Source organism: Collimonas sp. OK307 (assembly GCF_900113705.1).
Classification (GTDB): domain Bacteria; phylum Pseudomonadota; class Gammaproteobacteria; order Burkholderiales; family Burkholderiaceae_D; genus Collimonas.
Genome location: NZ_FOQI01000002.1, coordinates 57672 through 115342, shown reverse-complemented (window position 1 = coordinate 115342; position 57671 = coordinate 57672). Strand labels below are relative to the sequence as shown.

50 protein-coding genes and 2 pseudogenes (2 of these 52 cut by a window edge) are annotated in these 57671 nt (G+C 57.4%); 31 read left to right on the top strand and 21 right to left on the bottom strand.

Annotated features, from left to right (window positions below):
• Nucleotides 1-810, top strand: partial view of a LysR substrate-binding domain-containing protein gene (locus BM205_RS04180; RefSeq protein WP_254783739.1) — the 3' portion only. It extends 171 nt beyond the left edge of the window; the window shows 810 of its 981 coding nt (coding positions 172-981); its start codon lies off the left edge, out of view; it ends in the stop codon at nt 808-810.
• A gap of 5 nt (nt 811-815) precedes the next feature.
• Here BM205_RS04180 and BM205_RS04175 read toward each other — a convergent pair whose 3' ends face one another.
• On the bottom strand, nt 816-1802 hold the full coding sequence (locus BM205_RS04175) for an alpha/beta hydrolase family protein (RefSeq protein WP_092412890.1): 987 nt from the start codon (nt 1800-1802) through the stop codon (nt 816-818).
• 105 nt (nt 1803-1907) lie between these two features.
• Here BM205_RS04175 and BM205_RS04170 point away from each other — a divergent pair, with 105 nt between their 5' ends.
• The 7 genes from BM205_RS04170 (at nt 1908) to BM205_RS04140 (ending at nt 7978) form a co-directional block, all read left to right on the top strand.
• On the top strand, nt 1908-2801 hold the full coding sequence (locus tag BM205_RS04170) for a LysR family transcriptional regulator (RefSeq protein ID WP_092412888.1): 894 nt from the start codon (nt 1908-1910) through the stop codon (nt 2799-2801).
• A gap of 110 nt (nt 2802-2911) precedes the next feature.
• Nucleotides 2912-4126: an MFS transporter gene (locus BM205_RS04165; RefSeq protein ID WP_092412886.1), complete on the top strand. Its 1215-nt coding sequence runs from the start codon at nt 2912-2914 to the stop codon at nt 4124-4126.
• A 171-nt stretch (nt 4127-4297) separates the two neighbouring features.
• Nucleotides 4298-4921, top strand: coding sequence for a tRNA-uridine aminocarboxypropyltransferase (locus tag BM205_RS04160; protein ID WP_092412884.1), 624 nt, complete (start codon nt 4298-4300; stop codon nt 4919-4921).
• A gap of 221 nt (nt 4922-5142) precedes the next feature.
• Entirely contained in the window at nt 5143-5421 is a 279-nt protein-coding gene (locus BM205_RS04155; protein ID WP_092412882.1) for a DnaJ domain-containing protein, read from the top strand.
• Entirely contained in the window at nt 5418-5960 is a 543-nt protein-coding gene (locus BM205_RS04150) for a hypothetical protein (RefSeq protein WP_092412880.1), read from the top strand. Before BM205_RS04155 ends, BM205_RS04150 begins: the two co-directional genes overlap by 4 nt.
• 34 nt (nt 5961-5994) lie before the next feature.
• Nucleotides 5995-6705, top strand: coding sequence for a hypothetical protein (locus BM205_RS04145; protein ID WP_092412878.1), 711 nt, complete (start codon nt 5995-5997; stop codon nt 6703-6705).
• Between the two features lie 37 nt (nt 6706-6742).
• Entirely contained in the window at nt 6743-7978 is a 1236-nt protein-coding gene (locus BM205_RS04140) for a hypothetical protein (protein WP_092412876.1), read from the top strand.
• A gap of 23 nt (nt 7979-8001) precedes the next feature.
• Here the strand turns inward: BM205_RS04140 and BM205_RS04135 are convergent, their stop codons facing one another.
• Together BM205_RS04135 and BM205_RS04130 are read right to left on the bottom strand one after the other, a co-directional pair.
• Entirely contained in the window at nt 8002-10077 is a 2076-nt protein-coding gene (locus tag BM205_RS04135) for an NADPH-dependent 2,4-dienoyl-CoA reductase (protein WP_092412874.1), read from the bottom strand.
• Between the two features lie 116 nt (nt 10078-10193).
• Nucleotides 10194-11504 carry an SGNH/GDSL hydrolase family protein gene (locus BM205_RS04130; RefSeq protein WP_254783738.1) on the bottom strand — a complete coding sequence of 437 codons (1311 nt, stop codon included), beginning with the start codon at nt 11502-11504 and terminating at the stop codon, nt 10194-10196.
• Between the two features lie 146 nt (nt 11505-11650).
• On the opposite strand from BM205_RS04130, the gene BM205_RS04125 reads away from it, so the two are divergent.
• Nucleotides 11651-12568 carry a LysR family transcriptional regulator gene (locus BM205_RS04125; RefSeq protein ID WP_092412872.1) on the top strand — a complete coding sequence of 306 codons (918 nt, stop codon included), beginning with the start codon at nt 11651-11653 and terminating at the stop codon, nt 12566-12568.
• Nucleotides 12569-12589: 21 nt separating this feature from the next.
• On the opposite strand, the gene BM205_RS04120 is transcribed toward BM205_RS04125, so the two are convergent.
• From BM205_RS04120 to alaC, 5 genes are all read right to left on the bottom strand, one after another.
• Entirely contained in the window at nt 12590-13057 is a 468-nt protein-coding gene (locus BM205_RS04120; RefSeq protein WP_092412870.1) for a TssQ family T6SS-associated lipoprotein, read from the bottom strand.
• 24 nt (nt 13058-13081) lie between these two features.
• On the bottom strand, nt 13082-14611 hold the full coding sequence (locus BM205_RS04115; protein ID WP_254783737.1) for a serine/threonine protein kinase: 1530 nt from the start codon (nt 14609-14611) through the stop codon (nt 13082-13084).
• A gap of 108 nt (nt 14612-14719) precedes the next feature.
• Complete coding sequence (locus tag BM205_RS04110; RefSeq protein ID WP_092412866.1) at nt 14720-15544, bottom strand: PP2C family protein-serine/threonine phosphatase; 825 nt, start codon at nt 15542-15544, stop codon at nt 14720-14722.
• On the bottom strand, nt 15537-16811 hold the full coding sequence (gene tagH / locus BM205_RS04105) for a type VI secretion system-associated FHA domain protein TagH (RefSeq protein ID WP_092412864.1): 1275 nt from the start codon (nt 16809-16811) through the stop codon (nt 15537-15539). The genes BM205_RS04110 and tagH overlap by 8 nt, the downstream gene beginning before the upstream one ends.
• Nucleotides 16812-17130: 319 nt before the next feature.
• Entirely contained in the window at nt 17131-18324 is a 1194-nt protein-coding gene (alaC, locus tag BM205_RS04100; protein WP_092412862.1) for an alanine transaminase, read from the bottom strand.
• A 196-nt stretch (nt 18325-18520) separates the two neighbouring features.
• On the opposite strand from alaC, the gene pip reads away from it, so the two are divergent.
• The 3 genes and pseudogenes from pip to BM205_RS24740 form a co-directional block, all read left to right on the top strand.
• On the top strand, nt 18521-19507 hold the full coding sequence (pip, locus tag BM205_RS04095) for a prolyl aminopeptidase (protein ID WP_092412860.1): 987 nt from the start codon (nt 18521-18523) through the stop codon (nt 19505-19507).
• A gap of 73 nt (nt 19508-19580) precedes the next feature.
• Nucleotides 19581-20078: a hypothetical protein gene (locus BM205_RS04090; protein WP_092412858.1), complete on the top strand. Its 498-nt coding sequence runs from the start codon at nt 19581-19583 to the stop codon at nt 20076-20078.
• Nucleotides 20079-20451: 373 nt separating this feature from the next.
• A pseudogene (locus BM205_RS24740) lies at nt 20452-20553 on the top strand (hypothetical protein); the annotation flags it as partial.
• A gap of 124 nt (nt 20554-20677) precedes the next feature.
• On the opposite strand, the pseudogene BM205_RS24735 reads toward BM205_RS24740, so the two are convergent.
• Both BM205_RS24735 and BM205_RS04080 read right to left on the bottom strand, forming a co-directional pair.
• Nucleotides 20678-21247 (bottom strand): annotated as a pseudogene (locus tag BM205_RS24735) (cytochrome-c peroxidase); the annotation flags it as partial.
• Nucleotides 21248-21508: 261 nt separating this feature from the next.
• On the bottom strand, nt 21509-23935 hold the full coding sequence (locus tag BM205_RS04080) for an alkaline phosphatase family protein (RefSeq protein ID WP_092412856.1): 2427 nt from the start codon (nt 23933-23935) through the stop codon (nt 21509-21511).
• Between the two features lie 385 nt (nt 23936-24320).
• Here BM205_RS04080 and BM205_RS04075 point away from each other — a divergent pair, with 385 nt between their 5' ends.
• From BM205_RS04075 to BM205_RS04055, 5 genes are all read left to right on the top strand, one after another.
• The gene (locus tag BM205_RS04075) at nt 24321-25484 is read left to right on the top strand and encodes a branched-chain amino acid ABC transporter substrate-binding protein (RefSeq protein WP_092412854.1); all 1164 of its coding nucleotides are present in this window, start codon (nt 24321-24323) and stop codon (nt 25482-25484) included.
• Nucleotides 25485-25499: 15 nt separating this feature from the next.
• Nucleotides 25500-26396 (top strand): DUF7164 domain-containing protein, encoded by an 897-nt coding sequence (locus BM205_RS04070; protein ID WP_092412852.1) that lies wholly within the window; start codon nt 25500-25502, stop codon nt 26394-26396.
• 31 nt (nt 26397-26427) lie between these two features.
• A complete protein-coding gene (locus BM205_RS04065) occupies nt 26428-28353 on the top strand; it encodes a glycosyltransferase family 2 protein (protein WP_092412850.1) in 1926 nt (641 codons plus the stop codon).
• A 277-nt stretch (nt 28354-28630) separates the two neighbouring features.
• Nucleotides 28631-30316 (top strand): aspartate-alanine antiporter, encoded by a 1686-nt coding sequence (gene aspT / locus BM205_RS04060; protein WP_092412848.1) that lies wholly within the window; start codon nt 28631-28633, stop codon nt 30314-30316.
• A gap of 92 nt (nt 30317-30408) precedes the next feature.
• On the top strand, nt 30409-32037 hold the full coding sequence (locus tag BM205_RS04055; RefSeq protein WP_092412846.1) for a bifunctional aspartate transaminase/aspartate 4-decarboxylase: 1629 nt from the start codon (nt 30409-30411) through the stop codon (nt 32035-32037).
• A gap of 210 nt (nt 32038-32247) precedes the next feature.
• Here BM205_RS04055 and BM205_RS04050 read toward each other — a convergent pair whose 3' ends face one another.
• Nucleotides 32248-33534, bottom strand: a complete 1287-nt coding sequence (locus BM205_RS04050; RefSeq protein WP_092412844.1) for a cytochrome-c peroxidase — start codon at nt 33532-33534, stop codon at nt 32248-32250.
• 185 nt (nt 33535-33719) lie between these two features.
• On the opposite strand from BM205_RS04050, the gene acpA reads away from it, so the two are divergent.
• Nucleotides 33720-35861, top strand: a complete 2142-nt coding sequence (acpA, locus tag BM205_RS04045) for an acid phosphatase (protein WP_092412842.1) — start codon at nt 33720-33722, stop codon at nt 35859-35861.
• Nucleotides 35862-35939: 78 nt separating this feature from the next.
• Here acpA and BM205_RS04040 read toward each other — a convergent pair whose 3' ends face one another.
• The 3 genes from BM205_RS04040 to BM205_RS04030 all read right to left on the bottom strand — a co-directional run bounded on the left by BM205_RS04040 (nt 35940) and on the right by BM205_RS04030 (nt 38326).
• On the bottom strand, nt 35940-36932 hold the full coding sequence (locus BM205_RS04040) for a pyridoxamine 5'-phosphate oxidase family protein (protein WP_092412840.1): 993 nt from the start codon (nt 36930-36932) through the stop codon (nt 35940-35942).
• 33 nt (nt 36933-36965) lie between these two features.
• Nucleotides 36966-37604, bottom strand: a complete 639-nt coding sequence (locus tag BM205_RS04035) for a glutathione S-transferase family protein (protein ID WP_092412838.1) — start codon at nt 37602-37604, stop codon at nt 36966-36968.
• A gap of 149 nt (nt 37605-37753) precedes the next feature.
• Nucleotides 37754-38326, bottom strand: coding sequence for a TetR/AcrR family transcriptional regulator (locus tag BM205_RS04030; protein WP_092412836.1), 573 nt, complete (start codon nt 38324-38326; stop codon nt 37754-37756).
• A 164-nt stretch (nt 38327-38490) separates the two neighbouring features.
• Here BM205_RS04030 and BM205_RS04025 point away from each other — a divergent pair, with 164 nt between their 5' ends.
• Both BM205_RS04025 and BM205_RS04020 read left to right on the top strand, forming a co-directional pair.
• Entirely contained in the window at nt 38491-38907 is a 417-nt protein-coding gene (locus tag BM205_RS04025; RefSeq protein WP_092412834.1) for a MarR family winged helix-turn-helix transcriptional regulator, read from the top strand.
• A 105-nt stretch (nt 38908-39012) separates the two neighbouring features.
• Nucleotides 39013-39267, top strand: coding sequence for a hypothetical protein (locus tag BM205_RS04020; protein WP_092412832.1), 255 nt, complete (start codon nt 39013-39015; stop codon nt 39265-39267).
• 255 nt (nt 39268-39522) lie between these two features.
• Here BM205_RS04020 and BM205_RS04015 read toward each other — a convergent pair whose 3' ends face one another.
• The 3 genes from BM205_RS04015 to BM205_RS04005 form a co-directional block, all read right to left on the bottom strand.
• Nucleotides 39523-40260 (bottom strand): LuxR family transcriptional regulator, encoded by a 738-nt coding sequence (locus tag BM205_RS04015; protein WP_092412830.1) that lies wholly within the window; start codon nt 40258-40260, stop codon nt 39523-39525.
• A gap of 16 nt (nt 40261-40276) precedes the next feature.
• The gene (locus BM205_RS04010; protein WP_092412828.1) at nt 40277-41290 is read right to left on the bottom strand and encodes a response regulator; all 1014 of its coding nucleotides are present in this window, start codon (nt 41288-41290) and stop codon (nt 40277-40279) included.
• Nucleotides 41291-41355: 65 nt separating this feature from the next.
• Complete coding sequence (locus tag BM205_RS04005; RefSeq protein ID WP_092412826.1) at nt 41356-42675, bottom strand: sensor histidine kinase; 1320 nt, start codon at nt 42673-42675, stop codon at nt 41356-41358.
• 161 nt (nt 42676-42836) lie between these two features.
• Between BM205_RS04005 and cqsA the strand changes: the two genes are divergently transcribed.
• Nucleotides 42837-44081, top strand: coding sequence for an alpha-hydroxyketone-type quorum-sensing autoinducer synthase (gene cqsA, locus BM205_RS04000; protein ID WP_092412824.1), 1245 nt, complete (start codon nt 42837-42839; stop codon nt 44079-44081).
• A 43-nt stretch (nt 44082-44124) separates the two neighbouring features.
• Here cqsA and BM205_RS03995 read toward each other — a convergent pair whose 3' ends face one another.
• Nucleotides 44125-44550: a winged helix-turn-helix transcriptional regulator gene (locus BM205_RS03995; RefSeq protein ID WP_092412822.1), complete on the bottom strand. Its 426-nt coding sequence runs from the start codon at nt 44548-44550 to the stop codon at nt 44125-44127.
• A 100-nt stretch (nt 44551-44650) separates the two neighbouring features.
• On the opposite strand from BM205_RS03995, the gene BM205_RS03990 reads away from it, so the two are divergent.
• On the top strand, nt 44651-45259 hold the full coding sequence (locus BM205_RS03990; protein ID WP_092412820.1) for an NAD(P)-dependent oxidoreductase: 609 nt from the start codon (nt 44651-44653) through the stop codon (nt 45257-45259).
• A 295-nt stretch (nt 45260-45554) separates the two neighbouring features.
• Here the strand turns inward: BM205_RS03990 and BM205_RS03980 are convergent, their stop codons facing one another.
• Nucleotides 45555-46124: a DUF1697 domain-containing protein gene (locus BM205_RS03980; protein ID WP_254783735.1), complete on the bottom strand. Its 570-nt coding sequence runs from the start codon at nt 46122-46124 to the stop codon at nt 45555-45557.
• 124 nt (nt 46125-46248) lie between these two features.
• Between BM205_RS03980 and BM205_RS03975 the strand changes: the two genes are divergently transcribed.
• Nucleotides 46249-46794 carry an isochorismatase family protein gene (locus BM205_RS03975; protein WP_092412817.1) on the top strand — a complete coding sequence of 182 codons (546 nt, stop codon included), beginning with the start codon at nt 46249-46251 and terminating at the stop codon, nt 46792-46794.
• Nucleotides 46795-46924: 130 nt separating this feature from the next.
• Nucleotides 46925-47380, top strand: a complete 456-nt coding sequence (locus tag BM205_RS03970; RefSeq protein WP_092412815.1) for a transposase — start codon at nt 46925-46927, stop codon at nt 47378-47380.
• A 104-nt stretch (nt 47381-47484) separates the two neighbouring features.
• Here BM205_RS03970 and BM205_RS03965 read toward each other — a convergent pair whose 3' ends face one another.
• Complete coding sequence (locus BM205_RS03965; RefSeq protein WP_175511153.1) at nt 47485-47934, bottom strand: ProQ/FINO family protein; 450 nt, start codon at nt 47932-47934, stop codon at nt 47485-47487.
• Between the two features lie 214 nt (nt 47935-48148).
• On the bottom strand, nt 48149-49099 hold the full coding sequence (locus tag BM205_RS03960) for a helix-turn-helix transcriptional regulator (RefSeq protein WP_092412811.1): 951 nt from the start codon (nt 49097-49099) through the stop codon (nt 48149-48151).
• 105 nt (nt 49100-49204) lie between these two features.
• Between BM205_RS03960 and BM205_RS03955 the strand changes: the two genes are divergently transcribed.
• The 7 genes from BM205_RS03955 to BM205_RS03925 all read left to right on the top strand — a co-directional run.
• Complete coding sequence (locus BM205_RS03955; protein ID WP_092412810.1) at nt 49205-50059, top strand: NIPSNAP family protein; 855 nt, start codon at nt 49205-49207, stop codon at nt 50057-50059.
• Nucleotides 50060-50141: 82 nt separating this feature from the next.
• Nucleotides 50142-50786, top strand: a complete 645-nt coding sequence (locus BM205_RS03950) for a LysE family translocator (RefSeq protein ID WP_092412808.1) — start codon at nt 50142-50144, stop codon at nt 50784-50786.
• 309 nt (nt 50787-51095) lie between these two features.
• Entirely contained in the window at nt 51096-52421 is a 1326-nt protein-coding gene (locus BM205_RS03945; protein WP_092412806.1) for an MFS transporter, read from the top strand.
• 11 nt (nt 52422-52432) lie between these two features.
• Nucleotides 52433-55009, top strand: a complete 2577-nt coding sequence (gene nirB, locus BM205_RS03940) for a nitrite reductase large subunit NirB (protein WP_092412804.1) — start codon at nt 52433-52435, stop codon at nt 55007-55009.
• A 19-nt stretch (nt 55010-55028) separates the two neighbouring features.
• Nucleotides 55029-55376: a nitrite reductase small subunit NirD gene (gene nirD, locus BM205_RS03935; protein ID WP_092412802.1), complete on the top strand. Its 348-nt coding sequence runs from the start codon at nt 55029-55031 to the stop codon at nt 55374-55376.
• 2 nt (nt 55377-55378) lie between these two features.
• The gene (locus tag BM205_RS03930; RefSeq protein WP_092412800.1) at nt 55379-56626 is read left to right on the top strand and encodes an NAD(P)/FAD-dependent oxidoreductase; all 1248 of its coding nucleotides are present in this window, start codon (nt 55379-55381) and stop codon (nt 56624-56626) included.
• 12 nt (nt 56627-56638) lie between these two features.
• Nucleotides 56639-57671, top strand: partial view of a nitrate reductase gene (locus BM205_RS03925; RefSeq protein ID WP_092412798.1) — the start only. It continues 1733 nt past the right edge of the window; only the first 1033 of its 2766 coding nucleotides appear in the window; the start codon lies at nt 56639-56641; the stop codon falls past the right edge of the window.

Below are 57671 nucleotides of genomic sequence, written 5' to 3'. Positions count from 1 at the left end.
CGCGGTCGTCGCATCGTGCTGAATGAAGCGGGCCAGGCGCTGCTCTGCAGTGTCGAGTCGGCGCTGGCGCAGCTGGATGTCGGCGTGCTGGCCGCCGCCGCGACGGCGATCGGTACTGCGCAACGGTTACGGCTGACGGTGATGCCGTCCTTTTTGCAACGCTGGCTGCTGCCGCGCATGCAGCGCTGGCGCGAACGTCATCCAGACATAGCAATAGAGTTGCATTCGTCGCAGCAATTGATCGATTTGCAGCGTGACGGTTTTCACGCGGCGCTACGGCAAGGGCGCGGCGGTTGGCCCGGGTTGAGCGACGAACGTCTGTTTGATAGCCCGTTGGTGGTGGTAGCATCGCCGGCCACCGCGCGCCGCTTGCAGGGCAGCGGCGCTGCCGCCCTGGTGCATGAAGCACTGCTGGGCGACGCCGATTTATGGGATCGCTGGTTCGGTGAAGCCGGCCTGACGGTAAGGACCAATCCGGTGGCCAGCTTCAACGACGCCGGCCTGATGCTGCAGGCTGCCGAGCAAGGCTTGGGGATAGCGATGGGGCGCGAGTTCATGGTGGCCGAGGCCTTGCGCGACGGTTTGCTGGTGCAACTCTCCGAACAACGGCTGGCGCCCGACGCCGATTTCGCTTCTTACTTCCTGGTTTATCCGCCTGCTTTGCGCGACTGGGCGCCGCTGCAAGCTTTGCGCAGCTGGCTGCACGACGAAGTGCGCGCATTGCAGGAGCATGCGGCGCCCGCCGCTATCATTGCGTCGGTGGACGTTCCGTCGCCGAAAAAGGTATCTGCACGCAAGAAAGCGCCATAGAGGCATTAAAAGCGGTAAGTGTCCGGCTCGGAAATTGGCTCGGATGGCAGGAAATTCACGGCCTGTCGCGATACGTTGCCGGTGTTCAGCCAAGCCAGCGACTCTGGCCATAAATTCTGGCCAAAGCGGTCATGGAAAAAAGCGAAATGACCAATCTCGGATAGCGCGAATTCACCGGGCGTCACCATCACATGGGTCCTGTCGCTGCCACGGTAATAGCGTAACAGCCGCATCACCGCGGCCGGCGTACCGAAGTTGTCGTCGCTGATGCTGTACGCGAGTAACGGGCAGTGCAGTTGTGCGAAATAGTGCGTGTTGGCGCAGCGTTCCTGGTGTTTTACCGGTTTGCTAAAGATACTGGAGCTGTGCCGCTGACTCAGTGTCGCTCCCCGGAACGCCCATTCATAGGCCACACCGGCCGGCAGATCTTCCAGCCAGCCCAGCAGGCGCCCCGGAAAAAAGCCCGCCAGCGTTGTCGCCAAAGGCATCAGCACATGCCATTTCAGCAGCATCCGGTAGCGCGCATGTTCTGCATAATCCTGCCAATATGCGAATTGCGCGCCCACTGTCAGCAAGCGGTCTATGCGCCCGTTCGAGGCGCTGAAGCCAGGTAATACGCCGCCAATGCTGTGGCCGACCACGACGATTTTTGCATCCGGAATATTCTTGATAACCCATGACATGATGCCTTCGAAATCCTTGCTGCCCCAGTCGAATTTTGTCGCCTTTAAGCGACGTAGCGACGCCGGTCGAGAGGCCCCGATGCCGCGATAGTCGTAAGTGATGGCAAGGTAGCCATGGGCAGCCAGGAATTTTGCGTAACGTGCGTAATAAGCTGCCTTGACGCCGGTGGCGCAATTGATGATCGCCACCGTTTGCGGCAGGTGCAACGCGTCGGAATAGTACAAGCAGGCGCCTAAGGGGTAGCCGTCCGTGGCCGGGATCTGGATCGGCGACTCGATCGGCGCTTCGGTTTGCAATTCAGGGGACATTTTTTCAGTAAGCCTGCTGGTCTGTATAGCCTCGATTGTAGAGAGCAAAAGGCGTGCGCATAAGGTATGCTGCCGGCATATCTTTGTTGAGTGCAGCTCACCAATATGAATAATCTCGATGCCAATTCGCTGATCATTTTTTATCACGTCGCCAGTAGCGGCAGCCTGACCAAGGCGGCCGAAGCGCTGGGCCTGTCGCGCTCTGCGCTCAGCCACCGGATCAAGGCGATTGAAGCCAGGCTCGGTTGCCAGCTGTTGATCCGCACCACCCGCAGCGTCGGCCTGACCGATGCCGGTTACCGGCTGGCCGCCTACGCCAGCCGGATCGCCGATACCTTGAGCGAGGCCAACCTGCTGGCCAACGGCCTCAACCAGGATACCGCCGGGCTGGTGCGTATTTCCGCGCCGTCCGGCCTCGGTTCGGTTTGGCTGCGGCCACTGCTGATGGCATACATGCAGGCCAATCCCCTGGTCAACATCGATGTGCGTTTGAGTGAATTCGGCGTCGACATTACCAAGGATCCTTTCGACCTTGCGATCCGTGTGACCTCTCAACCGCCCGAAAATGTAGTCGCCAAAAAACTGTTCGACGTCTCCTGGTGGCTATGCGCCAGTCCGGCGCTGGCTTCAAGGTTTGCCGACGACCTGGCCGCGCTCGATTTGTCGACGATACCGATTGCAGGCTTTTCCCGCGCCAGCCAGCTGCATGAAATAACGCTGACGCGCGGTACGGAAAAGCTGGTTGCGACGCGTCCGCCGGTGCTGGTGTCTAACGAACTTGAAATGGTCCGGGATGCGGTAGCGCGCTCGTTGGGCATGGCGGTATTGCCCGACTATTATGCAAAGCAGGAAGTGCAGGCGGGACGTTTGCTGCGCTTGCTGCCGGACTGGCAAGTCAACGCGGGATTTGGCGACCAGGCCTATGCGTTGCATCTGCCGGGGCGCATGCTGCCGTTGCGGGTCAAGCGACTGATCGATTTCCTGAGCCGGCGCAGTTGATATTGTTGAAATCGGTTCAACACTGATGCGTTCACTGGCCATCTTCTCTAGCCTCTTTGCCGCGCTTACAATTATGCTTTCGATAGCGGCATCCAATGGAGAGTCATCACATGCTTTACAAAGCGCGCACCAATTCGCGTACCAACTGGGTAATGCTGACCTGCTTCGGCATGATCCTGTTTCTTTGTATCGGGCAGCGCCATAGCTTCGGTCTTTACCTGCGGCCGATGACGATGGACCTGGGCTGGGATCGCGCCACTTTTTCCTTTGCCATCGCTTTGCAAAACCTGGTGTGGGGCATCAGCCAGCCGTTCACCGGGATGCTGGCCGATCGCTACGGCGCCAGGCGGATTTTCGTTGTCGGCGGCATCCTGTATGCGCTCGGCCTATATGGCATGTCGCAAGCCAGCACCGGTATCGGGCTTGCCACCAGCGCCGGACTGCTGGTTGGCATTGCCCAGAGTTGCACCGGCTTCGGCATCGTCTATGGCGCGGTCGGCAAGATAGTCAGTGCTGAAAAACGTGGCATGGCGCTGGGGGTTGTCGGCGCCTTCGGCTCATTGGGACAATTTGCGATGCTGCCGTCGAACCAGGCATTGATCGGTCATTTGGGCTGGGCGCATGCCTTGCTGATCGGCAGTGGCGCGTGTTTGCTCATAGTCGCGCTGGCGTTCGGAACTTCGGCGCCTGCGGGCAGGCCGCCTGAGGCTGCGGGGCAAAGCATGGTGCAGGCGCTCAGGCAGGCATTCCGGCATCAGGGATTTCTACTGTTGACGCTGGGTTTCTTCGCCTGCGGCTTTCAATTGGCGTTCATCGCCACCCACTTGCCGGCCTATCTGGCGGATCAGGGGCTGAGCCCGACTGTCGGCGTGACGGCGCTGGCAATTGTGGCGTTGGCGAATATCCTGGGGACCTATCTATGCGGTTATTTCGGTGAGAAATTCAGCAAGAAATATCTGCTGGCGGCGATCTACGGCCTACGCGGCATCGCCCTGGCGGTTTTTGTCCTGGTGCCGGTGACGCCGCTGACGACCTATGTATTTGCGGCGGTAATGGGGTTGATATGGCTGGGTACGGTACCGTTGTCGAACGGCGTGGTCGGCCAGATATTCGGCTATCAACATATCTCCATGCTGTACGGATTTGTCTTCCTGAGCCATCAACTCGGCAGTTTCCTGGGGGTGTGGCTGGGCGGGGTCTTGTTTGACCTGACCGGCAATTACCAGGCAGTCTGGGCGATTGCGATCGGCCTCAGCGCAGTCGCCGCGATCATCAGTTTGCCGATTGACGATCGCGCGGTTCAGGCCAGGCCGGCGCATGTCTGATCGGTCGTCCATGCGCTTGAGAAGATTGTTCGCTGTTTGCGTCGGCGGCCTTTTGCTCGCCGGTTTACTGGCCGCTTGTTTCCGGGCTTACTTGCAGCCGGATTTTCTGTTGGATCTGATTTCAGGTAACTTATTGTGCTGACATTGTTTTCCCGCATAATGCAGCCACCCATGCAGCCAACCTCTATCAAACGCCTTACCTGCCCCAGGTGCCTGCGTCCGCAGCGCACCTGCATTTGCAATTGGGTTACGCCTACAGAGAACGCGGTCGAAGTGCTGATCTTGCAGCACCCTTTGGAAGTCGACAATGCAAAAGGCAGCGTTCGTTTGCTCCAGCTGAGTTTGCCGCGAAGTGAAGTGCTTGTCGGCGAGGTCTTCGCGGAGCAGGCCATGCAGGCGCTGCTCCAACCGACCGCAGCCAGGTACACCATCCTGCTTTACCCTGACAGTCCTGAAGACAAAGGCCTGAATCTGGCGACGCCGCCACAGTTGGACCAGACACAATTGCTTGACCCCGCACAAGTGCGTTTGATCGTGCTGGACGGTACATGGCGCAAGAGCCGGAAAATGCTTTACCTCAATCCCCTGCTGCAGCAACTGCCTAGGTTGTCATTGAGCAATACGCCGGCATCGCGCTACCTGATTCGCAAAGCTCACCGCCCCGGGCAGTTATCCACGCTGGAAGCAACTTGTTATGCCCTGATGCAACTTGAGCAAAACGAGGGGAAATATCAGCCTTTGCTGACAGCATTTAGTGGCTTTGTGAGGCAGCAGCTTACCTATGAAAAGCACTAGAAACCGTGGTTTTCCGGCGACTCCCGCCATCGACTTATTGCCGCCAATCGTGTATCCTCTTCGGACCCTTCTTAAGCGCTTGTATCTGCTTGGCAACATTCAGCAATGTTCGGCAATGTTCGGCAATAAACGCTTACCCTGCAAGTATTCATTCCATCTGTAACAAGACGGCGATCGCTGACAAATAGCGATAATTCGCCAACGCCAACGTGTGAGGACGCATGAAGGATTATTACGCCGTTCTCGGCATAGACAGTGATGCAACGGCTGGCGCGCTGAAAAACGCCTACCGCAAGAAAGCCTCAGAGTTTCACCCTGACAGAAATACCGCGCCCGACGCGCCCGCGCGATTCCGCGACGTCCAGGAAGCCTACGATCTTTTGTCGGATGCGGTGAAACGCCAGGAATACGACGAAAACCGAAGGCGCAGCTTGCTGGAAAACCCGCTTGAGACGGCCCGACAAATCTGGACCACTTATATGAACAAGGTTATGCAATGATGCTTTCCGCTTTTTTTGAAGACATGACCAAGGCTTACCAGGCCGAACTGGAAGACTTGCAAAGCGATTCCGAGGGTAACGACATCTTGACGTCGCGCCTGAAAAGCAAGCGCTCGCAGTTTGCATTGATGATGCCGATGATCGAAACCGACCCGGAAATGGTGGCGGTAGCTTTTCACGGCGGTGTCGACTTTACCAATCCGCAGACGCTGACAATGTTGCTGGGCGATGAACCGGATGACTTTCCGTCGTGGACCGATGTCGCCGATGCAGTGCAGTTTGAGTCGTGGGCGCAAAAGTTGGCCGATATCGCGTTGCAGGAACCGGGCGGCGAGCGTTTCCTGATCACCACGGTTTGCCTCGAATATCTGTACGAAAAGAGTAACGGCAGTTATCAGGGCGTCTATAACCAATCTGCCCATGGCGAGTCCGACGATGCGGTGGAAGGGGTTGAAAACGACGACGATGACGACGGCCGCGATCTCGAAGTAGAAGGCGCCGACTGGCTCTCCGAGCAAGGCTTCGAACGCTTGGGCTAACTTTTTATTTAGACATTTTTGATTTAGTGATTCCATGACAAACGCGCTAGTAGTAAAAGCAGCAAACCTGATCCGCAACGGCGATATCGCCGGGGCCGAATTCGCTTTGGTCAGCCTGGCTGAGACCGAGGGTGATTACGCCTTGGTCGCCGCGCTCGACACGCTGCCGCCGAAAGACCTGCTGGCCGTCATCCGCGAATACGACACATCGAAAGAGTCGGTGGTCAATTTGCTGGTGACGCCGGAGCAATTCGCGCGCGCGGTGGTCATGGAACGACTATATGGCGATCATAGCCATGTGCGCCTGCGCGGCATGGTGAATGCGGTGCTGTTCCGCGACGATAGCCACACCGGTGAATTCCTCGAAGCGATCGGCGATGTCGACGGCGGCTGCGAAGCGCTGATCGATTACCTGTCGGACCGCGACGAAGAGGTGGTGCATTTCGTCACCTACGATACGTTCAACGTCAATCGCACCGAAGAGGGCGATGCAGTCGACAAATCAGAAGTAAGCGATCGCGACTGGAAAGAACTGACCTGGCTGCTCAAGCACGAGCACGCCGATATGTTCGAACAGATCTGGCCGGTATTAAAAAAACGGCTGAAGGAACGCCTGCGGCGCGAAGCGGAGCTGGAATTGCAGGAGCAGAAAAACCTCGAGCAGCTGGATCGTCCGACAGCTCGCCCGGCAGCTGCCGTACAAACTGCACCCGTCGTCGATCCTGGCGAAGAATCCGCGCTTTAATTGCTCAAGATAACCGTTCCAGAAATCCACGCATCCCATGTCCGACAAACACCGGAATATCGAACTGGTCGACAAGCGCCCTTTCTTTGAAAAGGTGCTTGGTTTCGGCCTCAAGAGCCATATCCTGGATCAGGAAAAATGCCGCGCGATGATAGAGGACGCGGCCAAGGGCACGGTCCAGGTCGCGGCATTCTTCGGCACCAGCCATCTCCATACCGATCTTGAAAACGCGCGGCAGCGCATCGTCAACCTGATCAGCTTGTATCTGGAACAGACGTACAACGGCGACTTGCAAAAATCGGCGGAATCTCTGCGCGACAATACTTTCCTGTCGCATTCGCGCGGCGGCAATGAAATGCTCAAGGCGCTGCATGCATTACCTGACTCAACGGTTTTCGGCGATACCAAAGGCCAGGGGCTTAAGGAGTTCCAGGACGAACGCACGCTGAACAAGCCGTTTTCACTGAACGCTTATCGCAAAGAGCGTAAGGCGCGCGAGGAGTGCGCGGCCGTCGTTGAGGCGGCGCTCTGGTTTGCCGACGATATGGGCCTGGAGCATTCGGCGCTCGATTTCACCGGAGCTGAAACGGTCATCCGTACGGCGCTGCTGGTGCGTCTCGCTGGTGGCGGAGAATTCCCTAACCGGCTTGGTTTCGCCAAATTGCTGGCGACGATACGCGGCAATGCGGCTAACAGTACCGCTGCCGGGAAACTGAAGATTCCCAAAAAATTGCTGGACGACGTGCCGCTGGAATATCGCGGTGTTGCTGAAAAAATCCGGCGTGAGATCGAGAAGCGCGACGCGCTGACCGATCCTGCGGTGACGCTCGACAGCTTGCTCAACCTGGTCGAACTGCGTTACTTCGTGCAGGAAAGCAGCCTGGAAGATGTGGACGGCTTTGATGCCCTGGTGTCGAAGGAATGGCACAAGGTTACCAAGGGCAAGGAAGATCCCTACTCGCGCCTGACGATTTTCATGTGCATCGCGGCCGCTGCGAAACCCAAGACGACCGTATCGGAAACCGAGGCGCGCGCCATGATCCGGCAAGTCCGCCAGCATGGTTTCGATAGCGCTGCGGTTGCGGCTTTCATCAACAGCGCGGCGCCGTTCGAGATCAAGGACAATCTGTTGTCGTTGTGGGAAGACGAATTCTTGCCCGAAGCGCAGGAGTATCTGACCGACGATGAGGATCTCAAATACACGCGCGCCCTGAAGTTTTTGAAAGAGAATTGCAATATCAAGGTAAAAGCAGCCGGCAAGGTACAAGACTAGCCGACTGTCTTACCGCAGCAATCTCACAAACTCGCGGCCAGTTCCGCACCTTCGCGTATCGCCCGCTTGGCATCCAGTTCACTGGCAAACGAAGCCCCGCCGATCAGGTGATAACGCAAACCGGCTTGTTGCGATTTGGTTTTGACTGGCTGGCCCGGCTTACCCGGCGCAATGGCAGCGGCCGGAATCAATTCGTGCAGGGACTCTTGTCCGGCGCAGATCACCACGTTATCCACCTCCAGCACGCGGCTGGCGCCACCCACGCTGATATGCAAGCCCTGATCATCGATCCGTTGATAATCGACACCAGCCAGCATCTGCACACCGCTACGCTGCATCACGCTGCGGTGAACCCAGCCTGAGGTTTTCCCAAGCCCGGCGCCAACCTTGCTTGACTTACGCTGCAGCAGGTGAATTTCCCGCACTGGCGCTGTCGCCACCGCCGGCTTCAAACCGCCTGCCTGCGTGGCCAGCGGATCGACACCCCATTCATCCATCCAGTGCGCAATCGGCACCGGCAAAGGCACATGCGCGTCGTGCAGCAGGAATTCGCACAGGTCGAAACCGATGCCGCCGGCCCCGACCACTGCCACACGCTTGCCAACCGGCGCCTTGCGTTGCAACACATCCAGATAAGACAGCACCATCGGATGCTCGATGCCGGGAATACGCAAATTACGCGGCGTCACGCCAGTCGCCACAATCACGTCGTCGAAACCCAGCGCCTCCAGCCGCGCCCGGTCAACGCGTTGATTCAGCTGCAATTCGACACCGGTGCGTTTAATCCGATGCTGGAAGTAGCGGATGGTTTCGCTGAACTCTTCCTTGCCGGGAATCTGCATGGCGATATTGAACTGGCCGCCGATCTGCGCGGCAGCCTCGAACAGCGTCACCTGATGGCCGCGTTCGGCAGCCACGGTTGCGGCCGACAAGCCGGCCGGACCGGCGCCGATCACCGCTACCCGCCGCGCCTTCACTGTGCGGCGATAGATCAGTTCGGTTTCATGGCAAGCTTGCGGATTAACCAGGCAGCTGGCGCGCTGGTTCTTGAAAGTATGATCAAGACAAGCCTGGTTGCAGGCGATGCAGGTATTGATTTCATCGGCGCGATTCTCCTGCGCCTTGAGTACGAATTCGGGATCCGCGAGGAATGGCCGCGCCATCGACACCATGTCGGCGTCACCCTCGGCCAGGATCTGTTCCGCCACTTCCGGCGTATTGATGCGATTCGAGGCAATCACCGGGATCTTGACGGCGCGCTTGAGCCTGGCCGTCGCTTCACGAAACGCGCCGCGCGGCACCGAGGTAACGATGGTCGGTATCCGCGCTTCATGCCAGCCGACGCCGGTATTGATCAAGGTCACGCCCGCCTGTTCCAGCGCCTGGGCCACGGCGATTATCTCGGCGCCGGTATTGCCGCCTTCTACCAGGTCCAGCAATGACAGGCGGTACATGATGATAAAACGCTCGCCGACTGCGGCGCGCATGCGCTGCACGATTTCCACCGCCAGCCGCATCCGGTTTTCAATGCTGCCGCCCCAACGGTCTTGCCGACGATTGGTGCGCGGTGACAGGAACTGGTTGAGCAGATAACCTTCGCTGCCCATGATTTCGACGCCGTCGTAGTTGGCGCGCTGCGCCAGCGTAGCGCTGCGCACATAGGCCGCGATGGTGGACTGGATGCCGCGTTCGGTCAGCGCGCGCGGCTTGAATGGAGAAATCGGCGACTTGATGGCTGAGGCTGACACCACGAACGGCTGGTAGCCGTAGCGTCCCGCATGCAGGATCTGCATCACGATCTTGCCGTCCTCTTCATGCACGGCGCTGGTCAAACGCTTGTGGTTATGAATATCGCCGATGCTGTTCATGGTGCCGCCGAACGGCAGCAGCCAACCTTGCCTGCCCGGCGAAATACCACCCGTCACGATCAGCCCGACACCGCCCTTGGCGCGCGCCCGGAAATACTCCGCCAGCTTGGCATAGTGAAAGAAGCGATCTTCCAGGCCGGTATGCATGGAGCCCATCACCACGCGATTTTTCAGTGTGGTGAAACCGAGGTCGAGTGGCGCGAGCAGATGTGGGTAGACAGGATGGGACATGTTTTTTTCCAAGTGGCCGTAGTACCGCAAAAATCGGATACAGGCCGGAATTTACCTGAAAAGCGACGCCAGATCGTTGAAACAGTCGTGTTTTGACGGCGATTAGAGCCACTAACCTATTTCGACTTTACCGTTGTCGATCGGCGTGAGCCCAATAATGTGCCCAGATCGATCGCATCCGCCATGGCTTGGTAACCGCGGTCGCCGGGATGCAGATGATCGCCGGAATCGTAGGCTGGCAAGAAGCGTCGCGGATGCCCGGGATCTCTCACCGCGGCGTCGAAATCGATCACCGCATCGAATTCGCCGCTGCTGCGTATCCAGCGATTCACCGTCTGCCGGGTCTGTTCCTTGGCCTCGGAATAATAGCCTTTCAGGGCAGTGTCCTGCAGTGCGCCCTCGAATGGCGTCAACGTACCGCCGACGATACGCACATGACGCATGTGTGCACGCGCTATCAATTGCCGATAGGCGGCGATCAGCCGATCCGCGGGCAAAGCCGGATCATCAGGCGTGAAGCTGCTGCTTGGCCAGCCGATGTCATTGATGCCCATCAGCAGGATCACAGTATCTACATTGGGTTGATTCAGCACATCGCGGTCGAAGCGGGCCAGGGCATTGACGCCCATCTTGTCGCTCAGCACCCTGGCGCCCGAAATGCCGGCGTTGATCACGGCGATCCGTTGCTTGGCGAGTCGCTGCGCCAGCAGATCAGGCCAGCGCTGATTGCTGTTCGATGTGGAGCCGGCGCCGTCAGTGATCGAATCGCCAAAGGCCGCCACCACGCGTGATGCCGGCGGCGCGTCGACCAAAATCGTGCTGAGTAACAGGCGTGCTTCCACGGTCTGGTCGGTTTTGATCAAAGGCGCCGCTGTCAGGTTGCCGGGTGCGATGTACGCGGTCTGCTTGCCTTCCCAGTGGAAGGTGGCGAGTGGCGTCGTCTGCGGCAGGAAGATACTGACTGCGACCTGGGCTAGCGGCATCAGCGCCAGGTCAATCGGATCGCTGACGGCCGGTGCGCCCGGTGCAATCGTTACTTCGCCGCGGCCGCCGAAGGTAAGGACACGATCCGAGCCGGCGACGATTTCCGAGCTACTACCGGACGATGCGGCCAGCGCAATATGCGCCGCACCTATCGTCAGCGGCGTGGCGCCGTATTCGTTGGATAACACCACCCGGGCGCGCTTGCCGCCGATGCTGAGGCGGACGATCTGGCGCACGGTCTGGTTCGACAAGGTGGCCGGGATGTTGGTCGCCAAGGCGAAACCGTCCTCCCAGGCCGGTTGCGGGCTGGCAGTCCAGCTGGCGGTCCAGTGCTGCGCAGCACGGCCGGTTTCAGCCGCTTGCGTTGTTACAGGCGGTATGCTCAGGAGCGACAGCAGGGTTAGTGCCGCGGCGATTTTCGGATAGCTCATAGGAAAGCGCATGAAGTAACTCCTTTGGTTGATTAAGTATGCAGTACAAGCAAACGCAAGCAAGTACAAACAAGGCATCGATGCAAACAAGATATATTCTTCCCAATGCGCATGGTAGAGGCCATAATTAACTATCACTTATTCCAAAATCGAATGACATGGATCAAATCAGGGCAATCCGCAGCTTCGTGCGGGCAGTTGAGCTCGGCAGCCTGTCGGCGGTAGCGCGCGAAGAGCACAGCACGCAACCGACCGTCAGCAAAACCATCGCCGCGCTAGAGAAGGAGATGGGAGTGCGTTTGCTGGAGCGCAGCACTACCAGCCTGACCACCACTGAACAGGGCAAGCGGTTTTACGCGCGCGCCAAACGAGTGCTGGAGGAATTCAACGAAGCGGTTAGCGATGCTCGTGGCTTGACCGAGAAACCCACCGGCCTGCTGCGCGTCAATGCGCCGCTCGGTCTCGGCCAATTGCGGCTCAACGGGCTGGTGCTGGAATTCCTGGCGCTGTATCCCGAGATCGAGGTGGAGCTGATATTGAATGACCGCTTTGTCGACCTGGTGGAAGACGGCGTCGACGTGGCGTTACGGCTAGCGGGCGAGCTGCCGCCCAACATGATCGCGCGCAAGATCGCTAGCGCCGAGCGCTATCTGGTGGCAGCGCCGGCTTATCTGGCGCGCCATCCGGAGATCCGGTGTCCCGAGGATCTGGCCAGTCATCGCTACATCGGTTTCGCGCGGCCGGCGAATGGTGAGGTGACCCAGATAAACGGTCCCGCCGGCACGATCGAGATCGCCACCCGGAGTCGCTATCAGGTCAACAGTTCGCTAGCGATACGCGAGAGTTTCCTGATGGGCGCCGGTCTTGGCATCTGTCCATCCTGGCTGGTCCACGACCTGCTCGAATCGGGCCAGTTGCAGCGTATTCTTCCGGAATGGAGCGCGTCGGGGCAGGAAGCCTCGTTGCTGTATCCGTCGCGCCGCTATCAATCCTTGCGCGCCACGGTTTTCATGCAATTCATGGTAGAGCGGATTCCAAAGCTGCCAGGATTCTCCGCACCGGTATTTGGACGTTAACCGGAAATCGGATCCCGGATCTTATTTCCTGGCGCTGGTTGCCACCGCGCGCTGGGCTTGCTTGAATACCGGACCCCACAATGGATGACCTTGTTCGCCGGGCGCCAGGTCGAAGTTGGGGTCGAGCTTCAGCGCTTTTTCAAATTGCTGTTTGCATAGTTTCTTCCGAGACGTCACGCAATAACTGAAAGCCATGGTTTTCAGGGCTTCAGTCTGGAACGAGATGTCTGCCGACCAGATGTCCGGGGCGTTGGCGAGGCGTTTGATGGCGGCGCTGTAACTGCCCTTGTTGTACAAGGCGATGCCATCGGTCAATGCGGCTGGCGGCGCCGGCGGTTCAGGAGCAACCGCCGCCACAGGCGCAGGTGCGCTGGGTGTCGGATTGGCCGCCACCGGCTTTTGCCCGGGATTGAGGCTGTCGCAGCCGCCGAGCATAAAGGTTGCAGCCAGCATGGCGGCGCCGCTGATACGGTAGAAAGAGTGAGTCATGACGAATTCGTGGCTAAGCTACATTTATTGGGACGAAAAATCATAGTCGATATTCCGTGATTTCTTCGGCGAGACATCGATATCGAAAAGGCGATCCGGAAAACTCGGATTGATCACTTTGATCTGATGTTTGCCTTCCGGCAGAACCAGTTTTTTCAGTGGCGGACTGACACCCTTCATGCTGCCGTCAACCAGCACCTTGCCCCAAGGTTTGATGGTCAGCATGACGACGCCGGTAGGCTCGACGGCTTTTACCTCAGTGGCTTTGGCGTCAACCGCTTTGGCTGCAACTGCCGCGTTGGCCTCGGTGACCGCGCCTTTACCGTCCGGCACCGCCACTTTGTCGTGAGCCTGTTCGGCCGGAGCCGTTGCAAGCTTTGGCACTGGCAATACGGCTGGCGCGACTTTGGCCGCTGCCACAGGTGCGCGTGCCGCAGCAATAGCTGGGGCACTTGTCGGCAGCCGCGCCGGCTTGAGCCATAAAAAGGCGCCCAGTCCCAGCACAGTTACCGCAGCGACCAGCCACCAGCCCGGCGCTCGCAGCGGCTTATCCAGCAGGCTGGCCTGCGGGGCCGGAGATCTGTTGCGCCTGCGCTTACCGCTGGTAACTACCGGCGCTTCGCCCGGTTTGCGACTTGGAGGGCGGAATGCGGCCGGGCTGCTGGCATCGTTGTCGGGCATCGGCATCGGCACAGATAGTTCCAGGTCCAGCAGCTTGCGGAATTCTTCTATCGATTGCGGCCGGTCTTCCGGCTTCACCGCCAGGCCCTTGTCGATGGCGGCCAGGAATTCTTTGCTGAATCCACTGTGCTGGCCATCCTGCAAAGGTGTGATCGGGTCCTTGATCATGCGCGCGACCGAAGTCGGCGGCGCGGTCTTGACGATCGCAAAATAGATGACCGCCGACAGCGAATAGATATCGGTCCACGGCCCCTGCTTCATCATGGCGTCGTCGGCGTACTGCTCGATCGGCGCGTAGCCGGGTTTGAGGATGACCGTCAGCGAATGCGTCATGTCGCCGATAATCTGGCGCGCCGCACCGAAATCCAGCAAGACCGCTTCACCGTTCTTCTGGATCATGATGTTGTCAGGCGAGATGTCGCGATGCAGTATTTGTACCCGGTACATGGCGTCGAGCGCTTCCAGCATCGGCTTCAGCATGCTCTTCAGCCACGCTTCGGTAACCTGTGCGGGCGAGTTCTGGACCACGCTTTTGAGCGTCCGTCCTTCGTAATAACGCATCGCCATGTAGGCAGTATTATTCTGCTCCCAGAACCGGTACACCTTGATCAGCGCGGGGTGATCGAATTGCGCCAGCAGGCGCGCTTCCTTGATGAAACTCTTGAGGCCGATGGCGAAAGTCTCGCGGTGCCGCTGCGCGCGCACCACGACCTTCTTGTCCGGCCCGCGTCCGGCAAAGGCGCCCGGCATGTATTCCTTGATGGCCACCATGCGGCGCAGCGATCTGTCGAAGGCGAAGTAGACGATGCCGAAACCGCCTTCGCCAATCACGCCGATGATTTCAAAATCGGCCAGGCGGGTGCCCTTAGGCAAGCAGTTCTCGACAGCTGTTGCTGATATTTCTTGCTGATCAATCGGCTTGACGTTTGGCATAGGCAGTTGGGTCGACTTAAGTAATATTATTCTGGACAGCGATCAACGCTAAAGGGGCGTTGAATACGCTGACGGCACTGATGGTCGAGGATCGGCTACACGGATTGTAAACGCAGTACAGTTATCAAGTGGGACGTTGGATGCCTTACCGTTCTTTTCTACCAGCGCATGCATGCTGTCGAGCCAGTCTTGCGCAGAATCGGCCTGGATTGCCGCCTGCTCCATTTCTGCTTCGCTGATCCATTCCCAGAAACCGTCGGTGCAGATCAGGAATGCGTCACGGCCCTGCAATTCGGTTACGCTTTGGGTCACCGTGGCGGGCGCACTGCCCTCCACGCCGACCGCAGCCGACAGAATGCTGCGCCGTGGATGCCGGCGCAATTGGTCGGCTGAACAATGGCCGGCATCGACGAATTGCTGGATCAGGCTGTGATCCCTGGTGGCACTCAGCAGTTTGCCCTGGCGGAACAGATAGAGGCGAGTATCGCCCATATGGGCCCATAGCGCGCAACGATTTTTTTGATCGATCAGCAACACCGCTACAGTCGAGCTCATGTCTTTCAAACGCGGTATTTGCGCTTGACGCCGCTGCAGCTGCGCCACCGCATGCTCGATATAAGACTGCAGCGCGCGTGGACCGAAAGAAGCTTCTTCCACGAACATTTCCATGATCGAATTGACCACGACATTCGAGGCGATTTCGCCACCGTACTCGCCACCGACACCGTCGGCGACAATCATGCAGGCCAGGTCATCCTGCAGCACACTGCCCCAGGAATCCTGATTGACCTGCCGTCCACCGGCATGACTTAGTTGCGCCAAACTCAGGACGACCGGAATTGCCGTGTCGCTGAGTAAGGACGGTTCAGGCATGCTGCGTCTCTTTGTGCTGCATCTCTTTCCTCTGCTTCTCGACTTTTCTTTCGTAAGCCTGCAAAAACGCCTTGCCAAACAAAACCTGGAAATCGTCCTGCGTGGCTTCCGCAATAATCCGTTGGAAGCGTTCGTTATAGGCATCCCATAACTTTGCCTTGCGCGTCGCCGGCAGCAATGTATCCAGCATGCCACCTTTTTTCTGGCGTTTTTCCATCACTTCGGGATTGAAACGCTGCAGCATCTCGTTCATGGTCGCACGCATGCCGGAAACCACGCCGACCTGGTGCGCCTGCAAATCCTGGTAAGCGTCTTGCATGGCTTCGGTGGCGCCCATGAAGCCGGGCATCTTCTTGCGCAGCATCTGGATCAGCACAGTCTGGCTGTCGTTAAAGAATTTCAATGGATTATTGTTGCGCACCACTACCTTGGTCACATCCGCATGCGCTTCGCGCTTCACCAGCGCGCGGGTGGCGTTCAGCTCGATCGTGCCTTGCACGGCTGTCGCCAGTAACTTGCCAACGGTTTCCATCAACTCTGGCGTCAAATCGTGCGTTAACGTTTCAAGCGGCAGGCCTGCACCTTTCATGAAGGCCTGCACCAATGCTTCGATGGATGCGGATGGCTCGGTCGCCGAGGTGCTGGTGTCGCTCGCGCTGACTGCAGCAGGGACAGACGCAAGTGCAGGAGCGGGAACAGAACTTGCGGCCGGCCGTTGCACCGTATTCACCGGGCGCAGCGATGCAGCCGGCGAGTGGGACGATGTCGACAGCGAAGCATTTGCGGTAGCCGCCAATTCCAGGTTCAACTGCGCCAGCGCCGCCAGGCGCGTCTCGGAAACGCTCAACAGAGGCTTGTTGCCGCCGGCTTTACCGCCGTTTGCCCGAGGCGCTGGATTGGTCGATGGCTGACCTGGCTGATTGATCATGTCAGGGTTATCTTTCATTAAGTTGAGCTGCGCTTCGGCGCGCAATAAATACAGGCCGATCTGGATTTCATCGCCAATCTGCAAATCGTATTCGCGCTCGGCATCGATCTCATGTCCATTCAACAAGATCGGATTGGCACGGCTGAGATTGGTGATCGTTTGGCGGACGCCATCACTTTTGATAGCGGCCTGGGTCCGCGATACAAAATTCCTGGGATCGGCCAGGACGAAATAATTCTCATCGCTGCGACCGAGAGTTTTTGGCTCTCGGCCGAATACAGCTGACAAGGGCGCTTCAGGTGCGACGTTGTTGTAAGAAACAACACTAATTTTTATCATTGGATGGGTTTCCAGCAACGCAATAATTTGCGCAAATTACCTGAGGGAATCATTGCATGCTTGGCAGCAAGTTCCATGCCCAAGAAATACCAGCTGAAAATCGGTCCGGGAGGCGCGAAAAACCTGTTAATTCTGCGAGGTACAGTCAACAAAGCTGCCCTCTCTTGTCATTCGAAGTGACATTTTGTGTCAGCTGCAGAGCGGATCGGCGAGTTGCATGCAATTTTGGAAATGGCGAGGAGAACTAACGGGGGAAAATAATGCGGGGAACCACAAGATGCCGCGACGCCCCGTCCGAGGGGGCGTCGCTCTATTCCATTCAGGATTGGCGAAACATGGTCTTGATGCCGCGAATCGCCTGGCGGATCCGTGCTTCGTTTTCGATCAAGGCGAACCGCACGTACTCGTCGCCGTATTCACCGAAGCCTATCCCCGGCGAGACGCAAACCTTGGCTTTTTCCAGCAATTGCTTGGAAAATTCCAGCGATCCCAGATGGCGGTACGCTTCCGGGATGTGGGCCCAGATATACATCGATGCCTTTGGAATATCCACCATCCAGCCGGCTTCGTGCAAGCCTTTCACCAACACATCGCGCCGGCCCTGGTATTTTTTGCAGATATCCTCGACGCATTGCTGATCGCCCTCCAATGCTGCAATGGCAGCCACCTGCACCGGCGTGAAACTGCCATAGTCGTGGTAGCTCTTGATACGCGCCAGCGCCGCCACCAACTCCTTGTTGCCGACCATGAACCCGATGCGCCAGCCGGCCATGTTATAGCTTTTGGACAGGGTGAAAAACTCCACCGCCACATCGCGCGCGCCGGGTACTTGCATGATCGACGGCGCCCGCCAGCCGTCGAATACGATATCGGCGTAGGCCAGGTCGTGTACTACCAGGATGTTGTGCTCCTTCGCCAGCTTGACTACCCGCTCGAAAAATTCCAGCTCGACGCATTGTGCAGTCGGGTTGGACGGGAAGCCCAGCACCATCATTTTCGGTTTCGGATAACTTTCCCGTATCGCCCGCTCCAGCTCGGCGAAGAAATCCACCCCCGGACTCATCCGCACCGAACGGATATCGGCGCCGGCAATCACCGCGCCATAGATGTGAATCGGATAGCTGGGATTCGGCACCAGCACCGTGTCGCCGCGATCCAGCGTCGCCAGCATCAGATGCGCCAGGCCTTCCTTGGAACCGATGGTGACAATCGCTTCGGTATCCGGATTGAATTCAACGTCGTAGCGCTTCTTGTACCAATGGGTAATCGCCCGCCGCAGCCGGGGAATACCCTTGGAGGCTGAATAGCCGTGGGTGTCGGGACGCTGCGATACTTCGATCAGCTTTTCGACAATGTGCGGCGGCGTGGCGCCGTCGGGATTACCCATCGACATATCGACAATATCTTCGCCACGGCGGCGCGCCGCCATCTTCAGTTCGGCGGTGATATTGAAAACGTAGGGTGGAAGGCGATCGATGCGCGAAAATCTGCGCGGAGCTGGGGATTCAGACATGTTTTTCTTTCACGTTAGCGCCCGGAACCGTCCGAGCGACGTTGGAACGGTTTTGCCATTTGCATGGTATGTTCCAAGACTGATTCTAGTGAACATCGGGCGAGTGTGCAATGGCCGCCGAGCCATCCGCTGGACGTCATCGCGATACTTGCTTATGATCCTTGTTCCCACCCGACTCCCACAAGGAAACGATTCCATGACAACCAGCCAACCCGCTGCGCAGCAAACCGACATCCCGCAATTATTGGGCCTGTACCCGCCGCTGGAACCCTATAAATCCGGCTTGCTGGACGTGGGCGACGGTCATCAGGTGTATTGGGAATTGTGCGGCAATCCGGACGGCAAGCCAGCGGTGTTCCTGCATGGCGGCCCGGGCGGCGGTTGCAATGCCGATCATCGGCGGCTGTTCAATCCGGAAAAATATTGCATCATGCTGTTCGATCAGCGCGGTTGCGGGCGCTCGACGCCGCACGCTAACCTGGAAGCCAACACTACCTGGCACCTGGTGGCTGATATCGAGCGGCTGCGCGAAATGGCCGGCGTCGAAAAATGGCTGGTGTTCGGCGGCTCCTGGGGCAGTACCCTGGCCCTGGCTTACGCAGAAAAACATCCGCAGCATGTCAGCGAGCTGGTGCTGCGCGGGATCTTTACCGGGACGCACGAAGAAATTCAGTGGTATTACCAGGACGGCGCCTCGCGCCAGTTTCCAGATATGTGGGAAGATTTCCTGGCGCCGATTCCACCGGCGGAGCGCGACGACCTGGTTGCCGCCTACAGCCGGCGCCTGACCGGCACCGACGAAGTCGCCAAGCTGGCGGCGGCAAAGGCTTGGAGCGTGTGGGAAGGCAGTACAGTCAAACTGATACCCGATCCGGCATTGGCGCAAGCGCACGACGAGCCGGAATTTGCGATCGCCTTTGCCCGCATCGAAAATCACTATTTCACCCACGGCTGCTTCTTTGAAGACGGCCAGTTGCTGCGCGATGTACAACAGCTGCGGAGTATACCCGGCGTCATCGTGCAAGGCCGCTACGACGTTTGCTGCACGCCGAAAACAGCATGGGCGTTGCATAAGGCCTGGCCGGAAGCGGAACTGCACATCGTTGCTGATGCCGGGCACGCGTATAGCGAACCGGGGATCTTGCATCAACTGATCCGCGCCACGGACAAGTTCGCCGGATAGCGAAATCCGGCCGGGGGGCGACCTGCCCCCGGTATGACTGCGGGCCGACTACGGTTTGTTCAGGAGGATCGGTATGCCACGCTTGCCTCGTTTTCTCCGCGTGTCGTTGGTGGTGCTGCCTGCCTTGTTCCCGGCTTACGGCGAAACCCTGAAAAACTGGTTCAACGACCCTTTCATCCAGGTGCGTAGCGCCGTGCCGGATTGTCCGGTACCGCTAGGGCCGTTGCTCAGCGAGCAGGAGATGCGCAAAGAGACGCACTGGCGCAGTGAACGCGGCACCAGTTGCTGGCTTGCCGGCCAGTGCGACAAGCCAAACTCTTATCTTTACGATGCACCCATTTCCCGCTCGGTACAGGCGCATTTCGCTGCCGAGCCTGGTTTCGCCCGCAATAGCAGCCTGTGGCTGACGTTTCAACGGCGCTTTGTATGGGTCGAGGGTTGCAGCACGGATCAGTCTGTCGATGCGGCGGCGCTGGAGGCTTTTGTCCGTGCCGAGCCAGACGTCGAACGGGTGATCGTCAACCTGCGCACGCCGCGCGACAACAAGTCACCCTATCCGTTGGCGCCGTGAATTTCCTAATTGTTGCGTGCGGCGCCGGATTTGGCTGAGTAGCCGTCATCGAGGGTTTTAAGGAAAGCGATGAGGTCGCCGATTTCCTCGTCATTCAGAGCGGGCGCAGAGCCTGCCTTGCGGTTCAACGGGGCATCCAAGGTATCGATATTGCTGCGGTAACGTGCAGGCAGATCGTCATACTTCACTATCTTGCCGTTTACCTTAGGATACCACTTACCTGGATCGGTATCGCGCTCCACATAAAAATGCATCATGTCGTCAAGCGTATGGACGCGGCCGTTATGAAAAAACACTTCGCGCGTCGCCACATTGCGCAAGGTAGGTGATTTGAACATGCCGCAGTACTCCGCTTCCTGCGCCATGTCCTTGCGGGCGGGGCCGCACATACCGAGATCGACATACTTCGCATTGCGATTCGCTGCGATCTCCGGATTGCGCGGCACCCCCAGCGCCTGGAAGCCGAAATCGGTGAACTGGGCCGGCCGCCCTCCCGGCCCGGGGGTATCGACGTGACACTTGGCGCAATTGCCTTTGTTGGGATTATTGAATAAACCGTAACCGCGCAATTCGGCCGGTGTGAAGTCGGCATTGCCAGCCATTGCCGCATCGAATTTGCTGGTGTACGGATGGAAGCTCGGGTCTTCGGTCTGGAATGCTTCCAGCGCCAGCGTCGCTTTTTCCAGCGCTGCCGTTGGATGATCGAAAATGTCGGCGCCATAGACGCGCCGGAAATCCTCGACATAGCTGGTGTTTTGCAGTTTGGCGACCACAGCGGCCGGATTCGGGTTGGCCATTTCATTGATGTTGAGCAGCGGAATCAATGCTTGCTCATGCAGCGAATCGACCGCGCCATCGCGCGTGAAGCCACCGGTAGGGCCTTCGTCCTCGGTCTCGTCCGGACCTGGCACATAGTAGTGGCGCGTGAATTTCGGGGTGAAGCCCAGATAGCGCAACGACGGCACGGCACGCGTGCCTTGCCGCTGCATGTCGGCGCCGCCAAGTTGCACCGCCAGGCCGTTAGGCGGTCCGTAAGCATGATCAGGACTGTGGCAGGTGGCGCAAGACATTTTTCCCGAAGTCGACAATGACTGGTCGAAGAATATTTGCTTGCCCAAACTCGCCGCCGCGCTCAGGGCAGCCGGCGGCTCGGGGTAACGCACCCACATCTTCAAGGACGGCGTCGTCTCGGCCGGAGCTGTACCGGCCGACGGCGCCACAGCATGTGCAGACGCATCCCGCGCCGGCGTCTCCGCGTCGTGACAGCCGCCCAGCAGCACGGCAGCCAGCAGCCCTGCACCGGCAAGCCAACGATGATTGCTATCCAAATCTCTCAATCCATTTTAATAAATTAATCAGAGTAGAATTAATTGGGGTCAGAGTCGAATTAATTGCGTAATTAATTCGACTCTGACCCCAATTGATGGAGCTTAGAAATTGAACATGGCCATCAGGTCACCGATTGCGGTGGTGTTTACCGGACGGTATTGATCGGCCGCGACGCTGACTGGATTGGGCAGGTTATCGCGACTACGTGGTGAAAGCGGTGGCAGGCGCCAGTTGCGTTCGATGAATTTCAATACCGAGGAGTGATCGTAGTAGGTGTGATCGATGAAGCCGGTGCGGGCGTAAGGTGATACCAGCAGGAACGGAATGCGCGGACCGTCGCCGAAGAAGTCGACGTTCTGGATGTAGCCGGTATCGAAATGACCGCCGCCTTCATCGGTGGTGACGAGGATCGCGGTATGGGCCCACAACGTCGGGTTGGCTTTGACCTTGGCGATCAGGTCTTGCAGAAACGCTTCGTAGCGAGCGGGAGCGGAATAGCCGGGATGGCCGCTGTCGAGGTTCTTCGGCACCACGAACGATACTGACGGCAACGTGCCTTTGGCGACGTCGTTATAGAATGTCGTGAGGCCGGCCAGGCTGGATTTCAGGTTGCTGTTCATGACGTTGCTGGATGCCACCAGCGGGTCGCCGATGGCGTTGTATTGAGCAGCTTGCGCAATCGCTACAGGAAATCCCAAGGCGGCGGCATCGGCGGTCACATCCGCTATCTCGCGGCCGCCGGTGTACCACTTCCAGCCAACGTTCTTCTTCGCCAGTCCTTCTGCGATGGTCGGTACGGTTTGCGGCGGGTAGTTGTAATTGTTGGGGCCGATAGGCTGCACGGTGCCGTTCATGCTGTAGCCTGGATTGTAATTGTTGACCAGGTAGTATTTGCCGGCGTCGCAATTGCTCTTGACCTTTTTGCCGTTCAGGAAATTCAGGATGGCGCCGACGCCAGGCTGGCCCGCATCGGAACAGTTGACGTAGGAACCGCCTTGGTAGCCGTCTTGCGCATAGAAATTCGCGGTTTGCGCCAATGGATTCGGATTCTCGATCTGATTCGCCGGTGGGGCGCCAGCGGTGCCGCCGGTATTGAAGTACGGCAGGTCGCCGGTAGCGATGGTGAAGAAGTTAGCGCCGGTACCGCCCATGATGCCTTGATGGTAGTTGTCGCTCAGGGCATATTGCTGCGCCAGCGATTTGAAGAAAGGGGCATCGCCGCTGGCCATGTTAAGGAAACCCATCAGCTCGCCGCCTTGTCCTGGATTGCCTGGAGTGATGCCCTTGGTGTCGCCACCCTGGCCGACGCTGGCCGCGACCCAGGTGAACAGATCCAGCTTGGAATTGTCGCCGCCGGTTTGCTGCCACATCTGGAAGAAACGATGCACCGGATCGCCGGTCTGGGCGGTGCTGGCGGTGCCGTAAGGGACATATTTGGTGAGCTGGAACGGCCCGCTCGGCAGATTCCCCGGGAAGCGGGTATCCGGTACGCCGCCCGGATCCTGGAAGGTCGGCGGCGTGAGTTCGCCAATCGCAGTCGGCTGCGGCAATGTGGCGTAAGCGCTGGCGCGGGTAGGGTTAAGCGTATAAGCGGTCTGGGTTGCGCCCTGGTTTTGCAGCCCCAGGTTGAAGTTCGGGCCGGGGCTGCCGTCGACGTTGATAATCCCTTGTGATAACAGATTCTTCACGGTTTGACCCTGAGGCGGTTGATAAGCCCCGAATACCGCATCGAAGGTTTGGTTTTCACCGACGATTACGATGACGTTCTGGATCGGCGTGATGGTCGGCCCGTTGTTCAGCGCCACCACGGACTGGATCGCGGTGGCTGGCAATGCACTGCCGACGTTGCCGGTGGCAGGAATCGTCAGGACCGCCCGATTGGCATCGACGCCGACGGCGATCTGGCCGGTATGTACGGTGAAGTGCGCCAGATCGAACAGATTGTCGAGCGGGTCGCTGGCGGTGGCCTGGTACGCGGTGCTGCCTATCGGGTCGCCGGTTTCAGCGGCAGGGACGTTAAGCGCAGTAAACAAGGGTTGCAGTGGCAGGGCGACGTCGCTGACCGCCTGCGATATGCTGGCGGTGCTGATGTTGGCGGCACCGATTTGCGCCGCAGTCGGGCTGCCGTTCGGGATCAGGCCGAGTACGCGCTGGGTGATCAGCGAGGTCAGCGGGTTGAGATTGGCTCGCACGGTATTGCCTGCGCTGGCCTGCGTCGAACTCGGATTGATGACTGAAGACAGCGTCGCGGCACTGCCGTCGGCATCGTTGAATGGCGCCGTCAAAATGAAGGGTGCCGTACCTTTGAGCGCCAGCGTGAAATTGCCGTTGGCATCGGTGAGTGCTGTCTGGATATTCTGGCCGCTGCTGTCAGTGATGGTGACAGTCACGCCAGCCAGTGCTTTACCGCTCGCCGCAACGCCGCTTACCGTGGCGCCGCCGGCGCTGGACGAACTACTGCCACCGCCGCTGCAGCCGCTCAGATAGGCCAGCGTTGCGCATGCCAGCGCCAGGGAACGAAGTTTCATGGAATTATCCTGTGATTGGGATGATGGTTAGTCGGCTAAAAGTGCATGGGCGCCAGGTGCGACCGGTATGCGTTCAAACAGCGTTCTATTGTCATTTGGAAATATGACTTCCTGATGTCAGAAATTTCTGGTTCTCTAAAAACAACAAACCGTTTAGTAGAGTCGGCCGTCCATTGCGTCGGACGAATTAGTGTGTTGCGTTCGGAAAAAAGTAAGTCATGAAAATGCCGGCGACATGCTATAGCGCATAGGCTCTGTGGCTTATGTGTAGAATAAATGCCGCCGTACCAGTAGCTCGAAGATAGATCCACTTAAGCGTGGATCAGTTGCCAAGAGGCTGGGATAATGCAGCACTTCAACCAAATTCAAACTACGGGGAGAACACATGCAGAACCATGCCAAAACGAAGTTGCTGGCCGCCGCCATTGCCTTGACCTCATCTGCAACCTTATTTGCGACCTTAAGCGCCACCGCGCAGGCCCAGGAACAAATCGTAAAGATTGCGCACGTCGGCCCGATCACCGGCCCGGTCGCGCATGTCGGCAAGGATAATGAAAACGGCGCGCGCATGGCGATCGACGACCTGAACGCCAAGCATCTTGTCATCGGCGGCAAGAAGATCCAGTTCGTTTTGCAGGCTGAAGACGACGGCAGCGATCCGAAGCAAGCTACCAGCGTCGCCCAGAAACTGGTTGACGCCAAAGTGGCGGCGGTCATCGGGCATTTGCAATCCGGCACCTCGATCCCTGCTTCGAAAATCTATTTCGACGCCGGCATCCCGCAAATTTCACCTTCTGCAACCAGCGCCAAATATACCGAACAAGGTTTTAACACGACTTTCCGTGTAGTCGCCAACGACTCCCAGCTCGGTGCCGCGATGGGCCGTTATGCGGCAAAAACCTTGCATGCAAAACGGATCGCGGTGATTGACGACCGTACCGCCTACGGCCAGGGACTAGCCAACGAGTTCCTCAAAGACGCCAAAGCCAACGGCGTGGAAATTGTATCCACGCAGTATACGAACGACAGAGCTACCGATTTCAGCGCCATCCTTACCGCTGTCAAGGCCAGGCAGCCAGACTTGATTTTCTTCGGCGGTATTGATGCGAGCGCTGGCACCATGTTGCGCCAGATGCGGCAACTTGGCATCACCGCCAACTTCATGGGTGGCGATGCGATCTGCACCGGAGCCCTGCCGCGCCTGGCCGGCGAAGGTTTGATCGATGACAAGGTCTATTGCGCGATCGCAGGCGGAGTCGAAAATCCTGCGCCGCTTGATGCTTTCAAGGCAGCTTATAAGAAAAAATACAATGCCGACATCGTCCAGTATGCGCCGTACACCTACGACGCCGTGATGATCATCGCCAAGGCCATGCAACAGGCCGATTCGGTCGATCCAAAGAAATATCTGCCGGCACTCGGCAAGATCCAGTACACCGGTGTGACGGGTAAGATCGCCTTTGACGACAAAGGTGATATCAAGAACGGCACGCTGTCGATCTATACCTTCAGGAACGGCCAGCAAACCTTGCTGACGCTGACCAAATAAGAAAGATATCAGTCTATGATAGACCTCGGCATACTGATCTACATTGATGACAATCCAACCATGTACGAAGAGTTCGATTGGATTTACAAAAGCTGGATTTATTCAGGTAACTGGCGCACTTCGGACTTGGTTGCAGTTTGCCATCCGAATGCGGTCGACAAACTCCCCTCGAATGATCCCGGCGTCGTCAAAATGGTGGCCGAGCCAATGGCTGTGCCCGGCAGCCGCTGGGACGGATATAAGTTCATCAATTCAATCGGCTGCTTGTCCGGCCCGCATACCGATGCCCTGGCCGGCAAATACACTTGGCTGTTGCGAACCGATGCCGATGTTTTCCTGACCTCCAACCTGGTCAATTTCCGGCCATCGATGGTAGTGCAAGGACGAGGCAACTATGCCCATCCGGAAGCTTGTGAAGTATGGACGAAAATGGCGGAGTTTTGTGCCGCCAACGGTGTCCGGCACGGCGGCGTCTTCGGCTGCGGCAGTTCGCTCATGGGAAAATCCGAGCTGGTGCTGGATCTGCTTCGACGCCAGCTATTCTGGAGCGAGAAACTGCTGGATCACTTCAAAGAGTACGGCCCGGGAACCTGGCCGGGCTGGTTTTCCGGCGTGATCACGATGTATGCGGCCGAAATTGCCGCCAACGAAAATTACGATACCTATCTGCGCTATGCATATCACCGCATCCTGGATATGGAAAGCATGCTGCCCTATCCGATAGATAACCTGGTGATGCACATCCACGCAGTACCTACCGACGAACATTTTTCAAAGAGCCGGTATCGGCAAGGCGCGTATCAGGGTACGGACCTGAGGACCCTTGACCGCACCAAGATCAATCACTACGCACACTGGATAGCGGCAACGCCGCTGGAGCAGATCAAGCGCGAAGTCGGTTATCCGTTTTAAGGCTGCTTGATTAAATTCACCGATCTTTCCGATGACTCAATTCCAACTGCCGCATCTTCACTTCACATCTCTCGCTACTCACGTGATGTCGGACATTGTGGAAACTTATCGGATTGCCGCTGAAAATCTAGGGTATCCGACCAGTTATGCGCACGCCTGTGTGCAGCCTGGTGTCATCAATATTATTTTCTTCGTCCGGGATTTGCAGTGGGAGGAACTCGCGTTGCTTCACCCAGATTGTATCGTCGTAAATTTTGAGGTGATGCAACCTGGATTTAGCGCATGGCAAGACAATTATCTCTATACGCTAAAACAATGTTATCTCTGGGACTATAGCAGGAGTAATTTACAGAGTGAGAAAGTACTTGGCCTGAAAATTGCGGACTATGTCCCTTTCTCCTACGAAGCGGGGGCCGGGCCTGTCATCCCGTTCACTGAGGTTTTACCGGATGCGCAGCAGGATATTGATGTGGTCTTCTTCGGCGCTATCACTCAGCGGCGGAGAGATATACTCGATGCTCTGGTCAAACGCGGGCTTCGGGTAAGCTTTACCGATAAGGGCTCATGGTCGGCAGAACAGCGCGACAATTATCTGCGTCGTGCCAAAGTGGCGCTTAATATCAGCTCTTACGATAACTCGCGAACTGTAGAATCGCCCCGACTTTCCGTTTTCTTCCGCTATCACAAGGCCATTGTTTGCGAACTCTACCCCGATAGTGAAATCGATCCGGATCTACGTCCGGCAGTTGTAGGAGCCCCATATGACCAGCTGGTTGATACTGTGCTGGCGTTGCTTGCCGATGCGCCGCGCCGCGCATCGATTGAGCGGGTTGGCCTGGCAATATTTTCCCGGCGCAGCCAGTCAGAAAGCGTCGGTCCGGCACTTGAGCACTTCCGTGCCTGGCGCACACAGCAGCCCGACCGTACCGCAGCATCAGCGCAAGCCGCATCAAAAAAACTGGTCAGTGTATGCATTGTTATTGAAGATTCTTTTGACGGGCTTGGTGAAACATTGGCCGCAATTGCAATCCAGAGCGAGCATGCGGTCGAATTGATCGTTGTGATGCCTGAATCCTTTACCGATGCGGAGGCGATCATTTCTGGTGCAGGGCTGAGTAAATTTCGTATTGTTGCCCTGCCCATTTCATATACCAAGCCAGTTGCGCGCAACATCGCTCTTGAGCTTTGCAACGGCGATTACATCGTATTTTGCAATCCCGGCGACGTCGACCTGCCTGGCAGATTACTGCGGCAGACCACTCTTCTAGAGGCGAATTCCAATATTGACATAGCAGGGTCTTGGATCCAAAACGAATTGGACCCGGAGCCTGTGCGCCTGGGCGAACTGCATCACCAGTTTTTGGCTGATCTACTTGGAACGCGACCATTGCCCTTGTCAGCCTTCATGTTTCGGCGCAACTTCATTGCGCGCGCCGGCGTTCGCTATGATCCTGAATTCACATTCGGAGACAGCTTGCAATTTTTGTGTCGATGCGCCACTGCCGGCGCTCGCTTCGCCGTGGTTCCCGAAGTGCTGCATAACCTTGGTCGCGACAAGATCGGCGTAGGACACAAGCCTGAGCAAGTCGCAGCACAGTCGATGAGGTCGCGCGCGCTCCTGCTATCCAGCTTATTTGCAAAATGCACCTATGAAAATGTGCAAACCATGACAGAGCTCTACGCACATATGTGGCCTTCTGAGGTAAATTTTGCTGCTGATCTTCTTGAAACACTGGCCCGCGTATGTGCGAGTGGCGATAAGCCAGGGTTGGGTTCGGAACACCAGACGTTGGTACGTGCGCTACGCCACGAAGCACTTCGATTGCTGCACGTGTTTTTCAATGCCGGACTAATTAACCAATCCTGGATAGACCAGCAGTTTCTGAATTGCACGACTGCAGATTTTCTTGCTCCGGCAGCTGCTGAACTTCCCCTGCGGCCAAGTTCAGGTAGATAAGACAGAAAAATGACTGAGCGTCATTAAGAATGACAAAATAACTTCTGCTGCATCCGTTTAGATCAACATGCTTTGACGCTTCAGGTCAGCCGCCGCCCCGTTCCCTTGCCTGCCAGGTAATCGTTATTCCTTTCCGGAAATAGCGATTCTGCTATCATGAAAGTACTTTTTGGCAACTTGCCAAAATTTCATCTGCATGCTCCCTGTCTCAAGCGCTCTGCCAGCGACACTAATTTGGTGAGCAATCTGTATTCCTCATCATGAAAGGATGTCCTTTATGGAATGGCTGCACGACATATTCAAGAGATCCCCCGAGATCGCACTGTTTTTATCGTTGGCAGTCGGTTATGCCATCGGCAAGATCAAGTTCGGCAAGTTCCAGCTGGGCGGCGTTGCCGGTTCCCTGCTGGTGGCGGTGCTGGTCAGCCAGGTCGGGGTACACATCGATCCGGGTGTCAAGGCGGTGTTGTTTGCCTTGTTCATTTATGCGGTCGGTTATGAGAGCGGTCCGCAATTCTTCAATTCGCTGGGTAAGCAGTCGATTCGGGAAATCATCCTGGCGGCGATACTGGCATTGACCGGGCTGGCGACGGTAGTGGTGATGGCCAGGCTGTTCGGCCTCGACAAGGGTTTGGCGGCAGGTGTCGCCGCCGGCGGCCTGACGCAGTCGGCGATCATCGGTACTGCCGGCGACGCCATTACCAAGCTGGGGCTGGATGCCGCCGAAGTAGCGCGCCTGCAGGGCAATGTCGCGGTGGGATATGCGGTGACTTATGTGTTCGGCTCTTTCGGCGCGATCATCGTCTGCGTGAATATCCTGCCGAAGCTGATGGGGCGCAGTATCCGTGAAGATGCGATCAAGGCCGAGACCGCGATGCAATCCGGGGTCAAGGTATTGGGGCCGGAGCAGCATGCGGCGCTGCCGGAACTGGTGGGGCGGCTATATGAGGTCACGCAAGGCAAGATCTCGGTCGACGAGGTGGAAAACCTGGATCCCGCCACCGCAATTACCATCGAAAGAGTCAAGCGCGCCGGCCAGGTGATCGAGGTGAGCCCGCAGCTGGTGCTGCAGCCGCACGATATCGTGCTGGTGGTCGGCCGCCGCGAAGCCGTGGTCAGCACTTCGGGTTTCCTGGGCAAGGAAGTGTACGCGGTCGAAGGCATGGAACTGACCATGCAGCATCGGGAAGTGGTGCTGACCAACAAGGAATTCCATAATAAAAGCGTGGCGGAAATCCGCACCCAGACTGCGGGCGCGGTACGCCATGGCATTTTCGTGGTGCAGATCAGCCGCATGGGACAGCCGCTGGCGATCCTGCCTGAAACCGTCGTGCAAGTGGGTGACGTGGTGTCAATCTACGGCGCCGAACAAGACGTAAAACGGGTCGCCGATATCGTCGGTTATGTGATCGTGCCGAGCGCCAAGACTGACTTTGTTTATCTGGGGGCGGGTTTGGTAGTCGGCTTGCTGGTGGGCCTGCTGGTGGCTAAGGTCGGCTCGATTCCGCTGACATTGGGCAGCGGCGGCGGCGCCCTGCTTTCCGGCCTGCTGTTTGGCTGGTTTCGTTCCAAACACCAATCCTTCGGCGCCATGCCTGTCGCTGCGGTGCAGATACTGAAAGACCTTGGCCTGGCTGGTTTCGTGGTGGCGGTCGGCCTGTCTTCCGGTTTGCAGGCAGTACAGACTGTCAGGCAGCAGGGTTTCACCATCTTTGGCGTCGGCGTGGTGGTGACCATCGTGCCGATGATCCTGACCATGCTGATCGGACGTTACATACTGCGTTACGACAATACGGCTGTGTTCGCCGGCGCTCTCAGCGGCTCGCGCAGCGCCAATCCGGCATTCGGCGAGGTGCTCGACAAGGCCGAGAATGCGATTCCCACCGTGCCTTTCGCCATCACCTATGCATTGGCCAATGTCTTCCTGACTTTGCTTGGGCCGCTGATCGTGGCCCTGGTTTGATGCTTGATGCTATTTGCAAACAATAAATCCCGAATAGATCGTCCCGTGTCCGCTACAGCGGACTGAATACATTTGAAAAAGGAGTTTCCAAAATGGATTTCAGTAACCCAGACAAACTAGCCCTGTTAAGCCCGTTTGAATTGAAGGATGCATTGATCCAGGTAGCGGCGAAAAGCGATCGCTCGATGCTCAATGCCGGTCGTGGTAATCCGAATTTCCTGGCAACCACGCCGCGCCACGGCTTTTTCCAATTCGGCCTGTTTGCCATGAGCGAAGCCGAGCGTTCCTATGTCTACATGGACGGCGTCGGCGGTTTTCCGAAACGCGATGGCATCGAGGCGCGTTTCGATATTTTCATCAAGGCCCATGCCGGCATCGACGGCGTTCGTTTCATTGAAGCCGCGGTGTCCTATGTACGCGACCAGCTGGGTCTGTCGGCCGGCGATTTCCTCTATGAGATGTGCGTAGCCATCCTCGGCTGCAACTATCCGGTGCCGGACCGCATGCTGAGCCTGAGTGAGAAGATCGTCGGCCAATACATTCGCCAGGAGATGATCGGCGAACATCCGTTCATCGGCAATTTCGACATGTACGCGGTAGAAGGCGGCACCGCCGCCATGACATACATCTTCAATAGCCTGCGCGAAAACCATATTATCGAAGCGGGCGACACCATCGCTCTCGGCATGCCGATCTTCACGCCGTATATCGAAATCCCGCACCTCAACGACTACCAGCTGGTCGAGCTGCTGATCGATGCGCCATCCGAAAACAACTGGCAGTTCACCAAGAAAGAACTGGATAAACTGCTCGACCCCAAGGTCAAGGCATTTTTCCTGGTCAATCCCAGCAACCCGCCTTCGGTCCGGATCAATGACGAGACGCTAGCCTATATTGCCGAGATCGTCAGGAAGCGCCCCGACCTGATCATTCTCACCGACGATGTGTACGGTACTTTCGCCGACAATTTCATATCGTTGTTTGCGATCTGTCCCTACAACACTATCCTGGTGTATTCCTTCTCCAAGTATTTCGGCGCCACCGGCTGGCGCATGGGGGTGGTTGCAACCCATGAAAAAAATATCCTGGACGACAAGATCGCGAAGCTGCCAGAGGCGCGGCGCAAGGAACTGGACCAGCGCTACAACTCGATCACCACCGAACCGCGCGCACTGAAATTCATAGACCGGCTGGTGGCCGACAGCCGCACCGTGGCGCTCAACCACACCGCCGGCTTGTCGACCCCGGTGCAGGCGCAGATGACGTTGTTCTCCTTGTATTCGCTGCTGGATGAACCGCAGAGTTACAAGAAATCGATGAAGCGCATTGTCCTGCGTCGCAAGGAAGCCTTATACCAGGCGTTAGCCTTGCCGTTGCCGGTCGATCCCGATTCGGTCCACTACTACCATCTGCTCGATCTGGAAACGCTGGCCACGGCGATGTACAGCGCCGATTTTGCCAAGTGGATGGTGAAGCGGCTGAAGCCGAACGAAGCGCTGTTCCGGCTGGCGGAGGAAACCGGCGTGATCTTGCTGCCAGGCCGTGGCTTCGGCACGGCACATGCATCGGCGCGGGTGTCGCTGGCCAACCTGAACGAATACGACTATGCCAATATCGGCAAATCGATCCGCAAACTGGCGTTGGAATTCCATACGCAGTTCGAGAAAGCTGCGGGTGGAAAACCGAAGGTAACGAAGACCGGAAAGAAAGCCAAAAAATAGTTGAATGGTTTTTTACGGCCTACGCGACAAGCGGCCCGAACTAACCGGGGTCAGAGTGAACTTTCGGCATGCTTTACCGCCGAAACTTCACTCTGACCCCGCTTAGTGGATTACGGAGTAGATGTAGTAAAACGCAAAGAAACAAACCTGCGGTAAGTGAACTACCTTTCTCTGACCCCAGATCACTATGTCGCAGATTCGCAACTGAATTTAGGGATGATATCCGTCGTTCAGGGTTTTCAGGAAAGCGATGACATCCTTGATTTCACCATCCGTCAGCGCCGGCCGGTCGCCGGGTTTGCGATCGAAAGGCGCCTCGACATTGACGTTGCCGCGATATTCCTTGGGCAGGTCGTCATATTTGCGCACCGTGCCATCCTTATCGCGCGGATACCATTTCTGCGGCTGGGTATCGCGCTGCACATAGAATTTCATCACCTGCTCCAGGCTGGTGAATGCGCCGTTATGGAAAAACACCTGGCGCGTGGCGACGTTGCGCAAGGACGGTGTCTTGAACATGCCGCAATACTCTGTCTTGTCCTTGAGATCGGTACGATCCGGGCCGCACAAGCCCATATCGAAATATTTTGGATCGGCGTTGGCGGGGATGTGCGGGTTGCGCGGCACGCCGATGGCGATCAGGCCGTAATCGGTAAATTGCGGAAATGCGCCGCTAGCCGTGATTTCGCTGATATGGCATGAAGCGCAATTACCTTTGGCCGGATCGTTAAACAGGTGCAAGCCGTTCAGTTCCTGTTTGCTGAGCTGAGTTTGCTGGCGCAGGAATGCATCGTACTTGCTGTTGTACGGATAAAACTCGGCTGGGCTTTCCTGGAATACTTCGAGCGCCATCAGCGCCCATTTGAAGGCCTGTTCCTGATTGTCGAAGATACCCTCGCCAAAGGTTGCGCGGAACTGCGCTGCATAACTGGCTTTTTTCAGTTTTGCCACAACCTCGGCCGCATCTGCGTTACCCATCTCGTGCGTCGACAACAGCGGAATCCGCGCCTGATCGTGGGCGGACGGCGCACGGCCGTCCCAGTTGTGGCCGCCGGTAGGGCCGGCGTCGATGCTGTCGTCGCCGTCGTCATCGAAGAAATGCTCGGTGAAAGCCGGCACATTCTGTATGTAACGCAATGAAGGCACCGCACGCGTGCCCAGCGTTTTCATTTCCTTGCCGCCGAGTTGCACTGCCAGGTTATTCGGCGGTCCGAACGCATGCTCGGGGCTATGGCAGGTAGCGCAAGACATCTTGCCCGAGGCCGACAGCGACGGATCGGAAAACATGGTGCGGCCCAGCGCAGTCATGGCAGCTACTGTGGGCTGTTTTTTCAGCGTTGGTGCATAGGTCGCGCCGAGGTAGGCCGGGGTTGCCGGGATCGTGGATTTGGCGGACGCCGCCACTTCGGCTTCTGCCCGCTGCTGGCCGCAGCCGTTCAGGAGAAGCGCGGTAAGCGCGGTTATAGCGCCGAGGAGTGCAAAGACAGCAGGTTTCATAGAAATGGCGGAGTCCCGGGTGACGAGCGAGGTGCTGCGTCGAATGGGAGGCAAGACTAGCAGCGTTCTATGACAGAACGATGACGTAGTCTCTTGCAAAAAATAAATGATGACGAATGGCAAATTTCATACAGCTGAAATATTCAAGGCATACGATTGCGCTTTTTATCGCCCAGGGAGGGCTTATGAAGCGGACCATGAAATGGCTACCGGTAACGGTAGCAACGGTAACGTTGTCGGCAGGCTTGAGTGCTTGCGGCGGCGGCGGTGGCGGCTCGGTCGGTGATGGCGGCGCGGTGACGAGCGGCCAGGTGACCGGCAGTTATTATGAAAACGCCCAGGTGTGTTTCGAAGACAAGATCAAGAAAGCCACATGCGATGTCGCCTCGCCGGTGGTCAAGACTGCGGCCGACGGTTCGTATTCACTTAAAGGCCAGGGCGCGGTGGTGGCGACTATCGACACCAGCGTTACGCGCCATGAAGTACTGGGCGACAAAGGCAGCTCCGTAACGCAAAAACTGGTGTTCCGCGCACCTGCCGGGCGCAGCGCATTTGTCAGCGCGATCTCGACTGAGCTGGCCGCGGCGATGGACGCCAACGGTGGCGATTTCGCCGACGCGAGCAAGAAGCTGGCCGCCAAGATCGGTACCGCTGAAGCCAACCTGCTGGCAGATATCAACAAGCTCGGCGCCGATGACCTGGCCAAGCTGAAGGCTGAAGCGGCGGAAGTCAACGACGCCATTGCAGATGCTGTGGGCAAAGGCGACAGCGACGATTTCGGCCGGGCCTTGAACAGTGCGTTGGCGAGGAAAAAAATCCAGAACGTGGTGGTAATCTTTGCTGAAAACCGCGGCTTCGACAATCTGTATGGCCTGTTCCCCGGCGCTAACGGGATCCCCGGCGTCAATCCGACTTCTGCTTCCAGCTACATTCCGCAAAAAGACTTCGATGGCAGCACCCTGCCCGTCTTGCCACCAACCTGGGGCGGCATGACCCTGGCCGGCCAGAGCACGGTCATCACCCAGGCGCAATCGGCGAATCTGCCGAACAAGCCGTTCCAGATCGATGATGTCAACAGCCCGATCTATATGTCGTCGGCAGTGATTACCCGCGATCTGGTGCACCGTTTCTACAATAACCAGATGCAGATCAACGGCGGCAAGAATGATAAATTCACCGCTTACTCCGACGCCGGCGGCCTCAGCATGGGTTATTACGACGGTAGCAAGATGAAGCTGTGGAACATCGCCAAGCAATACACGCTGGCCGATAATTTTTTCATGGGCACCTTCGGCGGTTCGTTCCTCACGCATCAATACCTGATCTGCGCCTGCGCTCCGACTTATCCGAACGCCGATGCCGCTACTTCACCTGCGAAGAACAATATCTCGGCCGTCAATGTGGACGCCAGCGGCAATCTGATCGGCCTGACTCCAGGCACCGGCATGCCGACTTCGGTATTGAACGGCGCAGCGGTGTACCTCAAGGACAGCACCATCACGCCGAAAGATTCCTCCGGCATGTTCTATGCGGTCAACACCATGCAGCCGCCGTATCAGCCTAGCGGTAATAACGCTGCCACCGTGGCCGCGTATGCCGATCCAGGCAAGGCCACTACCCTGCCAACCCAGACCCAGACCACCATCGGCGATCAGCTGACAATCAAGGGTATCGACTGGGCCTGGTATGCCGGCGCCTGGAATGCTGCAATTGCTGATGCACCGAACGCCACCCGTAGCGTCATCTATGGCGGCAAGGTTCAGTTCCAGCCGCATCACCAGCCGTTTAACTACTATAGCCGCTTCGATCCGGCCACTGCGACAGGCGCTACCGAACGTGCCAGCCATCTGAAGGATTTCGACGCCTCGTTCTTGCAGGATGCTGCAGCCGGCAAGTTGCCTGCAGTGGCGTTCTACAAACCGCAGGGTAACCTGAACCAGCATGCCGGTTATGCCAACGTCGCCGACGGCGATGCCCATATCGCCGATGTGATCACCAAGCTGCAAGCCAGCCCGCAATGGAAACACATGCTGATCGTCGTGACATACGATGAGAACGGCGGCTTCTGGGATCACGTCGCGCCACCGAAAGGTGATCGCTGGGGTCCGGGCACACGCTTGCCGACTATCCTGGTCTCGCCGTATGCGAAGAAAGGTTTCGTCGATCACACTCAGTACGATACCGCTTCCATCCTGCGTTTCATCACCAATCGCTATGCGTTGCCTGTACTGCCAGGCATCACCGCGCGCGACAAAGCACTGGTGGCGAACGGCGGCAAGCCGATGGGTGATTTGACCGGGGCATTGACGCCGGTACCTCAAGAGTAATTCGAGTAATCTGCCCGCAACAAAGAAAGCCGGCTGCCTTGGAAAAGGCAGCCGGCTTTTTACATGGTTTTTAGATGTTTACCAAGACCCCATCGGTGCGAGCGCCGGCGACATTTCCGCCTCGCTCCAGCGCAACGGCAAGGACGCTTCAACCCGTATCGCCTGCTCCACATGAAAGCGCAGCAAACGCTCGGCGCCTTTGAAGGCCGCTACTTCAGCGCCATCCCAGATCAGCTCGGCAGTGACCGCCAGATATAAAAGGTCGCCGCTGATGAAATCGATAAACAGCAGGCCGGCGCGCGGATGCTCGACCAGGTTACCGAGCGTGTTGAAGAAAAAATTGCCGACGAAATCGGGCACAGTCAATGTCCTGGCGTCATCGATGCGAACAAAGCCGGGTTTGCCGCCGCGGTGTGAAACGTCAACGCCTTGTTGACGATCGGCGATCCCCGAGACAGTCGTTGATTCGCCCGCAGATGCACCCAAATACGCCGTAGCAATGAAGAAGGTATCTGCGGCAGCGATCAGCGCTTGCATCGCAGCGTCGAGTTGCCGCGCGCGATGCACCGCCGGTGCTGCTGCGTTGGCGTTCTCGATAAAGCCGGGCCGGCGTGCCTGGATATATTTCGGACAGTTGCCGAAGCTTTGATCTACTATCACCGTCCATCCCGCCGCGCTCAATTTCTCGACCCTGCCGTTCATGCGATTGCGGCGGCGCGTATGTGGTTCGATCCCCAGCAAGCCGAGCGTGGCATTGTCGACCAGGTTCAGCTGCAGCGGATCGGCCGGCAAAACCTGCGCATGAATCGCCAGATGTTCCGGATCCGGCGATGTCACGAAACCCGGCGCGCCGATCACTATCGACGCCCACGGCTGCTGTTGCCGATCGATACTGCCGACAATCAGGAATGGCAGCTGCTGAAAGAATTCGCGATGCTGGTCCGGCATGAAACTGCGGATTACCTGGCTGCGAGCCGCCATTTTTTCCAGCACGCCGGCACGCTGCTGCACTGCGCGTTCGCCGCTGTGGAAGACGGTATCTTCGACTGCTGCCATTTCAGAGTGAGACATGGTTCACCTCCTTGGACATATCTTTGTACGGTCTCAGGCTGCCAGCGGCGGCCGGGTAGCCTGCATGGCGACAAAGCGCGGCAACGCTTCAATCCGGTCTAGCCATGCGCGGATATTAGGATAACCGTCCAGCGCCACGCCGCCTTCCGGAGCATGCGCTATATAGCTGTAAGCTGCGACATCGGCAATGGTCACCTGCGGGCCGGCGAGGAACGCATTGCTGGTCAGGTGCTGTTCCAGGATCGTGAGCAACTGCCTGGCGGTGGCGCAGGCCGCATCATGATCCAGCGGCACGCCGAACAGGGTGATCAGGCGGGCGCTGGCCGGGCCCCTGTAGATTTCGCCGGATGCAAGCGAGAGAAAGCGTTGCACGGTAGCCGCTCCCAAGGGATCGCGCGGCAGCCAGCCGGCGTCGCCATATTTGCTTGCCAGGTAGACCAGGATTGCAGTCGAATCGGCGAGTGTCACTTCGCCATCCTCAATCACCGGCACCTGTCCGAACGGGTTTTTGGCCATGAATCCAGGTTTTTTATGTTCACCCGCGCGCAGGTCGATATCGATCATTTCAAACGGCAAATCCAGTAAAGAGAGGAGCAACTGAACCCTGTGGGAGTGGCCGGACAATGCGGCGCGGTAAAGGCGAATCGGCTGAGCTGGGCGGGCGACGGACATGGTGGATCTCCTGGTTGGCGTGAACCTATGGCTTGAATAAGATGCACCGCAAACGATGCATGAGGAAATTGACTATTTCTGTACCGAACAATCGGTACAATACAAAAGCAAAGTTACCCTGTCAAGTAAAACCAGGAAACTCAGAACAATTACTCGGCTGCCTGAGAGCCCAGCAGGATGGCCGGGAAGTTTTCTATCATCCGCAAGAATGGGCCGTTGCTATCCAGAGCGCGCGACACGATCAGCGATCCCTGGATCGCCACCACGGCATTCTCCGCCCTCACAGCAGCCTCTATCTTATCGATGCCAGCCTCTTCAGCTACCGCCGCCAGCAAGGCCATCAGCGCCCGCATGCGGCCGCCCAGGTGTTGCTGGAACAGAGAACCGGCCTCGCCGATAGTGAACACATCCATCAGGCATGGCGCCATGCCGTTAGCGTAATACTCCGTCAACTTGCCGGCGAAACGCTGCAAACGGATGGCAGAGGTCTCGTGGCTGTTCAGTGTCGATAGCACATGATGTGTAAACCAGGTCCCGACCGCGCCCATCGCGGCGCTCGCCATATCTTCCTTGCCGTTTGGGAAATAATGATAGAGACTGGAACGGCCCAGGCCGGTGGCTTTCGACAAGCGCGACAGGCTACTGCCCTCGTAGCCATAACGGCGAAAGGCGGCCAGGATGCGTTCGACGACTTCGTCTCTGGTAAGGGTGGCTGCGGGCATGATTTTGTTCCGGATGGTTGTACCGAATGTTCGTTGTTATCAATGTAGTAGCCGAATAGTAAAACAGCAAGGACCGGGCGCGCAAATTCACCGATTCGTATCTCGCAGCCGACGTTCATGCAATAATAGTTGCCTAGCTAATTATATTTGCATAAAATAAAACCATGTTCGATCACTGCCTTTACTTCAACACCACCGCACTGGCGCGTATTGTGGAGCGCGAGTGGAATGCCGCGTACCAGCCGTTTGACCTGACGGCGCCGCAGGGCTTCGTTTTGCGCGCAGTGCTAAGGCAACCCGGCCTGCTCAACAGCGAACTGGCGGCCATCTTCGGTATCGCGCGGCCAACTGCTACGCGCCTGCTGGATGCACTGGATACTAAAAAACTGATCGAACGCCGGCCCTCTGCTGCGGACGGCCGTGAATGGAATATCTTCCCGACGGCGGCGGCGCTGAAACTGGATGGACCGATCAACGCCGTCAGTGCCGAACTGGACCGGCGCTTGCGCGGGCAGATCGGTGGCGACCACTTCGATGAATCGATCAGCGCCCTGCGCGATGTCAGGGAAAGCATCGGCTAACTGCGATGCAATAAATCGGCAAGGCGGGCGCGGAACTGAGTGCCTGGCTTGCTTTAATTTTACCAATTTAGTTGTTTAGCTAACTTCTTTGTGCAAGGAATCCCTATGTCAGCAACTTCACAGGATTTGCAGAAAACCACAGGACACCGCGCGGTACTGATCGTGTTTGCCGTTGCAGCCGTGGCGCTTGGAATCGGTGTGTACATCTACGCCGCACAAAGCCCGCCCGCAAACCAGGATGCATGTGTCGCGGCGCATGCGGCGGACTACGGTATCGCGACACAGCAATTGACGCGCGACGTCAGCTATCAATCCGAACTGGTGGCGGCGCTCTCATCTTGCTACGGCATGGCACCTTAGTGAAATTTTTCCGATCGCAGCAGAGTAGCAGCGACTTATGGCGACCTCCAAAAATCCGTCATTCCCGCGAATGATAAGGTGCGTCGCTCAAAACGTGCGGTGAGCGACAGCAAGAGCGCTGCACAGAGTGCAAAAGACAGGGAAAAGACGCCGGTCAGTTGTCCTGCGACGCTGACAGAAACCTACAGATCCCGGGGCAATCAGCGGCAAAAAGTCAGTTGGGTAGTCAGCGACAACCGCAGCTTAGCCGAGGCATCAGGCATCGGGTTTGATGATACCCATCATGACCGCTCTGCTAATGGCATGGCGGGTGCTGTAGACACCCAGTTTCATCGCCACATTCTTCATGTGGAAATACACCGTACGCTGGGATATGCCCAGGATCAGCCCGATTTCGGAGCTGGTTTTGCCGTCTGCACTCCAGCGCAGGCACTCGAGTTCGCGCGTTGAAAGCACCGGTCCCTGATCCGGCGCCGCCTTGCGCCACAAGAATTCAGCCGCTTCCTGCAAATACACGCCGAGCAGCAAGGCATCCGCCTGGACGCTGGTCGACGGCGCTTCCTGGCGCACCGTATTGCTATAGAAGTCGAGGCGGCTTATCGCATGTTTGCTGTGAACTGCCAGGCTCATGCCCTGTGTCACACCCATGGTCTTCAACAAAGGGTAGATCTGGCCGGTATGCAGCAAGCACAATTGTTCGACCTGCCAGTGCAGCGGCAAGGAGGAGCGCGCAAGATGCTGCCGGACCGGATCCGTGGTGTCCTCGGCCGGCAGGTTGAACTGCTGCAACACGGCATCGGGCAAACTGCTGAACAGTTGCATCTGTGAAGCGCCGTTGGCACTCGCGATTTCCGTCTGCAACATGAAGTCGCACATCCCGAGTTGCGCCAGCTGGCGCTGCACGCATGCGCGCAGCTGGTCCCAATCGGATGCCTGCACTATTTGCAGCAGCTCGGGAGCGGATATTCGGGGAGCGGTTTCGCTTCGCAACATGGATTGTTTTCGAGCTCTATGATTTTATATCAGCAGATTGGTCGCGTAAAAAATCTGCCAATGAATAAAAAGGTTCACGTGAATAATGTTTAGGAAAATCGAACAGGGCCCAGTAATATTCTTGGGTCCCGAAACAAATCTGGGCCGGCAGACAGTATGATAGCCAATCGTGGCGTATGGCGTCGGTATACATGCCGTCGCTGTCGGAAAAGAACGGCACCAGGCGCATTTCGCGCAAACCAGTCAGCAATTCCAGCGGCGCTGCGTAATCCTGCGCAACCTCCAGCTGCGACATCAGGCTGGCTTCGGTTTCCACTACCATCAGCGTCGCCTTGCCCTGCATATCGAAGAACAGGATGCCGGTCGGGTTAGGGAACAGGTAGTACTCGACAAAGCCATGCCGTTTGCATAACTGTTCGGCCAACGCCGCCATCGCCGGATCCGACAGGAAGGTATATGAATGACGTGACAGCAGATCTTTCAAGGTCAGTGACCGGGTGTGGAAGAATTCCTTCTGGAGACTATGAATCTCCAACTCCAGATGATCCAGCGCGTCGTGGTCGCTCTTTTTAATGAAACGATCGATCAGGCCGCGATTGAAGGCATCGATGGCGATCTTTTCGTCGGCCTGGCCGGTGAACAGGATTTTTTTGCAGGGCAGGTCGCGCACCGCCTCGCAAAATGCCAGGCCGTTCATTTGCGGCATCGCATAGTCGATTACCAGCACTGACGGCAACAAGAAACGTCGGCGGTTCATGGATTGCCGGTAAATCTGATCGATATCGACTGCCACGGTGCGTCGGTCGAACGAGAATGACTGTTCATCATAGTTGACCCGGATCGACTGGCTCTTGCTGGGCGAATGCCGATAGGCGTCGCGCAGCCACTCGAGGGCCAGCTGTGTATCGTGAAACACTTTACGCACCATGTTCGGCGGTAGCTGGAAAGCCAGGCTGTCCAGAAAACTCTGGCTATCGTCGATCAGGATAGTCAGGGTCGGATGTTGATAAACAGGTAATGAAATATTCATATTGAGACGCTGCAGGCGCAAGGAGCGGTGTAAAGCGCTCAGTATAGAAAGACACAGAAAGAGTGTTAATTTAACAGAGAGCGCATGTCTGCTGCTTTTTGTTGCACTATAGGCGGAAAATCCAGCACAAAAATAGTGTAGCCAAGCGGCCGTGAAACCACGCGGATATTGGCGCCCCAGGCCTCTAGCACGTCTTTGCAAAAAGCCAGTCCGATGCCGGTGCCGCTGGATTCCGGGTAAGCGTAAAAGCGCTCGAAAATCTGTGATGCGCGGCCTGCCTCGATGCCGCAGCCGGTATCGATGAACAACAACCTGGGCCGGGCTCGGGCGCCGTCCAGCACGATCCGTACGCGGCCTTTACCGACGCGTTGGATCGAGGTGAGCGCATTGCGCAGCAAATTGATCAGGACCATCGAGCACAACTCGCCTTGCCCCAGCAAACGAAAATCGGAGCGGACCGTGATGGCGACGAGATCGCGTTGTTCCTGGTTGACGAACGGGTAGCGTTGCATCATCAGTTCTACTACCGCCGCCATCGACACGATGTCTTTCGGTATCAGGTTCTCCCTGCCGGTGGAGGCACTCAACAGGAACAGGTCGATCACGTTGTTCATGTGCCGGACTTCGAGTTCGATCCGCGCCAGCGCTTTTTCCATCGGGATCTGGTTGGGCGATGTGCGGTCTGTACTTTCTTGCAACAGACGATTCAAGCCACGCGCATTGGCGTTGATGCTACGCAAGGGAGTGCGCAGTTCGTGCGACACAGTCGATAACGCGGTGGCCATGCCGGCCAATTTTTCCTGCGCCAGGACTTTTCTGCCGACCTTGGCCAGCGATACGGTAAAGATAGCAAATAGCTGGATCGGCAATTGCTCCAGCACCTGATAGTTCAACGGCATGAGTCTGCCGTGGACCGCATCATAAGCCAGATAAGCCAGCGCGGTTCCTATGACATAGGCTAGCAAAGCCAGGGTAGTGTCGAAGTGAAACAGAAGAATCAGAGCGATCAGCAATGACTGGGCCCAGACCGATGAACCGTCATTCATGAGGAACATGAAAGTGAAAAAGAACGGCAGTCCGTAAGTCAGGCAAACAAAAAAATAAGCTGCCAGCCACTTTCGGTAGGGCAGATGGCGCGTAAAAATAATCGGCGTGCAGAGGACAACGCAAAACAGGCGCAGACTAAGGCTTTCATACGGCTGCGGAAACCAGTAGGTCCAGACAACGTAAAACAACGGCATGCCAAACACAGCAACCCACGCAAGGAAAGCCACGCGATTGGTCATGTCGTTGAATTGGGTGTTGATACTTTGCCACCAGCGGTTAGCCGCACGCTCCCAAGCGCGCCAGGGCGGGTTTTTCCAACTGCTGTTGTTTTCAGTCATGGGAATCAAATATTTGGCCTATCGGATTTTCATATAACAATATTATGAGGCGAAGATCAGCCGCAGATCTTCAACGCCGACTGCATAAACTGATTCCACGTTCCAGACAGGGACATGGCGGCTCTGTTTGGTATTTCATACTAAAGCACAGGGAGAAAACCATGCCATTAACAGAAAGCTACCACGAACCGTTAGTCTTGGCAGCAGAGCAACGCTTGCCAGCCTTTGTATCCACCCGGCTAGATGAGTATTACATAGAGCGGATGGAAAAACTGTGGGGTGGCGAACATTTACTTCACTGGAGTTCGCCCGGGCCGAATGCGATTTATTTATCCAGCAACGATTATCTGTGCATCGCTGCAGAACCGCAGTTGATCAACGCCCAGGCAGCGTGCCTCATGAGCGGCGAGGCAGACCTGCTGATGTCGACGGTATTCATACGGGAAGGCAGCACTCAGCCGCGCCTGGAAAAAAAGCTGGCAGGTTTTATGGGAGCGGAAGACGGCTTGATCACGCAATCCGGCTGGAGTGCCAACGTCGGCCTGCTGCAAACCATTGCTGGCCCGGGCGTGCCGGTCTATCTGGACATGCAGGCACACGCTTCGTTGTGGGAAGGTGTGCAAGCGGCGCAGGCGCGACCGGTGCCATTCTTGCATAACGAGGTTGAGCACCTGCGGCGGCAAGTCCTCAAGCACGGCGCCGGCGTCATCGTGGTCGACTCGGTCTACAGCGTTAGCGGCAGCGTATGCCCGCTGCTCGAAGTACTGGCCATCGCCGAAGACAGCGGCAGCATCCTGGTGGTGGACGAGTCGCATTCGCTCGGCACGCATGGACCGGAAGGCGCCGGTCTGGTCATGCAGATGGGCTTGTCGGACCGCGTCCATTTTCGTACTGCATCGCTGGCCAAGGCGTTTGGCGGGCGCGCCGGATTCATTACCTGTTCGAGTAAATTCAAAGGGTATTTCTTGTCCACCTCTCGTCCCGCCATTTTCAGTTCCTGCATGCTGCGGCACGAACTCGCCTGGTTCGACGCGGCGCTGGAATTCATCCGGAAGGCAGATGGCCGGCGCCTTGCACTGCATCGCAATGCACGGCGCATTCGCGATGGCTTAGGGGCATTGGGCTACAACGTCAGCGATGGCACCGAGCAAATCATTGCGCTGGAAGCCGGAACGGAGCCGAAGACGCAGATCTTGCGCAAAGCATTGGAGGAGGAGGGTATTTTCGGTGCGGTTTTTTGTGCTCCGGCGACCCCTAAAAACCGTTCATGTGTCAGGCTGACGCTCAACTCCGGCCTGACCGAGGTAGAAATCCAGCAGATCTTGCGGGGATGCGCTGCCATCCGCGATAAAGTGGGTCTGGCCGACTGGTCGTCCAGCCGTCGCCGGGCTGCAGCTATCGGCTGATTTTTGCGGTCTTTCCCGAAGGTTGGCCGTTTTCGGGAAAGCTTCAGTTGTCTGCAATATCGTACTGTCGCCGCGCGCCGCGGATCACCGATTGATTGCTGCCGGCCCATTCGGCCAGCACCTTGAGCGGTGAGCATAGCGAGCGCCCGGTCGCGGTCAGGGCATATTCAACCTGCGGCGGCGTGCTCGGAATCACGATGCGCGACACTAGCCCATCGCGCTCCAGATGGCGCAGAGTCACTGTCAGCATGCGTTGCGAAATACCTTCAACCTGACGCCGCAACTGGTTGAAGCGGCTAGGGCCGGGTTCCAGCGTGGTGATGACCAGCACGCTCCAGGCATCGCCGATGCGGTCCAGCACATCGCGGATCGGGCAGGGTAAGTCTTCGCGGGCGCTGGGACGCCCCTTGCCGCGGGTTACAACGGAAATCGGCTGGATGGCGGTTACCTGCATGTTCCTATCGTTCATCAAAGTGCCTTCTTGCGTATAAGTTTTAAATAATTATACTAGTTACTTTAAATAACTACCTCGGCCGTTTGCTCTGGCCATCACTGAAAGGAAATTCATCATGAAGATTGCCATCATCGGCGTTACCGGCCGCGCAGGTTCCCGTATTGCCGCCGAAGCATTGCGGCGCGGTCATAGCGTGACAGGGATTGCCCGTTCGACATCGCAGGCCGCGCCAGCCGGCGTCGATCTGCATCAAGGCGACGCCACTCAGCCCGAGCAACTGGCAGCCCTGATTCGCGGTCATGACGCTGTGGTCAGCGCGGCGCAGTTTCGGGTGTTGAAAGCGGCGCCTTTGCTGCAAGCGGTCAAGAGTGCCGGAGTCAAGCGTCTGCTGGTGGTCGGCGGCGCCGCCAGTCTGGAAGTAGGGCCTGGCGTCATTGTGCTGGATAGCCCGGATTTTCCTGCCGAGTACAAGGTGGAAGCCGTGCCGGGCAAACAATTCCTGGACGATTTGCGGGCGGAAACCGCTGTGGACTGGACATTCCTGTCGCCGCCGGCCATGTTCGCGCCGGGCGAGCGCACTGGGAAATTCCGGATTGGCAAGGATCAGCTGCTGACGGATGAAAAAGGACAAAGCCAGATTTCGATGGAAGATTATGCGATCGCTCTGCTGGATGAAATCGAACAGCCTAAGCATCAGCGCCAGCGTTTCACCGTGGCTTATTAACACGGCGTAAACCCTCGGCATAAGCAATAGGGCCTGTTAACAATTAATTTGGGAGTGCGAACGCGCGGCAGGCGTTGCGTGCCTAGGCGCAGCGACGCGACGTAGCGGTGCTACGGCAAGGAGATGCAACGACGGCATGTGACGCCTGCAGCCGTTCCCGGAGGGTTCAAACCAAAACGTGCGCTGGCCGCGTTGCATGGCTTGCTGGGGCACCAGCCCCAGCTGCGCCACGCGCCTTGCCAGCACACGTTTTGGTTTGAACGCATCTCCCAAATTAATTGTTAACAGGCCCTAGTCAGCCGTGCTTTCGGACCAGCCGCAGCACGGTGTTCCAACTTCTGGTGGTAGCCGGCAAGCCAAGCATTTTCTCCAGAAAGGCATTTGGGCTGCCTGGACTACTGCCGATCTTTTTGCTGACGCTCAATGCTTCCGAGCCGGTGTAGTGGAAAATTTCCAGGTCGCGCCGCGTCGACTCCAAAGGGAGCGAAGCCGGCATGATGCTGCTGTCGGCATGCAGGAAAGAAACGCAGCATTCATAGACCTGATCAGGTTCGATGGCGGCAAACGGATCAAGCGCCACCAGCTCTGCGAGATAGTCGACGCTGCGAATATAGGCTGGTTCCGTGAGCCCGCACTCTGCTTGCAGGGTTTTGCGCGCAAGGGTGAGAATTTTCGCTGCCCGAGCGTTGCTCCCGGCAACGAAGACCACGGTGCCGTTGGTCAAGAATGAAGTAGCGGCATCCGCACCGGCAGCGATGAACGCCGCTTCCAGTTGCGTCCTGTTCGGACAATTCAGCCGCCCCAGATTGAGATTGCGGAAAAAGGCAGCGTATTTCATCGCATTGCGTTTGCTCGTTTTCGTCATCTTCCTGTCACCGGATAAAACGGTTATTCAAGTGATCATAGCGCAAGCCGGGCGTGGTATAAAATCAGAGATGCTCGCACCATGCCGCAGGTAATATCAAGCTACCAAGATAACCGACTAAGCCATGACCTACCTAAGCGACGCCTCGCGTGCAACGCTGATCATCGTCGATCTGCAGGAAAAACTGATGCCGGTGATTCTCGACGGCGCACAAGTCCTGCAGCGCGCGGTGATATTGGCGCAGGCAGCGAGGTTGCTGGACATCCCCGTGATCGGTACTGCACAACAACCGTTACGGCTGGGACCTACCGTTGCCCCGATTCATGCATTGCTGGATCGAACTATAGAAAAATCCAGCTTCGACGCATGCGCTCAGGCCGAATTCATGGAGGTTTTGATCAATGGCAGGGACGATCTGATCGTGCTTGGCTGTGAAGCCCATGTCTGCGTTTTGCAAACGGTGCTGGGTTTGCTGCATCGGCAGCGGCAAGGGCAAATAAAGCTGGTAAGCGACGCAATCGGCTCGCGCAGGAGCAGCGACAAGATCGCCGCGATAGATCGTGCCCGCAACGCCGGTGCTGAAATCGTCAGCAGCGAAATGCTGATGTTCGAATGGATACGTGACAGCAACCATCCAAAATTTCGCGAGATTCTGAAGCTGATCAAATAGTCCGGTGTTGCTCGCACGAATGTTTGCAACATCGCCCGCGCCAGCGGGATTCAGCCATCCCTTATGTATTTTTTACTCGAAATGATCAAGAATAGCGTGAACAGTTTGATAACCATCATCAAAGCGCGAAATGAACCTTCGAGAAGAGCATTGGCAAAAATTGAAACCGTTGTTGTTAGGGAGTGAAGCCGATCCTGGCGCTACCGGCCGCGACAATCGCCTGTTCCTGCAAGCGATTCTCTGGATTGTGGCAACCCGATCCAAGTGGTCGGCATTGCCGCCGGAATTCGGCCGTTGGCAGAATTCCTACGTGCGTTTCATGCGCTGGAACCAGGCCGACATCTGGCGGCAGCTGGCGAATCACCTCAGCGACGACAGAGAGTTGCATAAAATGCTGAATCCGATTGTTGCGTTTGGCGACGAATATACCCTGCGTGCGACGCGACGCATGGCAAACAAAAGCAACAGGATAGCCTACAGCGCGAAGCTGGGCGGCAGGGCGCAGCCCAATGCATCTTCTAAAAAAGAGGAAAATACGATAGCGAACGCCAGTTCTGACTGGATATGGCTGTTGACTGGTAAATGAGCTCGCCGCCGCCTCCGGCTGAATGCAGCAGGCGGCGGGGGAATTTGCCGGATGGGCTCAGCTGAATTGGCTGAGCCGGCGTTAATTCGACAGCGTCAACCGCATCAACCGCGATTGCGCGAGAACTTGGCCGTCAGCTGATTGAGTTTCTCGGTATGCTGGCGCGCAGCTTTTTCGGCAGCTTCGTGCGCGGCTTCAGCGGCACGCTGGGCCTTGCGTTGTTCGGCGTTTTTCTTGAAACGTTCGCGCAGTGTTTCAGTGGCGTGGGTGCGGTGGACTTCCGTCACTTCATCCGTGCTGTTGCCTTCAAGATCGAACCTGTGGGTCGCCTTTTCCATTCCCTTGAGATAGCGCAGCGAGTTGGTATGCATGCCCAATGCGATGCGCAAGGTCTTGCGGTTGATTTCGGGAGACAGGGCGATAAGTTGCTTGTCGATGCCGATGGCAAGCGGCAGGTAATCGCGAAATACCGTGTATTTTTCCTGGAGTTCCTTGAGCAGAACGCGTGCAGTTTGAACAGGGTTGGGGGTAGATGCAACAACAGGTGTATTCATTGACAACAAAAGCGGTGTGTTTTAGATCGCCTAGGATATCACGCGGATGCCCCCAAGCCCTTGCTATTGGTTATGTTTTCCGGTGTGAAGCGGGGTTTTCTCTTCAGGTTGTTGTTCTGCGGAGAACGTTGATGTCGCGAATAGCCGTCGCATGCGCTCTATCTCGCATAAGCCGGGCAACATGCTGTCGTCACTGGCAGGTGTTATTTTTCCGCTATTTTTCGATTTGCGCCAATAACCTCTGCGCACAGACCCTGACCGCATCGCGCAACTCGGGCGGACTATGTATCTCAAATGCAAAAGGCATCCGCGCCAACTCCCGGGCAAACCAGTCGAGGTCATCCGCCTGACTGCGAACCAGCACGCCATCTTCCGTTTGCGCAAAGATACCGATAGCGTCGAACAACTGTTCACGCGCCGATTTGAGATCGGTTTTCAACAGCACTTCGATGGCAAACGCACGCGGTATGGTGGCTACCGAAAACGCCAGGTGGTCAAGGGCGTCGAAATCGGCCGGCCTCGTGAAGCTTGTTTCCAGCAATTGCACCTCGCCAATACGGTCCAGCCGGAATGAGCGCAGATCCTTGCGCAAATGACACATGCCAACCACATACCAGCGGCCGCCGCGATAGGCCAGGCCGTAGGCATCGAAGTCGCGCTCGCTGTCGTCGCCGCTGGCGCTGCGGTAGTGAAGATGGACCCGCTGCCTGTTTTGCGCCGCGGCGCTGAGAGCCACCAAAGCAGCGTTGTCTGCCGGCGAGATGGCTTGCGACAGATCCAGCTTGACCGTCTCGTCGACGGCACTGACACGACGCTTCAGATTAGCCGGCATGATCCGCTCCAGCTTGGCCTGGGCGCTCGCCACCGCCGGCGCTGCTTCAGCCAGGCCGAGACTGCGCGCCGCCAGCAAACCAATCGATAAAGCCAGCGCCTCGTCATCGGTGAACATCATCGGCGGCAACTTGAAGCCGGCGATCAACGCGTAACCGCCATGGCGCCCGCGATCGGTAGTGATCGGAATTCCCATTTCCTCCAGGGTCACGATATAGCGGCGCAGCGTGCGGCCGTCGATTTCAAGGCGCGCCGCCATCTCGGCCCCGCTCATACGGCCATGGGTTTGCAGCAGTTCGAGCACTGCCAGCACGCGTGTAGTTGGGTGGTACATGCTTCGCAGGATATTTTATATATAGGACGAATTATGTCCTAAATAGCCTTTATCTTCGATTTCAGCAACAAAAAATGTAAACCAACCGTGAGCAGGAGGACGACCATGCACAGCTTCATCGCCGGGATTTTCCTGCTTTTTGCAATGTTCGCGGCGACATTTGCACAATGTCCCGCAACTCCACCTTCACCTGCTTCTTTAGCCAATGAGCAACACGCCATGCAAAACATCAGTCATCTCAACAATTTCCAGGTGATCGAATTCCGTCGATATCAGATCAAGGACGGCGGCCGGGCCAATTTCGCCACCTATTTCGAAAGTTTTTTTCCGGAAGCCTTCCAGCAACTCGGCGCGCTGGCCCTCGGCCAGTTCTTTGAACGCAAGAATCCAAATGCGTTTACCTGGCTGCGCGGCTTCAAGGACATGGACGCTCGCGCCATCGTCAACAGCGCTTTCTACTACGGACCGGTATGGAAGGAGCATCGGACCACATTGAACGACCTGATCGTCGACAGCGATAACGTGATGCTGCTACGGCCGTTGCACCAGAACAGTGGCGTCAGCACATTACGGGCAGTTGATCCGGTGTGCGAAACACAGGGTGCGCAGGGCGTGGTGGTAGCGCAAATCTTTGCGCCCAAGGCCGACGATGTCGAGTTGTTTGCGCGCCAGGCAGCATCGATTTTCGCCGGTTACCAGGCTGCCGGCGTACGCCAGGCGGGGTTGCTGGTGACGCTCGATACGAAGAATAATTTCCCGCAGTTGCCAGTCAGGACCGGTGGTCTTTACCTGGTGTGGCTGGGGATTGCGAAGGATGACCCGCAGTTGGAAAGCAAGTTTTATCCTCTGGCCGATCGCGCTGCCAGGGAACTGGCAGCCGACGGCTTACTCAGGTCGGCGCCGGAGCTGGTGATCCTCGATCCGGCCATGCGCTCGCGCCTGCGCTGGCTGGCGGAATAGTCGAGGCCACCCGGAAGCAGTGGTTCAAATTTTTGTTCGAGCTTGTTACCGATTCCTAGTCACAGTATCAGGAGAAATTAAAATGCATCAATCCGTCAATCTTTGGCTTTATTTCATGATTGTCTTTGGCGTCATCGTGTTGCCTGGGCTGGATATGGCTTTCGTCCTGGCGAGTGCGTTGGTCGGCGGCCGACGCTCCGGTCTGGCGGCGGTGGCTGGAATCGTCGCCGGCGGTGTCTGCCATATGACCATGGGTGCGCTGGGTCTGGCGGTGGTACTTAAGCTTTGGCCTAGTTTGTTCAATCTTGTGTTGCTGGCTGGCGCTGCCTACATCGCCTGGATCGGCTGGTCGCTGTTGCGCAGCGAGAGCGGCTTTCACTTTGCGTCGACTTCGGGGCAGACGGTAGCCAAGGCACCTGCGACCACCTTTTACCAAGGCATGCTGACCAGCTTGCTTAATCCGAAAGCCTACGTCTTCATGCTGGCGATCTTCCCGCAATTCCTGAAAATCGATGCCGGCCCGATCTGGAGCCAGGCGCTGGTACTGTGGATCATCACCGCGCTGACCCAGGCTGGCGTGTACGGAGTCATTGCCATTTTGTCCAGCCGCACCCGCCGCTGGTTCGATACCAACCCGTGCGGCAGTCTCATCACCGCCCGCGCGGTCGGCGGGCTATTGATTGCTGCCGGGATATTCACCGGAATCGAGGGTTGGCAGGCGATCTAGATAACGCCAGATGACTGATGCACCGAAATAGATTGCAGCGCACCATTTTCAAGCAGGAATCCCGTGCAGCGCGCTGGAAAGGCGCAGTGGACACCCTTTCTCTTTACCAGGAAAACAAATAAATCGTTTAAAATCAAGTGCTTAGATTGGTGGCACGGCGTTTGCATTAGATCAGGTCACAGGATCAACGAAGATCCTACCCTTTCTGATGCAGGTCCAACGATGGATCTGTTGGACAACGGCGTCCTCTTGGCTCGACCACTTTGTGGTTGGGTCGAGAGGACGCCTTTTTGTTTTTAGAGACCAAAAATGGAAAACAAAGCGACCAGCATCAAACTCTTCAGCCTGCGTACACCGCAGATGCGCGCCTTTCACCTGACCTGGATGGCGTTCTTCGTCTGTTTCTTCGCGTGGTTTGCCTGCGCGCCGCTGATGCCGATGATCAAGGGGCAACTCGGATTGAGCATGGCGCAAATCGCCAATATCAATATCGCCGCGGTGGCGGTGACGATATTGGTGCGCTTGCTGGTCGGTCCGTTGTGCGACCGTTACGGCCCGCGCAAAACCTACACAGGGTTGCTGCTGATAGGTGCGCTGCCGGTGTTCGGCGTGGCCATGGTGCAGAGTTATGAGAGTTTCCTGTTCTTCCGCCTGTGTATCGGTGCGGTCGGCGCGAGTTTTGTCATCACGCAGTATCACACCTCGGTCATGTTCGCCTCTAACGTAGTCGGCACCGCCAACGCCGCTTCGGCCGGTTGGGGCAATGCCGGCGGCGGCGCGGCGCAAGCCTTGATGCCGTTGCTGGTGGCAGCTTTGCTGATGCTGGGTGTCAGCGAGACACTGGGCTGGCGCCTGGCGTTGCTGGTGCCGGGCGTGTTCATGTTGATCATGGCGGCGCTGTACTGGCGTTATACGCAAGATTGCCCGCAAGGCAATTACGCAGATTTGCGCGCCCGCGGCGTGGCTATCGAGGGTGGAAAAAAGGGCGGCTGGGCCAGTTTTCGCGCCGCCAGCGCCAACTACCGGGTGTGGCTGCTGTTCGTTACTTACGGCGCCTGTTTCGGTGTCGAGATTTTCATTCACAACATCGCTGCCATTTATTACGTCGATCATTTCGGCTTGTCGCTGAAAGGCGCGGGCATGGCAGCGGCCAGTTTCGGTTTGCTGGCCCTGTTTGCGCGCGCACTGGGTGGCTGGCTGTCAGACCAGGTTGCATTGCGCGGCAACCTGGATAGCCGCGCAGTCTTGCTGTTTGTGCTGATGCTTGGCGAAGGATTGGGTTTGCTGTGGTTTGCCCATGCCGGCAGCGTTGCTCTGGCAGTGGTGGCGATGCTGACGTTCGGTTTATTTACGCACATGGCTTGCGGCGCGACCTATGCGCTGGTGCCCTTTATCGATCGCAAGTCGCTCGGCGGCGTGGCCGGCATCATCGGCGCCGGCGGTAATGTCGGTGCGGTGGCGGCCGGTTTCCTGATGAAAGGCCTGGGCGATACCCAGCAGACGCTGACCATGTTGGGCGTGCTGGTGTCGATCTCGGCATTGTGCGCCATCGCCGTACGTTTCAGTCCGGAGCACAAGGCGCAGGAACAAGAATTGCACAACAGTGCATTGGCATCACGAAGCCTGAGCGTTTAAAGGAAGACACCATGAAAATCATCGTTATCGGTCACGGCATGGTCGGTCATAAATTCCTGGAGTGCCTGGCGGATGCAGGTACGCCGGGCATCGAAGTCACGGTGCTGTGCGAAGAACCGCGCCCGGCTTACGATCGTGTCCATCTGTCGGAATTCTTTGCCGGTAAATCGGCGCAAGACTTGTCGCTGGTGGCGCCCGGCTTTTTCGAAGGTAACCATCATATTGAACTGAAGCTGAACGCCAAGGCACAGTTGATCGACAGCGCGGCCAGGACTGTTACGTTCAATATCAACGGCGAGATTGAAACGCTGGCTTACGACAAGCTGGTGATTGCTACCGGCTCTTATCCGTTTGTACCGACACTGGCCGGTAACCAGCGCAAGGATTGTTTCGTGTATCGCACCATCGAAGATCTGGAAGCGATGCTGGAGTGCGGCAAACGCTCTCGCAGCGGCGTGGTGATCGGCGGCGGCTTGCTGGGACTGGAGTGTGCCAAGGCGTTGCGTGACATGAAGCTGGAAACGCACGTGGTCGAGTTCGCGCCACGCCTGATGGCGGTGCAAGTAGATGAAAGCGGCGGCCGCATCCTGCGCCAGAAAATCGAAGAGCTGGGCGTTACAGCGCATACGCAAAAAAACACATTGGAGATCGTCGACGGCAAAACCGGCACGCATCGCATGAATTTCGACGATGGCAGCCATCTCGATACCGACATGATCGTGTTCTCGGCCGGCATCCGTCCGCGTGACGAACTGGCACGTGATAGCGGACTCAAAGTTGGCGACCGTGGCGGCATCGTGATCGATAACAGTTGCCGTAGCTCCGATCCGGACATCTATGCGATTGGCGAATGCGCCCTGTGGAATGGCAAGATATTCGGGCTGGTAGCGCCGGGCTATGACATGGCGCGCATCGCCGCGAAACATATGCTGGCAGAGCCCGTGACCGATGCCAGCGTCAGTGTGGCCACGCCGGAATTCACCGGCGCCGACATGAGCACCAAGCTCAAGCTGATGGGTGTCGACGTCGCCAGCATCGGCGACCCGCACGGCAAGGAAGCCGGTAGCCGCTCCTATCAGTTCACGGACGAGCGCAAGCAGATTTACAAGAAAATCGTGGTGTCGGAATGCGGCAAATACCTGCTGGGCGGGGTGATGGTGGGTGACGCCAGCGAATACGGCACGCTGCTGCAGATGATGCTCAACCGTATCGAGTTGCCGGCATCGCCCGAGTTCCTGATCCTGCCGCAAGCCGACGGCCAGGCACGGGTAGGACTTGGGGTAGACGCGTTACCGGAGACGGCCCAGATCTGTTCGTGCAATAACGTGTCGAAAGGTGACTTGTGCGCCGCAGTGAGCGGCGGCGCCACCAGTATCGGCGCTCTGAAAACCTGCACCAAGGCCGGTACCTCGTGCGGTGGCTGCGTGGCGCTGGTGACGCAGATCATGAAGGCTGAGATGAAGAAGCAGGGCATGGCGGTTAACAACCATGTCTGCGAGCATTTTTCTTATTCGCGCCAAGAGTTGTTCCATCTGGTGAAAGTCGGCAAGATCAAGACTTTCGGCGCCCTGCTGGAACAGCATGGCAAGGGTCTCGGTTGCGATATCTGCAAACCGGTGGCGGCCAGCATCCTGGCCTCCTGCTGGAATGATTTCGTGCTGAAGAAAGAACACGCCAGCCTGCAGGATTCTAACGATTACTTTCTCGGCAATATCCAGAAAGACGGCACCTATTCAGTCGTGCCGCGCATGGCCGGTGGCGAAGTCACGCCGGACGGCTTGATTGCAGTCGGCCAGGTTGCCAAGAAATACGGCCTGTATACCAAAATCACCGGCGGCCAGCGGGTCGACTTGTTTGGCGCTCGGGTTGAACAATTGCCGCTGATCTGGGAAGAGCTGATCGCGGCCGGGTTTGAATCCGGCCACGCCTACGGCAAATCCTTGCGCACCGTCAAATCCTGTGTAGGATCTACCTGGTGCCGTTACGGCGTCGACGACAGCGTCGGCCTGGCAATTGAACTGGAAAACCGCTACAAGGGTTTACGGGCGCCGCACAAGATCAAGTTCGGCGTCTCCGGCTGCACTCGCGAATGCGCTGAAGCGCAGGGTAAGGATGTAGGCATCATTGCCACCGAAAAAGGCTGGAACCTATACGTGTGCGGCAACGGCGGCATGAAGCCGCGCCACGCCGAACTGCTGGTGTCAGATCTCGATAAAGCGACCTTGATCAAGACCATCGACCGTTTCCTGATGTTCTACATCCGCACCGCCGATCGCCTGCAACGCACTAGCGTCTGGCGCGACAACCTGGAAGGCGGTCTCGATTACCTGAAGCAGGTAGTGGTGGACGACAAGCTGAACATCGCGGCAGAACTGGAAGCCGACATGCAGCATGTGGTCGATACTTATGAATGCGAATGGAAACACGCCGTGACCGACGCCGAAACGCGCAAGCGCTTCCAGCATTTCGTCAATAGCGACCAGGCCGACAGCAATGTGGTGTTCGTGGAAGAGCGCGGCCAGATTCGTCCGGCCACGATAGTTGAACGCAAGCGCATCAATATTCCGATTGTTGTTGAAACCGCTTAATGGAACCAAGGGAACTGCCATGCATCATGACCACCAAAGCAGCAACTGGATTGCAGTTTGTCCGCTGGACGACATCGTACCGAATACTGGCGTCTGTGCATTGGTCAACGGCGAGCAGGTTGCCGTATTCCATGTGATCGATGGCGAACATCGTGTGTTCGCCATCGGCAATTACGATCCGAACGCCGAGGCGGCGGTGCTGTCGCGTGGCCTGGTGGGCAGCCTCGGGGAACGCATCGTGGTCGCTTCGCCTATCTACAAGCACCATTTCGATTTGCAAACCGGGGAATGCCTGGAAGCACCGGAACATTCGGTGAGCGCCTATCCGGCCCGCATCAGCGAAGGCAAGGTCTGGGTAGGCGTATGAACATGAAAACCGCCACCGCCGCGCCATCGACCGCCAAAAAGCCAACGCTGGTGGTGATCGGCAATGGCATGGCCGGCATGCGCACGGTGGAAGAGCTGCTCAAGCTGGCGCCGGACCTGTATGACATCACGGTGTTTGGCGCCGAACCGCACGGCAATTACAACCGTATCCTGCTATCGCCGCTGCTGGCGGGCGACAAGAGCATGGACGACATCATGCTCAATACGCCTGAGTGGTATCGGCAGCACGGCATTACGCTGCACGCGGGTGATCCGGTGGTGAGCATAGATCGGCATCGCCGCATTGTGCGTTCGCGCGGCGGTGTCGAATTGCGTTATGACCGGCTGCTGCTGGCGACTGGCTCCAAGCCGTTCATCATCCCGGTACCGGGCCATCAACTACCCGGCGTGATCGCTTTCCGTGATGTGCAGGATGTGGAAACCATGTTGACAGCGGCACGCAATCATCGCCATGCGGTGGTCATCGGTGGCGGCCTGCTTGGCCTGGAAGCCGCTAACGGCTTGATGCGGCAAGGCATGGATGTCACCGTGGTGCATGTGATGGACAGTTTAATGGAAAGGCAACTCGACAAGTCTGCAGCAATCTTGTTGAAGAAGGCTTTGGAACAAAAAGGCCTGCGCTTTTTACTGAACGCTCAAACTGCTGAAATCGTCGGCGCCGGGCAAGTCACCGCGGTGCGCTTCAAGGATGGTACGGAGATCCCTGCCGACCTGGTAGTCATGACCGCTGGCGTGCGCCCCAATATTGAACTGGCGCAGCAAGCCGGCCTGCATTGCGAACGCGCGATTGTGGTCGACGATACTTTGCAAACCTACGATCCGCGCATCTATGCAGTGGGCGAATGTGTGCAGCACCGCATGGCGACCTTCGGGCTGGTGGCGCCGATCTGGGAGCAGGCGCGGGTATGCGGCGCCCATCTGGCCGGCGCCGGTCATCGGCGTTATGTGCAGCAAGCTACCGCCACCAAACTCAAAGTCACCGGGGTCGACCTGTATTCCGCTGGTGATTTCATCGGCGGCGAGGGCAGCGAAGACCTGGTGTTGCGCGACCCGCGTCGTGGCATCTATAAACGGCTGGTGATCAACGGACCGCATATCGTCGGCGCGGTGCTGTATGGAGACGTCAAGGATGGTCCATGGTATTTCGAGATGATCCAGAACCGTACCGATATTTCTGCGTTGCGTAGCCAATTGCTGTTCGGCCAGGCGCTATGCGCCCAGGCCGCCTGATCGGGAGCGTACATGAATTCGGCCTCGACTTTTCCCTTGGTAGCAGCCAGCCAGCTTGTCAGCAAGCAGGGCGGCACACAGACTACCTGCCCTTACTGTGGCGTCGGTTGCGGTGTGCGCGCCACGTTGCGCAGCGACGGCCAGGTTGATATCGCCGGCGATGAAACTCACGCATCGAACGCCGGCCGGTTGTGCGTCAAAGGTTCAGCATTGGGCGAAACCGTCGATCTGGACGGGCGTTTGTTGCATCCGCAAATGCGGGTGCAGGATGGTGATCAATCCTCATTGCAACGCGTGTCCTGGGATGCAGCGCTGGATAAAGTCGCACAAGGTTTCCGTACAATCATAGACCGGCACGGGCCTGACGCTGTCGCGCTGTATGTCTCGGGCCAGCTGCTGACGGAAGATTATTACATCGCCAACAAGCTGATGAAGGGTTACATCGGCAGCGCTAACATCGATACCAATTCACGCCTGTGCATGTCGTCCGCCGTCGCTGGCCATAAGCGCGCATTCGGCGCCGATCTGGTGCCGGTTTGCTACGAAGATCTGGAGTTGGCAGATCTGGTGGTGCTGGTAGGCTCCAACACTGCATGGTGCCACCCGATCCTGTTTCAGCGCATCGCCAAGATCAAGGAGACGCGGCCGCAGATGAAGCTGGTGGTGATCGATCCGCGCCGCACGGCAACTTGCGAACTAGCCGATTTGCATCTGCCGTTGAAGGCTGGCAGCGATGTCTGGCTATTCAACGGCTTGCTCAGTTTCCTGGTGCGCCACGATGCCGCTGACACCGGTTTTGTTGAGGCGCACACCAATGGCCTGGCTGCAGCGCTTGAAGTAGCCGAAGTCGATTGCGCCGACCTGGCCGCGGTGGCTAAAGCTTGCAAGTTAGACCTGCTGGATTTGCAGACCTTCTATGAATGGTTTGCCGCGAATCAAAAAGTTGTGACCGCTTTCTCGCAGGGCGTCAATCAATCGTCGTCCGGCACCGACAAGGTCAACAGCATCATCAATTGCCATTTGCTGACCGGACGCATCGGCAAGC

Coding starts and splice junctions, on each gene's coding strand:
- BM205_RS04035 (WP_092412838.1), bottom strand. CDS start 37,604: ATGTCCGTCGCCCGCCCAGCTCAGCCGATTCGCCTTTACCGCGCCGCA.
- BM205_RS04170 (WP_092412888.1), top strand. CDS start 1,908: ATGAATAATCTCGATGCCAATTCGCTGATCATTTTTTATCACGTCGCC.
- BM205_RS04155 (WP_092412882.1), top strand. CDS start 5,143: ATGAAGGATTATTACGCCGTTCTCGGCATAGACAGTGATGCAACGGCT.
- BM205_RS04020 (WP_092412832.1), top strand. CDS start 39,013: ATGTCAGCAACTTCACAGGATTTGCAGAAAACCACAGGACACCGCGCG.
- BM205_RS04005 (WP_092412826.1), bottom strand. CDS start 42,675: ATGACTGAAAACAACAGCAGTTGGAAAAACCCGCCCTGGCGCGCTTGG.
- BM205_RS04080 (WP_092412856.1), bottom strand. CDS start 23,935: ATGAAACTTCGTTCCCTGGCGCTGGCATGCGCAACGCTGGCCTATCTG.
- nirB (WP_092412804.1), top strand. CDS start 52,433: ATGAAAATCATCGTTATCGGTCACGGCATGGTCGGTCATAAATTCCTG.
- BM205_RS04015 (WP_092412830.1), bottom strand. CDS start 40,260: ATGTTGCGAAGCGAAACCGCTCCCCGAATATCCGCTCCCGAGCTGCTG.
- BM205_RS04165 (WP_092412886.1), top strand. CDS start 2,912: ATGCTTTACAAAGCGCGCACCAATTCGCGTACCAACTGGGTAATGCTG.
- BM205_RS04050 (WP_092412844.1), bottom strand. CDS start 33,534: ATGAAACCTGCTGTCTTTGCACTCCTCGGCGCTATAACCGCGCTTACC.
- alaC (WP_092412862.1), bottom strand. CDS start 18,324: ATGTCTGAATCCCCAGCTCCGCGCAGATTTTCGCGCATCGATCGCCTT.
- nirD (WP_092412802.1), top strand. CDS start 55,029: ATGCATCATGACCACCAAAGCAGCAACTGGATTGCAGTTTGTCCGCTG.
- BM205_RS03980 (WP_254783735.1), bottom strand. CDS start 46,124: ATGACGAAAACGAGCAAACGCAATGCGATGAAATACGCTGCCTTTTTC.
- BM205_RS03970 (WP_092412815.1), top strand. CDS start 46,925: ATGAACCTTCGAGAAGAGCATTGGCAAAAATTGAAACCGTTGTTGTTA.
- BM205_RS03930 (WP_092412800.1), top strand. CDS start 55,379: ATGAAAACCGCCACCGCCGCGCCATCGACCGCCAAAAAGCCAACGCTG.
- BM205_RS04140 (WP_092412876.1), top strand. CDS start 6,743: ATGTCCGACAAACACCGGAATATCGAACTGGTCGACAAGCGCCCTTTC.
- BM205_RS04025 (WP_092412834.1), top strand. CDS start 38,491: ATGTTCGATCACTGCCTTTACTTCAACACCACCGCACTGGCGCGTATT.
- BM205_RS04135 (WP_092412874.1), bottom strand. CDS start 10,077: ATGTCCCATCCTGTCTACCCACATCTGCTCGCGCCACTCGACCTCGGT.
- BM205_RS04070 (WP_092412852.1), top strand. CDS start 25,500: ATGATAGACCTCGGCATACTGATCTACATTGATGACAATCCAACCATG.
- BM205_RS04010 (WP_092412828.1), bottom strand. CDS start 41,290: ATGAATATTTCATTACCTGTTTATCAACATCCGACCCTGACTATCCTG.
- BM205_RS03955 (WP_092412810.1), top strand. CDS start 49,205: ATGCACAGCTTCATCGCCGGGATTTTCCTGCTTTTTGCAATGTTCGCG.
- pip (WP_092412860.1), top strand. CDS start 18,521: ATGACAACCAGCCAACCCGCTGCGCAGCAAACCGACATCCCGCAATTA.
- cqsA (WP_092412824.1), top strand. CDS start 42,837: ATGCCATTAACAGAAAGCTACCACGAACCGTTAGTCTTGGCAGCAGAG.
- BM205_RS04130 (WP_254783738.1), bottom strand. CDS start 11,504: ATGCGCTTTCCTATGAGCTATCCGAAAATCGCCGCGGCACTAACCCTG.
- BM205_RS04175 (WP_092412890.1), bottom strand. CDS start 1,802: ATGTCCCCTGAATTGCAAACCGAAGCGCCGATCGAGTCGCCGATCCAG.
- BM205_RS04160 (WP_092412884.1), top strand. CDS start 4,298: ATGCAGCCAACCTCTATCAAACGCCTTACCTGCCCCAGGTGCCTGCGT.
- BM205_RS03965 (WP_175511153.1), bottom strand. CDS start 47,934: ATGAATACACCTGTTGTTGCATCTACCCCCAACCCTGTTCAAACTGCA.
- BM205_RS03975 (WP_092412817.1), top strand. CDS start 46,249: ATGACCTACCTAAGCGACGCCTCGCGTGCAACGCTGATCATCGTCGAT.
- BM205_RS04120 (WP_092412870.1), bottom strand. CDS start 13,057: ATGACTCACTCTTTCTACCGTATCAGCGGCGCCGCCATGCTGGCTGCA.
- BM205_RS04040 (WP_092412840.1), bottom strand. CDS start 36,932: ATGTCTCACTCTGAAATGGCAGCAGTCGAAGATACCGTCTTCCACAGC.
- BM205_RS04125 (WP_092412872.1), top strand. CDS start 11,651: ATGGATCAAATCAGGGCAATCCGCAGCTTCGTGCGGGCAGTTGAGCTC.
- BM205_RS04150 (WP_092412880.1), top strand. CDS start 5,418: ATGATGCTTTCCGCTTTTTTTGAAGACATGACCAAGGCTTACCAGGCC.
- BM205_RS04055 (WP_092412846.1), top strand. CDS start 30,409: ATGGATTTCAGTAACCCAGACAAACTAGCCCTGTTAAGCCCGTTTGAA.
- BM205_RS03950 (WP_092412808.1), top strand. CDS start 50,142: ATGCATCAATCCGTCAATCTTTGGCTTTATTTCATGATTGTCTTTGGC.
- BM205_RS04075 (WP_092412854.1), top strand. CDS start 24,321: ATGCAGAACCATGCCAAAACGAAGTTGCTGGCCGCCGCCATTGCCTTG.
- BM205_RS04145 (WP_092412878.1), top strand. CDS start 5,995: ATGACAAACGCGCTAGTAGTAAAAGCAGCAAACCTGATCCGCAACGGC.
- BM205_RS04030 (WP_092412836.1), bottom strand. CDS start 38,326: ATGCCCGCAGCCACCCTTACCAGAGACGAAGTCGTCGAACGCATCCTG.
- BM205_RS04090 (WP_092412858.1), top strand. CDS start 19,581: ATGCCACGCTTGCCTCGTTTTCTCCGCGTGTCGTTGGTGGTGCTGCCT.
- BM205_RS04065 (WP_092412850.1), top strand. CDS start 26,428: ATGACTCAATTCCAACTGCCGCATCTTCACTTCACATCTCTCGCTACT.
- tagH (WP_092412864.1), bottom strand. CDS start 16,811: ATGATAAAAATTAGTGTTGTTTCTTACAACAACGTCGCACCTGAAGCG.
- BM205_RS04110 (WP_092412866.1), bottom strand. CDS start 15,544: ATGCCTGAACCGTCCTTACTCAGCGACACGGCAATTCCGGTCGTCCTG.
- BM205_RS03960 (WP_092412811.1), bottom strand. CDS start 49,099: ATGTACCACCCAACTACACGCGTGCTGGCAGTGCTCGAACTGCTGCAA.
- acpA (WP_092412842.1), top strand. CDS start 33,720: ATGAAGCGGACCATGAAATGGCTACCGGTAACGGTAGCAACGGTAACG.
- BM205_RS03990 (WP_092412820.1), top strand. CDS start 44,651: ATGAAGATTGCCATCATCGGCGTTACCGGCCGCGCAGGTTCCCGTATT.
- BM205_RS03945 (WP_092412806.1), top strand. CDS start 51,096: ATGGAAAACAAAGCGACCAGCATCAAACTCTTCAGCCTGCGTACACCG.
- aspT (WP_092412848.1), top strand. CDS start 28,631: ATGGAATGGCTGCACGACATATTCAAGAGATCCCCCGAGATCGCACTG.
- BM205_RS03995 (WP_092412822.1), bottom strand. CDS start 44,550: ATGAACGATAGGAACATGCAGGTAACCGCCATCCAGCCGATTTCCGTT.